The following is a 57,671-nucleotide window of genomic DNA, read 5'->3' as shown; positions in this document are numbered from 1 at the left end:
CGAATCCGAGTCGGGAGAGCCCACCTCGGGCCATTGCCACGCCGATAGCAATGCCGAGGCGTTCTACCGCAATGACGCTCCCCGCTCGGGGGTCGAGGAGGCTTACCTCTTCAGGACGACCAAACACAATAATATATTATTTCACTTAAAGTCTAACGAAATTATCTAATATTCCCTTCGGGCCTGAGCCTATCTCGAGGCAGGTTGCCTGTGATTCGGCATTCGAGTATATAGGATGAGACATGCGACTCCTGTTCGCCTCCCTTCTGCTTGTCTCGATCCTGGCCACCTGCCGTTTTCGAGGTCTCCGCCCTTGGGTCATCGGAGTGTCGCTGATTGCTTGCGGATTCGGCGTCGACATCGCGTACGTGATGTGGTGCCACGAATTCGCCGCTCGTCTTGAGATGGTCTTGTTCGCGGTCGTCGAGGCGAGCTTGTTCGTGCCCGGACTGGCGCTGGTATCGATCAGCCTTGCGACGACCTGGCCGCCGGACGCTGGAAGGATCCTGCATGGCGTGGCATGGCTTTTGTGGATGGTGGGCGTCATCGTAACGATTGGTGCCGTGATCAATCGGCTTCCATCTTGATCCCGTTTCAAGATGCGAGGAGGATCGATTGCGTAAGGGTTACCGTGGACATAGTCGTTGACGAGCGCATTGGATAGAGGCGAACCCGCTAAGAACGCTTGACGGCTTGGTGATGTCGAGGTTTCCGACGAGTCGAGGATCGATTATTCAGAACCATCTGGACACATTGGCAGTAGGAGAGAGCGATGGACCATCGGTCAAGATCGAAGACCGGCCTCCGGTCGCCGAGGTTGTCCGGCATAGGGTTCTTGCTCGGGGCAGCCTTGATGCCTCATGGTTGCACAAGTGGACACAACCGGCCAAGCGGGCATGGCGATATCACCTTTAGTCTTTCTTCATCGGGCGATACGTTGGTGTTCAACGCTAGCGGTGAGGGAGGGCGTGACTTGTACATGCTCGACCTCAAGGATCTGCTCGTCACCAAGCTCGCCTCGACACCGGAGTACGAAGTCGACCCTGAATTCTCCGCGGACGGAAAGTCGGTTGTTTATGCTGCCGGCAAGCTCGGCGATCGGGCGGACCATATCTTCTTACGCTCGCTCGACGGGAAGACCGTGAAACAGCTAACGGCGGATGACGCAAACGACTCATCACCCGCGTTCTCGCCCGATGGTTCGGCGATCGTCTTTACTCGTGACAAGACCTACGAATGGGGTGGTTTAGCGGCAAACTGGAGTGCGGGAGGGGTCCTCTGCGTGATGAAGTCCGAGGGGACGGACTTGCGCCAGCTTACGACGGATGGCCCAATGGCGTTCGGGCCTCATTTTCACCCGGATGGCCGCACTATTTTGTTCGCGAATGAAAATGGGCCTTCGACGATGATTGCGGATGGGTCGGGTTCGCCAACATCACTCGGTTTCCCCGACCGGAGAGAAGCCCGCCTGTCGGCGGATGGCCATTCGATCGTCTTCTCGCGCGGTCAATACGCTCCCGACTCCCGGATCTTCATCGCCCAAGCCGACGGCACGGGTATGAGAATGGTCCCCAAGCCCGGGAAGGAGGGTCAAGAGTTTCCAAGTGGAGGTTGCTTCCACCCTGTTTTCTCCCCTGACGGGAAGCGTGTGATCTTCTTTTCGGAATCGTGGCCGGACGGTCCGACCGGTCACCCGAAGGAGAGTCTGTGGGAAGTCGACATCGAGAAGGGACAGTCGCACGAGATCGCCGATTATACGTTGTTCGACGATCCCCTCGGTTGGAGGCCGAAGTCGTTACGCCCTGCAAAAGCGCCGTAACGCCTCGGGGATGTCGAAGTTCTCAGCGATGCGAGGGGCGATCCTTGGGGGCCAATAGGTGCTTTTGGAAGAAGGGGAGAGCCTCGGTATAGAATCGTCCATCGACGCCCCAATCTGCTCCAAACGCGCCGTTGTGCTCCTCGGCTTCGTGAACAACACCGAACTCGTTCAATCGGAGCCTGAGATCGGCTGGCAATGGGCTCTTGCGACAGGGAGCGAAGATCAACTCATCGGATCGTCCTTCAATGTGAGGGATGGGCGCCGTACGATTCGACCCTTTCTGACGCGTCTCAACGCCGTCGCTGAGAGCCTGTCCCGAAACTTGTCCTTTTCTTTAAATTCAGGTTGGTTCATGAGGCGAGATCGGAGCCGAAGTCATCCCGTAGGGTGGGCATCGCCCACCAGACTTTCCCGGTGACGATCGAGGACAGGAAAATCATCAACTCGCTCTGCCCGAAACTCGTAAGCTGTGACGTCTGATAGGACCCCCGGAATGCTGGTGGGCAGTGCCCACTCTACAGGGAGCCAGCATCGATTTCGCGATATGAACCAACGGGTTTCTGTGAAAAATCCACGACGACATCCGGGAGGAGACGTCTACCTCGCGGGCGTCAGAAACCTGTTTTTTAAGAAAGAAGCAGGTTTCTGAGTACGCTTTCACACAGCCATTAGACCTGCAAAAATTTGCGGACGCTTTGGAGATGGGCTCACCGGCTCGACGTGTTGGCCCGGAACATTTCGTCGTCGAGGGCCATTGGAAGCGGGTCGTCGAGATCAGACAAGCGGCAGGAATCACCACCCATGCTTATACGACGCGGTACGACATCACTGGCCGAGCTTGTCGCCTACGTCGGCCGGACGGGGCACGACCTGACGCGACACGATCTGCCGGACGGCGTCGCGATCTCTTTCCTGTTCGACGGCAATTCCCAACGCCCACGGAGTTGCCAGTGGCGGGTCGTGGCCGACGAGGAGTTGGTGCTACGCTCGGCCGTGGAGAATCTGTTGGCAGAGTTCACGCGAGCCGGAATCGCCTTCGACCCGCCACGCATCGGCAACGGGATATGCCATTTCGAGGACGACGGCCCCTGGCCTGATCCCAACTAGAGGCCTGATATCACGACAACTTTGCGGACGCTCACTCGGCCTCCAGATGCCGGCCGTTGCCGAGTCGGCTGCGAAGGTACGAGGCGCGGGCGACGTTGCGTTCTTCGACGCCGAGCTCGTTGCCCTGGATCTTCTGGAGATAGGCCGGCTGGGTCTGGATGAAGAGCTCGTTGACGGTGGCGATCTCGAGGTCGTCGATCAGGCCGAGGTTGATCCCCATCCGGACGCTCGAGAGTAGGAGCATCGTCTCCTCGCTCGAGATGGTGTGGGCCGTCTTGAGGACGCCGTAGGCCCGGCTGACCTGGTCGTGCAGATGCTGCCGGCGCTCGTTCATCAGGACCTGGCGGGCGGTGCGCTCGTACTGGATGACCTGGGGTACGACGTCGGTGAGGATCCGGATCAGCTCGAGCTCGCTCTTGCCGAGGGTCTGCTGATTCGAGATCTGGTAGAAGTCGCCGAACGCCTGGGTCCCCTCGCCGTAGAGGCCTCGGACGGCGAGGTTGATCTTCTGGAGGGCGCGGAAGACCTTGTCGATCTGCTTCGTCTGGACGAGGGCCGGGAGGTGGAGCATCACGCCGACGCGGATCCCGGTGCCGACGTTGGTCGGGCAGGCGGTCAGGTAGCCGAGCTGGGCGCTGAAGGCGTAGGTGAGGTGCTCTTCGAGCTGGTCGTCGAGGCGATTGATCCGGTCCCAGACTTCGTGGAGCGAGAGGCCGGAGAGCATCACCTGGATCCGGAGGTGGTCCTCCTCGTTGATCATGACCGAGATGTTTTCTTGCGGCCCGATCGCGACGCCTCGGGGGCCTTCGCTGGACGCGAGCTCTCGGGAGATCAACTGGCGTTCGACCAGGAACTGGCGGTCGAGCGACGTCATGTTGTTGACGTCGAAGTAGGCGAGCTCGATGTTCGCCGTGTTGAGGCACGCCTTGAAGTGGGACTCGATCTCGGCCTTATCGCCCCGGCTCGCGCGGTTGGTGAACGGGAAGTCGGCGAGGTTCCGCGCGAGGCGGATCCGCGAGCACATGACGATGTCGCTTTCGGGTCCGGTGCCTCGGAGCCACTCGCCGGAATTTCTCGTCAGGTCGTCCAGGGTCATGCGTCGGCGTCCTTGAGGCGGAGTTGGTCGCGGATCCGGGCGGCCAGCTCGTAATCTTCGCGGGCGATCGCGTCGCGCAATTGGGCACGGAGTCGAAGCCTGGCGCTTTCGGCCGGTCGCCGCCTCGAGACCTTGCCGACGTGGCGTGTCGCGCCATGCGTGCGAAGGAGGAGAGGGAGCAGGCCCGAGGCGAAGACGCGGTAGTCGTGGGGGCACCCGAGTCGTCCTCGGGCGCGAAACTCCATGAATTTCAGGCCGCAGTCGGGACAGGTCAGGTCGGCGAGCTCGCCCACGAGTTCGCCGACATTGGTCACGATCAGACTTTGGATCACGGCGTCGAGCGCCAGGGTTGGCGGCGACTCGGGGAGGACCACTCCGGCTTCCCTGGCGCAGGCCACGCACAAGTGGAGCTCGCGACGCTCCCCCCCGATCGTCTCGGTCAGGTGGACCGTCGCTTCATCCTGGCAGTGCTGACACGTCATAAGTCGACCACCCATTCGGCCGGACGTTGTCAACGTCCCTGCTCGTTCTCGATCGACTTGATTTTGTCACGCACCCGGGCCGCAGTCTCGTAGTCTTCGGCCGCCACCGCTCGCTTCAAGTCGTTCCGCAATTGGATCAGGGTGGTTTGCTGCTGGCTGTTGCGTGGGGCACGCTTGGGGACCTTCCCCGAATGCCTCGTCTCCTCGTGGATGTTCTCGAGGAGTGGCATCAACTCGTCGCGGAAGACCTCGTAGTCGTACGGGCAGCCCAACCTTCCCGAGTTGCGGAACTCGAGGAACGTGATCTGGCACTGCGGGCACGTCTGCCGGTCCGACGGCGAGGGATCTTTGGCCGACCCGGTCCCGCTCACGATCAGCTTCTTGGCGAGCTCGCTCATCGGGGCCGGATCGGGCGCCTCTTCGGCGGGCGTCAGGTGCTGGCGAGCGTGCTCATCGCAGAAGTGGTACTCCCGCGGCTTGCCACGCTCGATGTCGGTGATGTGGAACGTGGCCGGCTTGGCACATTTTTGACATTTCATGCGACATCTCCGCCGGCTCGACCGCCCGAACGTTTGCGACCGAAGTCCGACGACCGCCGGCGCGTTGGGCACGCAACCTGACCTCGCGTCCACGGACCCTTCATGAATACTATTGTAATTCGGCCCTGCGGGCTGTCAAGCAAACGCCGCTCCCGCCTCGACGCCCCCAACGTTCGCGTCCTGCGATGATAAGCCTTAGTATCGAAAGGATTTTGGGCGTCGGTGCGCGTATCCGACGGGTCCGACGGGCAGCTTGCCGGGCGAGGGGGTCGCCTGATAAAATCGGCGAGGTTCGCGACCGCGACCGCCTCGGTCTCATGACCTCGAGAGGCGTCCGCGCCGGCCGGGTTCGACCCGTCGACGACGTGCGCGAACGGCCGAGGGTTCGTCGTGCCCTCCGATCTTCAACGCTTCCCAATCATCGGGTGAGACACCTCGTCCCATGCCTGCGCACCGCCCGTCTTTCGAGGACTTCGCCCGCCTGGCCACCCAGGCCCCCTGCGTCCCGGTCTACCGGCAGTTGACCGGGGACGGCCTGACCCCCGTCTCCGCGTTCCGTAGGATCGAAAAATCCTCCCCGTCGTTCCTCTTCGAGAGCGTGATCGGCGGCGAGAAGGTCGGCCGATTCAGCTTCCTCGGGACCGAGCCCTTCCTCCGGTTCGAGGCGCGAGGGACCGAGGTGACGGTCACCGAGGCCTCGAGCCCCGACTCGCCTCGGCGGTTCACGTCGCAGGACCCGTTCCAGGAACTCCGCACCCTCCTCGACAAATACCGGGCCAACCCGCTCCCGGGCCTCCCGAGGTTCTCGGGCGGGGCGGTCGGTTATGCCGGGTACGACGCCGTGCGGTACACCGAGCGGCTCCCCAACGCCCCCCCGGACGACCGGAACCTCCCCGACCTCTCCTTCGCCTTCTACGACCGGATGGTGATCTTCGACCACATCCGCAAGACGGTCCTGGTCGTGGCACACGCTCACGTGGGTGACGGGGCGGACCTCCGCACCGCGTACGACCAGGCCTCGGCACGGATCGACGAGCTCGTCGAGCGGCTGCGGCGTCCCGGCCGGGAGCTCTCGCTCGGCGACATCAATACGGAAGGCCCGCTCCAGGCGATCCCGGAGTCGAACTTCACGCGCGAACAGTACGAGGCGGTCGTCCGCCACTGTCAGGAGTACATCAAGGCCGGCGACATCTTCCAGGTGGTCCCGAGCCAGCGGTTCCGGGTCGAGACCAAGGCGGACCCGTTCGACATCTATCGCGTACTACGGGTCGTCAACCCGAGCCCGTTCCTCTTCTACCTCCCGTTCGACGACTTCTGCCTGATCGGCTGCTCGCCGGAGATCCTCGTCCGGGTCGAGGACGGCACCGTCACGATCCGCCCCCTCGCCGGGACTCGGAGGCGAGGCAAGGACGAGCAGGAAGACCATGCGCTTGCCGAGGAGTTGCTGGCCGACCCCAAGGAGCGGGCCGAGCACATCATGCTCGTCGACCTTGGCCGGAACGACGTCGGCCGAGTCGCCGACTTCGACACGGTGCAGCTCAGCGACGTGATGAAGGTCGAGCGGTACTCGCACGTCATGCACATCACCTCGAACGTGACGGGCCGGTTGAGCGAAGGCAAGTCGGCCTTCGACGCCCTCCGCGCCGGCCTCCCCGCGGGGACCGTCTCGGGAGCCCCGAAGGTCCGGGCGATGCAGATCATCGACGAGGTCGAGCCCCAGAAGCGCGGGCCCTACGCGGGCGCGGTCGGCTATATCGACTTCACCGGGAACATGGACACCTGCATCGCGTTGCGGACCCTCGTCATCCAGGGGAAGTCCGCGTACGTCCAGGCCGGCGGGGGCGTCGTCTACGACAGCGTGCCGTCGGACGAGTACGAGGAAACCGTCAACAAGGCGAAAGTCCTGCTCAAGGCCATCGAGATCGCCGAGACCCAGCTCTGACTCTGATCGGCCGGGAGAGCCGGGGCAACTCCATGCGACGACGGACGTCCCGGTCGGCTCCCGCCAAGGATCCACGATGATGTCGCGAGTCCGACGCTCCCCTGCCCTGGTCGCCGCCACGGTCGTCTCGGCTTTCCTCCTCGGCCTCGGCCTGAGCTTCAGCCGAGCCGAGGATGAGCAGGCGAGCGCGATCCGTCGGCTCCTCGACCAGCAGGCCAAGGACTGGAACCAGAAGGATCTCGACGCGTTCCTCGAAGGTTACTGGCACTCGCCCGAGGCCGTTTTTCAGTCGGGCGCGAACCGGTTCGACGGCTTCGAGACCCTTCGCAACCGCTACCGCTCCAAGTACCAGGGCGAAGGAAAGGCGATGGGGCAACTGGCGTTCTCCGAAGTCGACGTCGTGATGCTCGGCCCCGACGCCGCACTCGCGCGCGGCCATTGGCAGCTCACGATGCCGGACGGAACAAAGCCGGGTGGTCTCTTCACTCTGATCCTTCGAAAGCTTCCCGAAGGCTGGCGGATCGTCCACGACCACACCTCGGTCTGAGCCCGCCGACGCCGCCGAAGACATGCTCCAGGGCCTTCGACCCAGGTTTCGCAAGAAATCCGTATCTATGGGGCCTCGTCTCGACATTGTTGAGGTGTGGTGGAGAGCAAGTCCGGAGGGGACCGACCGATGGCGAGTGCGCGACACGGGGTATTCCTGCGTCAGATCCACCGCCTCTTTTCCGAGGGAACCGTCTCGGGCCTGTCGGAGTGGCAGCTTCTTGCGCGCTACGTCTCCAGGCGCGACGAGGCGGCCTTCGAGGCGTTGGTGGCTCGGCACGGACCGATGGTCCTGGGGGTTTGCCGGCGGCTCCTCGACGACCCGAACGACGTCGAGGACGCCTTCCAGGCGACCTTCCTGGTCCTGGTCAAGAAGGCGGGCACGCTCGGCGAGCGCGACCCGGTCGGTCACTGGCTCTATGGGGTGGCCTATCGGGTCGCCCTGCGGGCCAGGTCCGTCGCGATCAAGCGGCGGATCCGCGAGGCCGAGAACCCCGAGGCCGTGGCCATGTCGCCCGATCGCGAGGAGCCGGATCGCGAGATCCGACGGGTGATCGACGAGGAGCTGACCCGGCTCCCGGCGAAGTATCGCGCACCGATCGTGCTCTGCTACGGCGAAGGCCTGACGCACGAGGCGGCCGCCGAACAACTCCGCTGGCCGCTCGGGACCGTCAAAGGACGCCTCGCCAGGGCCCGCGAGCTCCTCAAAGGACGTCTGGTCCGTCGAGGACTCGCACCCTCGGCGGGTTGGCTCACAGCCTCGCTCTCGAGCGACGCGACGGCTTCGGTCCCTCTGGACTTGCTTAACACCACGGTCAAGGCCTCGATGCAACTCTCGGCGGGCCCGATCGCCACCGGGACGATTTCGGCATCGGCGGCACTCCTACTCGAAGGGATGTTGACGAGCATGAGCATGGCCAAGCTGAAGATCCTCTCGATGACCGTCGGGGCATGCCTTTTGACCGCCTCAAGCGTCGTCGTCGTCGCGCAACAGTCGGCTCCGAAGGCGGCCGGCGACGCCCCTGCCCCGACCGGAAAAGATCCGGACGGCCCCCTCCTCAAAAAGAAGTTCAGGACGGCCGACGCCCCACCCCCTCCGGATCTCCAGAAGGCCGAGACACCGGAATCGATCGATCGCCGAAAGCGCGAGCTCGCCTCTCGGATCCTCGAACGCGAGCTCGCCATGTACCGGGGGGGTGAGCGAAATGACCTCGCGACACTCCTCGACTGGTCAAAGAAGAGTATCGAAACCCTCGTTCCCTATGAACCTACGCGGAAAGCACAACTCCAGCAGCATCGGCAGAGGGCGAAGTCGATCCTCGAGGAAGTCACAAAGAAGTTCAATAATAAGCAAGTCCCCGAGCAAGATCTCCTGATCGCGCAGTATTATCTCGCCGACGCCGATAGCCTACTGGGCGGCTTCCAATTGGGATTTATCGACATGCCCAGATCCAGGGCGCGCGATCCCAAGAATATCGAGGTCCTCAACGACCTCGAAGAGCCTATCGCGATGAATTTCCCCAACGAGACGCCCCTGGAAGACATTTTAAAGTATGTCCGAGCGGCGACTGCGAAGCCGCCGAGGCCGGGCATTCCTATCTATATCGACCCTGTTGGACTCCAGGTCGCGGAGAAGACGATCGCCTCGCCGGTCACCATCGACCTCGAGGGCCTTCCGCTCAAGACCACACTCGGCCTCGCGCTCAAGCAACTCGACCTCGTCTTTTACGTTCGGGACGGCCTGTTGACCGTCACACACCCGTCGCTAGGCCCACCCACTGGGCTCCTCGACACGGTCGAGCAGGCCGAGAAGGGTGAGCTCAGCGTCGAGGAGATGGAGGAGCTCGTCCAGAAATTCAAGAAGCTCGATGAGATCATGGATTGGAAGGAGAAGCGCCGGAAGGCCGCCCTCTCGAAGAAATGAGAAAGGGCTCCGGACCGGCCCCCGTCATCAAGCCGACGGGGCCGGCTCGATGACTACCTGCTGGGAGAGCTCGAGAACCTGGTCAGGGCCGACCGCCCCGGCGTCCCAGACCTTGGCATTGGCGAGGGCACAGCCGATCGCGTGTCGGAGCATCGACTCAGGGTCGCGGCCCGCCAGCCAGGCATCGACCTGGCCTGCCAGGAGACAGTCACCGGAGCCGATCGGGTTCACTGCGTCGATCTCGGGAGGGACGGCGCGGAAGACCTGGCTTCGGTAGCGGGCGAGGATCGGGCCGGGCCCGTCGGTGACCACCGCACAACGGACACCGTGGCCCGCCCAGTCTTCAAGCAACCCAAGCACCTCGGCGTCGGTGGCACGATCGGTCCGGAGGAAGGTCGCGGCCTCTCGACGATTGAGCTGGATCGCGTCGGGCCAGAAGCCCCAGATGGCGTCGAGCGCCGGGCCGTAGGTGTCGAGGAACACGGGGACCTTCCGCGACTTACCTAGCGCGATGAGGTCGCTGTAGAGACCATGAGTTGCTGGCGAGGGGCTCGAGCCGGAGAGCGTAAGCGCCTCGATGCCCCCTTCAGACAGGGCCCCTTCAACCCGATGGAAGAGGGCGTCCGACTCCTCCGGGGTGATCGCCGGGTCGGGGTCGAAGAACGCGGTCTGGAGCGCGGTCCCTTCCGTCCTGGCGGTGAGAATCACCCGAGTCTCGGCTGCGGTCGGGGTCACGAGGGGATCCAGACCGTCATCGCGACGGAGGAGCGCCCCGCAATGCCCTCCGACCGCACCCCCGAGGAACGTGACCGGCCGCGCAGGCCGCCCGAGCCTGGTGAGGGCCCTGGCCACGTTGTTTCCCTTTCCCCCCACCACCTCGCGGACGAGATGCCCGCGCACGGAGTCGCCGGGATTCCAGGAGGGGACCGTCAGCGTCTTGTCCAGGCACGGATTGAGCGTCACGCAGAGGATCATGGAGAGGTCGAGCATCCAAGGGTCGAGGATAGGAAGTCGCAACGAGTCGAGGCGAACGACGAGCGTTACTATTCTCCGGCACAAACGCCGGACGGCAACCGCCCACCGCCGAAAACCGAGTCCAACTCGCGTCGACCGTGAAGGTTCGGTGAATGGCGACGGGCGACCGCGACGAGCGACGAGCCCAATGGCCAGGGAATTCTCCGCCCGATCGCATGATCGAGTCGGCTCAACCCGTCGAGGAGCCCGTTGATCGCCCGGCTCGGTACGTGGACGTCATAATCCGAGGTCCCAGGGCCCGCGGGAGATAGCCAGCGCCGGAGCACGAGGGGGAGGACCGTCCAGAAGAAGAAGTATCGGACCGACTCGACCTCGAAGCCGGCCGCCTCGAGCAAGTCCCGGAGCCCTTCGCGACGGTAACGCCGGTAGTGCAGGTTGGCCTCGTCGTGCCGGCTCCAGAGCCAGGGGAGGGCCGGGACGGTCATGAGCAAGGTCCCCCCTTCGCGGAGCGCCGAGCAGGCGGCGCCCACGGCGGACGTGTCGTCCTCGATGTGCTCGAGGACGTCGAGGAGGAGCAGCAAGTCGTAGCCGCCCTCCCCTTCGAGCCCAGACCCGAGTGTTCCGACTCGAATCCGCGACCGCCAGCGTGGGTCGTCGACGAGCGAGGCGTCGGGCTCGAGCCCTTCGACATGGCCGAACCGCTCGAGGCTTTCGAAGAAAAGGCCGTCGCCGCAGCCGACGTCGAGGATCCGTCGGCAAGGGGCCGCGCGGTGCACGCGGTCGACCTGGCCGAGGAGGAAGGCCTCGCGAGAGCGCCACCACCAGTGGCGTTCCCAGAGCGTCCGATACTGTCGAGCGTAATCCGGCTGCATGAGTCGGCCCTGCCTCGAGCGGGATCGGGGATGGGCCTCCATTCGGGCCCGGCGGCCGGATGCTAGCCGACCTCGGCGGATTGGTCAAACCCGACTCCTAAACCTGCCCTTCATGCGGAAAGGTACATGGTTGTCGGCCCGGAAAGGCTTGGTTATCTTGTGACGTGCCTTCCATTTACAACGGGCCCGATCGCCTCCTCGGGGAGTCGCCTCCGCATGACCGGCTTGGCTGTCCGAATTCTGCCGTACACCCTGTCCTTCTTCAGTAGTCTCTGCATCATGATCCTCGAGTTGGTCGCCAGCCGGCTCGTCGCGACCCACGTGGGGGCCTCGCTCACCGTCTGGACCAGCGTCATCGGCATCATGCTCGGGGGGATCTGCCTCGGGAACGTCCTCGGAGGACGGCTCGCCGACCGCGTCGAGCCCACTCGGGCGGTCGGGCCGCTCTACGCCCTCGGCTCGTTCCTGACGTTGAGCTGCTTGTGGATGAACGCGGTCGTGGGGTTCGTCCCCGGGCTCGAGTCGATGCCCTGGAACCTGCGCACGATCGTGGTCGTCACGCTCGACTTCCTCGTGCCGGCGACGGTCCTCGGGATGATCGGTCCGGTCGTCGCCAAGATCGCCGTCGAGCAGGCCCAGAAAGCCGGGAGCGCGATCGGCGACGTCTACTTCTGGGGGGCCGTCGGGTCGATCGCCGGGACCTTCCTGGCGGGGTTCATCCTCATGTACGTCGCCCCGATCTCGACGATCGTGACGCTCGTCGCGGCAGCCCTCGCTTTCCTCGCCGCGGCCTTGATCGGCAACCGCGCGGGCCAGCTCGCCGGCCTCCTCGCGGGGACCTTGCTCGGCCTCGGTTCCATCGCCCCGCTCGTCCGCGCGATCCCCGCCAAGGGTGTGATGCTCGGCTCGATCCCGGTCAACCCGCTCGCCCTGGCCGGCCACGCCGTCTCGGTCGCCCTGGCGATCGTCGCGATCACCCGGCTCCGCCAGGCGAGGGAGGCCGCGCTCCCCCTCGAGGCCGACGAAGCCGTGGGGTCTACCGACTCCGCCGCGGGCACGAGCCTCTTCGACCTCGCCGTACTCTCGTTCGTGGCCAGCCTCTCCTTCATGGCCTTCGAGATGGTCGCCGGCCGAATGGTCACCCGGCACCTCGGCTCGAGCATCTACGGCTGGACGAGCATCATCGGCGTCCTGCTCGGCGGCCTGAGCCTCGGCAACCTCGCCGGCGGCAAGATCGCCGACTACATCCGCAACGAGAAGCAAGCGAGCTGGCTGTTCCTCATCGCTTCCGTCGCGGTCCTGTCGGTCCTCCTGGTCGAAACCCCGAAGCGTTTCGTCTCCGACATGCTCTTCGACGGCAGCAACAAGTCGATCCTCAGCTACGCGATTACCCTGACACAGGTCTCGATCCCCGGCGGGATCACCATCCCCCTGGCCTGGCCCGCCCGCGTCCTGCTCGTCGTCACCGTCGCGTTCTTCTTCCCCGCCCTGACGATGGGGACCGTCAGCCCGGTCGTGGCCAAGCTGGCCGTCGACCGGCTCCGACGCAGCAAACGAACCGGCTCGGCGATCGGCCAGGTCTACGCGTGGGGCATGGTCGGGAGTATCCTGGGCACCTTCCTCGCGGGCTTCGTCCTCATCGACATCGTGGGGACCAAGGGCCTGCTCCTCGTCCTCGCCGCATTGTTGGCGTTCTCGGCGACGGCCCTCGGCTCGGTCTGGCACGCGGCCTGGGCGGGGATCCCGCTCGGCCTCTGCGTGATCGCATTCGTCCCCGCCCCCTGGTTCGAGAAACAAGGGCTGGATTGGGGCATCCGCGAAGAGAAGGGGAACCCCAACACGACGGAAGACGCCAACGCCTGGGTCGACGAGAGCGACTACTATTTCATCAAGGTCACCAACGAGCCCGACGCCGACGGCCAGAAGCGGACCCTGGTGCTCGACAACCTGATCCACGGCTACTTCATCCTCGGCCACCCCGAGCGGCTCGACTACGACTACGAGCACCTCTACGCCCTGGTCGCCAACCGGGTCGTCAACGCCCGCAAGGCCAAGACCAATGGCAAGGAGGCGCTCCCCCCCTTCCGGAACCTCTTCCTGGGCGGCGGGGCTTATACCTTCCAGCGCTACATGCAGCATACCTACCCGGGAACCGAGGTCGACGTCGCCGAGATCGATCCGGCGGTCACGCGCGCCAACTTCATGGCCACGGGGCTGCCTCGCAACACGACCATCAATACTGTCTGGGGCGATGCCCGGCAGTTCGTCGAGCGCAACCAGGATAGCAAGCAGTACGACCTGATCTTCGGCGACGCCTTCAACGACTTCTCGGTTCCCTGGCACCTGACGACCCAGCAGTTCAACGACAAGCTCGCGAAGATGATGACGCCCGATGGCGTTTACATGATCAACATCATCGACGCATACGAATCGGACGTCCGGGCCAAGGACAAGGCGGCCGCCAAGATCAAGAAAGAGGCGATCACCGACGCCGCGGCCAAGGCTCGTGTCGAGCGGGAGGAATCCGAGTACGCCCACAGCTTCGGCGGCTTCCTCGGATCGTGGGTCGAGACGGCTCGGAAAACCTTCCCCCACGTCTACATCTTCGGGACCGACGACACGCCCGGCTACGGGCTCCGCGAGACCTTCGTGGTGGTCGCCTCGAAGCAACCGCTCGACGACATCATCAAGGAACTCGGGAGCCGCAAGGACGACCCGAAGTTCTTCCAGAGCGACAAGCTCGTCGAGCCGAAGCCCTATGGCCCCGCGGATCTCAAAGAGGTCCAGCAGCGGTCGCGAGGGATTATCCTCACCGACGACTATGCCCCCGTCGAGAACCTCCTCGCGCCGGTCGCCGCCACGCGAGGCGACGACTGACGCTGGCCGCACGCTCCGGGCGCAACCCGCGCCCGGGGTCCTCCCTCGGGGAACCGACGATGACGCCGACCTTTCTGACCCGGGGCCGGGTCGTCTTCTACACGGGCCTGGTGCTGGTCACGGGCTGGGTCTTCCTCCTGGCCCTCTTCGGGCCCGCCGGGGGCGTCGGCGGGCCACTCCCCGCCCCTTCGCTGAGCGCGCCGCAAACGCCCCAGCAGACAGACTATCGCTGGCCCGTCCGCGATCTCGACGACATCCCCGTCGATTTCTCCCGGTACCGCGGCAAGCCGGTTTTCTTGAACGTCTGGGCGACCTGGTGCCCCCCCTGCCTCGCCGAGCTCCCCTCGATCGCGAACCTGGCCGACAACGCGAGGCTGAAGGGGATGACCTTCCTCTGCGTCTCGACCGACGAGTCGGCGGAGTCCGTGCGTCGGTACGTCAAGGACAAGCATTGGGCGATGACCGTCCTGCGGGCCACGGAGCTCCCCGAGACCTTCGCGACCGACGGCATCCCCGCCACGTTCGTGCTCGCCCCCGACGGCCGCGTCGTCACCGCCGAGCTCGGCGCCGTCCAGTGGGACACCCCGGCCGCGGTCGACTACCTCGAGTCAGTGATCAAGCGAGGTGCGCCCGCGGCCCGACCCTGAGATCACGATCAATTCGGGGGGGGTGGTGACGGAAGGCGAATGAGAGAAGAGATCTGATCGACAGATGACTCGGATACACACAGTTAAAGACCCAAAAAGTTTTCATTTGCCAGAATTCGATAATCTTTATTTTTTATTATCCGTGTTCAATCCGTGGCCAAAAGCTTACAGCACCCTGTCATGCTCAAGGCATGAACGAGTCGAGGTCCGTGTTCGGAGACTGCCGTAAGGCCGCGGGATCCGAGGCCATGCTGGCCCTGGACCCTGGCTTCGATTCGGCGTCGGGGTTGCTGTCCGACGACTCCGAAGGCAGGGGGAGTCGGATGCCGACGAACTCGGCACCCCCTTGGATGGAATCCTTGTGGATCGGGCCCATGCCGCCGATGAAGACGTCCTTGGCGCTGGCGGTGGCGAGCATCGTGCCCGAGTTCCAGACGAATTGGCCGCTGCCGCGGTCGTAGGCGAAGAGCGCGAGCTTCGCGACAGCCTGCTGATTGGTCGACTTGATCAGCGGGAGCTCGGGGATCGTACCGCTCGGGACCCCGGTCACGGTCGGGGGGATCGTGGTCTGCGACAACCCGAGGAGCCAGCTCTTGTCGTTGGTCCCGTAGGCGCCGACTCGGGCTTCGACGACCCACTGGGCTTGCTCGGGCTTACTCCGGAGCAGGACGCCCTGAGCGAGCATCGCCTGCCGGATGCTCGAGACCACCCAGCCCTGGTCGACGGCCGTCACGTTCGTCGTGTCGAGATAGACGGGCACGCCCGTCAACGGCCGGAAGTCGACCTTCTGGAGCGCGGTATCCCAGGCATGGGTCAGGAGTAATTGCTCCGTCCCCGACCGCGTCGTCCCGGTCGTTTTGACGGTCCCGCAGCCGCTCGCGAAGACAATCCCGAAGGCGAGGAATGAAAGGGTCGTCGGGCGAGGTCGCCCCGAAATCTTCGCCATGCGGCACCCCTTGCCAATCCGACCCGGCCCGGTCCGTGGCCGACAGCCCATCCGCCCCGAGGCGCGGATACCGATCGCATGAACAAAACGAGGTTTAAAAAATCGATTCGATGTGAAGTTCAATCGGATGGATCAAACGTGACAGGCATGAGCAGAAGAATCCGACGAAGCATCGAGGATCGTTCTCCGGTCCCCGCTCCGATCCCGAAAGCCACGAAGGCCTCGGGGCCCGAAACCTGTAATTTTCTTAAATGACGGGTTTCTGATGCGGTTGACCTCGCTCTTCCTCCCGAAATGTCACCATGGATCCCCACAGAAACCCGTTATTTAAGAAAATAACGGGTTTCGGGAGAAACAGTTCCCCCCCCCGCGGGCGGCCCGAGTCTCCCGCTCCGACAAGAGACCCGTCGGCCCCACCGGTTTCGGAGGCCCGACGACCGTTCGGGTCGTCGGGCTTCGTCTTCGGCGCGGCCACGGGTCGCGGCAGAGAACAACGACGACTTACTTGTTGGTCGTCGCCTTCATCCCTTCGACCTGCTTGACGACGTCCGGCGACGCGGCGGACGGGGTCGGCAGCTTCATTTTCGAGGTCGACCCCGCCTCGGGGGCCCCGGTCGACGTCTTGATCGTGTTGGGGTCGCTCATGAGCTTGACCTCGCCGTTGACCATCCCAGAGGTCTTTTGTTCTTCGTCGGCCCCCTTGGTGTGGCCGGTCAGCTTGTTGTCGATGGCCGCCGCCTTCATCAAGTTGACGAAGTAATCGCCCATCGCCTCCTTGAGCCGGACCTCGTAGATCATGTCATAGGTGTTCTTCTTGACGGCCGGGTTGTTGGGGTCGACCTTCTGGGCGGTGATGACTTCTTCCCGCTTGAGGATGATCCAGGTCGCCTCGGCCACCTGGATCGGGCCGGTGAAGTCACCGTTCTTCGGCTTGTGGCTCGGGTCCGTATCGCCGGCGGTGCCGTCGACGAGCTGCTCGAACGCCGCGTCGGAGACGTTCGCCGGATGAGCGTGTCGGGTGATCGGGGCGGCGAGCAGGCCGCCGAGCGAACGGCTCCCCTCGTCCATCGACTGAGTCTGCGCCAGCTTCTCGAAGCCGTTCGGGTTCTTGCGCAGTTCCTCCCAGATCGCCCGAGCCGTCGTGAGCTTGTCGACCATGATGATCCGGCAACGGAGCTTGTCGCCGTAGGCCGCCTCGAAGGAATTCTTGAGGTCCTTCTCCGTGACCGTCACGCTCTTCGCCGCGAGCTTGCGGAGGGCCAAGGCGGGGTAGATGATGTCGCGGGCGTACTGGACGGGGCTGATCCCGCGCTCCTTCTCGAGCGTGCGGAGCCATCCATCTCGGCTGATGTGGCCGATGGTCTCGGCGACGCGGTCGATCTCCTCGTCCACCTCGGCGGGAGTGATCTCGAGCTTGGACTTACGGAGCGCCTGGTCGATTAGCTTGCGGGCGATTAGCGTCTCGAGGATCTCTTCACCCTTGCGGGCGACGCACTCGTCTGCGAGCTGCATCCGGCTGATCTTCTCGCCGTTGACCACGGCGATGGCGTCGGTCGGGTTGACCGGGATCCGCGTCAATTCGACCCCGGGCTGGGGGATATCGGACTGGCGGAACGCCGGCGGCGGGGCCTGGTCCTGGCTCGGCTTGGCCGTGGCCGTCTTCGCCTGAGCCGGCTGTTGAGGCCGTCGGAAAATCTGCGCCGACGCCTCAGAACCTTCCAACGCCCCGAGGGCGACGAACGAGCACAAAATCGCCTGGGCCTTTCGACCGCGCATCCGTGCGACCATCGCGAGGGATCTCCTTCGGCCAAGGGGCCGTACCGGATAAGATTCCTTCAAGTTTCGGGACATCTGGGCCGAGACTCTATCAGCCCTCCGAATCTGGTCAACTCCAAATGACCCCCCGAAGCGAGAAGCCAACAGGCTCGCGACGAGCCTTTCCACCTCACTCGTCCGCCCACCTCAGGGCCTGGCATCGGCCCCTCGAGCAACTCATCCAGACCCTGCCGGCGCCGGCGCCGCGACGTGCAAGGACCTCGACACATGGTACGATGGGAATCTTTGCGACGGGCGCACCAACAGGTCCCGAGGGGAGGAGTCCGGATGTTGGAGAGTCGAGGGAGACGGTTCGCGGTCGGGGTGTTGGGGGCGTGGCTGGTGTGGTCCTCTTCCGCGCCGGCGCGGTCGGACGATGCGTCCTTCTCCAAGCACGTCGTGGTCTCGCAGGAGGTCCACGCGTCCGAGGCTGGTCGTGACGCGATGCGGGAGGGGGGGAATGCCGTCGACGCGGCCGTGGCGACCGCCTTCGCCCTGGCGGTCACGCACCCGGCGGCGGGGAACCTGGGAGGCGGGGGGTTCATCGTCGCCTACCTGGCCGACCGCCGCGAGGTCGTCACCTTCGACTTCCGCGAGAAGGCCCCGGCGGCGTCCGAGCCTCGGATGTATCTCGGCCCCGACGGCAAGCCCTTCCCCCACCACCGCGCCGGGGCGAAGGCGGCCGGGGTACCCGGGACCGTCCGAGGCCTCGGCCTGGCCCACGCGAAGCACGGCCGGCTCCCCTGGGCCGAGCTCGTCAAGCCGGCCGCCGAGCTCGCCCGTCGGGGCTTCCCCGTCTCCGAGACCCTCGCCCACTCGCTCAACCAGCAGCTTTTCGAGAGGGGTAAGCTCGCCGCGGGCGGACGCGACGACCTCGGCGCCGACCCGGATCGGCTCTCCGACTTCCCCGAGTCGGTCGCCGCGTTCGCGAAGGCCGACCGCACCCCCTGGCGAGCCGGCGAGCTCCTGGTCCAGCCCGACCTGGCCAGGACCCTCGACCGGATCGCCGCGAACGGACCCGACGAGTTCTATACGGGCGAGACTGCGAGGATCCTGGCGAAGTACATGAGCGATCGCGGCGGACTCGTCAGTCTCGACGACCTCGCCTCCTACCGCGCCGAGGCCCGAAAGCCGGTCCACACCACATTCCGAGGGTTCGACGTCTACGGCATGGGCCCCCCCTCCTCCGGCGGGATCGTCCTGGCCCAGATCCTCAACATTCTCGAACGTTACGACCTCAAACGCGACGGGCCGCAGTCACCCTTGACGCTCCACCGGGTCACCGAGGCGATGCGGCGTGCCTACTTCACCCGGGCGACGGAGATCGCCGACCCGGCCTTCGTCCCGGTCCCGGTCGACAAGCTCATCTCCAAGGCCTACGCGGACGAGCTCGCGAAGTCGATCACCGACCGTGCCACGCCGAGCGCCGCGCTCGCCCCGTTCCGGGTGGTGGCCGGGGAGGGGAACGATACGACGCATCTCTCCACGATCGACGGAGACGGCAATGCCGTGGCCTTGACCTATACTCTGGAGGAGGGCTACGGATCCAAGGCGGTGGTCGCGGGGGCGGGCTTCCTGCTGAACAACGAAATGGGCGACTTCAACCTCATCCCCGGGAGGACGGATAGCTCGGGCCGGATCGGGACCCCGGCCAACGTGATTGCTCCGGGCAAGCGGATGCTGAGCTCACAGACGCCGACGTTGATCCTCAAGGATGGTCAGGTCTATGTCGTCACAGGATCCCCGGGTGGCCGTACTATTTGTAACACAGTCACCTGGGTCGTGCTTAATCTCCTCGAGTTTAAGCTGAGCCCCAGGGAGGCAGTGGACGCGGCCCGGACGCACCACGCGTGGTTCCCCGATGTCGTGACCCTCGAAGGGGGGTCCTGGCCTTCGGAAACTCGAGCGGAGCTGGCCAGGATGGGACACCGGGTCCGCAATGGGGGCATCCAGGGGGATGCTCATACGATCGTCGTCGACTTCGAGACGAGTCGACGGATCGGCGTCGCCGATCGACGCCGCGAGACGGCCAGGGCCTCGGGCGACTAACGCGCCCGGGTCCGCTCATCCCCCGCCATGTGTGGGGCGATGTTGGGGACCCTGCTCCTTCATTCGGGCGATGGTCGCGAACGCCCTGCGGTGCTCGCGACCGGGCCGACCGGACGTCGGCGAAGGCCTCGGTACGCCTCGGCCGTCGACCCTTTCGGAAGAATCGTCGAGATTGACCGACAGTGCATGGCCCGAATTCTCGATCTTGTACGTAAGAGTTCCGGGGCGCCGGTGAGACGACCCGGAGCGAGATGCGAGGTAAATCCCGAGCCCGGGGCGATCCAGCGGAAGGGCACCCGGCCCTCAGCCGAGGCGAGTCGGCCCGACGACCGCCGATATTTGGGAGTTGACGTCAATGCCTGATAGGCCAAGATCCATCAGCCCCACCGTCCTGCTCCGCATCAGCGACGGCACGGCACACATGCATCGCTCATTCTCCGAGTTCAGCCAGGCGGTCCGCAGCGCCGAGGCCTACGCCGGCGCCGGCTTCTCGGTCTCGATGATCTCGGCGACCGGACGCTTCCTGATGGCCTTCCAGCCCAAGGGCCAGAAAGTCGCCGTTTGAGGCCTCGCGAGGCCTCTCGAGGCGGGTTTTCCCGGGGATTCGGGGGTCGAACCCGGGAAATCCCGGGGAAAACCGCGAGGGATGCGACGAATTCCCGATTTTTCCTGTATGGATTCGACGAGATTCGTCGAAAACGTTCGGCAGGAGCCTCGGCACCAACGCCTCGCACGAGGAAAGGCCGAACGGTTCGCTCCGGAACCCATCCGCGATCAACGACAGGAGGACGTACGTCCCATGGCTAAGAAAGCCGCGCCGAAGGCCGCCGAACCCAAGCCTGCTCCCGTCGCCGAGAAAGCGGCCGCCGCCACCAAGGCCAAGGCCGCCACCAAGGGCGAGATCTACCAAACCCTCGGCGAGCGCACCGGGCTGAGCAAGAAGGACATCTCCACCATCTTCACCGCCCTGAACGACCTCATCGGCAAGGAACTCGGCAAGAAGGGCCCCGGCCTCTTCCAGATCCCCGGCCTGCTCAAGCTGAAGGTCGTCCGCAAGCCGGCGACCAAGGCCAAGCAGGGGATCAACCCCTTCACCAAAGAGCCGATGACCATCAAAGCCAAGCCCGCCCGCAACGTCATCAAGGCCCAGCCCCTCAAGGCGCTGAAGGACCTGGTCTGATTCGCCCAATCTTCCGTCAGGCGTAACAAGAAGGCCGCGCCCGTTCGTCCGAACCTCGGGTTCGTACGATCGGCGCGGCTTTCTCCTTCTCCACGCGATCCCATCCTCGTCCCGACTTGAACGGCACCAAAGTTCAAATCAATCGAAACACAACAAAACTATCAAAAACATGCCTGATTGCCAAAAACACTCCGGTGCTTCGAAGTTCTAGCCCCCTCCCAACCTGGTGACGCCTGCGATCGACCGATCGCAATCGCGACGAGCGCCCCAACCTGGCACATCATCGAGGACGTGGGGCTCGTCCGGGAGACGAACCGGCCGAGCGATGATCTCGGGCCCAGCCGACAGGTTTCGACATCGGCTAAACCTTAGCCACCAAGGGTGTTGGTGCAATCTTGGAATTCCGGCCTTCTCAAGTCGTGCCTTGTTTTCGAACAATAGTCCTCAACGTCGCCGAACTCTCGGTCCAAGAGTCCCACGCCGGCGTGGCGGAATGGCAGACGCAGAGGACTTAAAATCCTCCAGGGGGTAACCCCTGTGTGGGTTCAAATCCCACCGCCGGTATTCGCTCGCATACTTCTTCGTGCTGATAGCGCTTTTCGATTCCTGCCGTTTTGGACGAGGTCAGGAGAGACCCTGTCGTCAACCGTCCAGAACACCACTCGGCCGATTCGACGTTTCTACCGCACGGCCAAAGCCCGCGGTGTCGTGGGCCAGTCCCTGTGCCAGGTCAACGGACTATCGGGGGGAGCCGTAGGCATTGCGCCAGCGACCGAACTCGCTTTGCAGAGCCCGGTGATTGCCGAGATTTATCAGCTCCTCAGCGACGACCGGCGATTCGGCATCCTTAAGGCAGACCACTTCGAGATGCAGCCGGTATCGCAGCGAGTGATCGTCTCCGAGACGGACGTCGTCGCCAATATTTTGGAGGAGTCCCAGAAGATCCTGTAAGAACTGATCGACGCCCGCCTGGGCCAAATCCAACGCCGCTTGTTGGCCTTCCGGTTCGAGAATGCCGGCCCCCTCGAAAGGCCGACGATGAATGGTGCCAAGACGCTCACGAGCCTCAGGAGACTCGACGAGTCGCCGAATGGCCTCGAGCCGCTGGTTTCGCAGCGAGAACAGGTGCTGACCGAGAAGATCGACGAAAGCCTTTTGACGCTCGACCGGTTCGATCGGCAACTCCTCGAAGCGTCCAGAGGCTGACGGGGGTCGCATGGCCAAGCTCTCCTCGCATCGGGTGACCCTGCTCAGCAGATTGACGAGGCCGAGCAAGTTGTTTCGCAGACCGTCCAACCGGGCTTCGAGTGGGAAATCGCGACGCCCGAACGATCGCCTCGGGGATCGGAGATCGGGAGATTTCAGGTCGAGTATTCACCGCTGTCCCACGGCGGGTGGAACATGATGTCCCGCGGCTCGAGCATGACCCAATCGCTCCGCTCCTCGCCCTCCTCCGGTTCCTCGTCACTTTGCTCGTAGATCAGCCCATAAGTCACGTCGTCGATCTCGACGGAGAAGGGCGCGACCCAGATGTCGCAGAATTCGGGCTCGACCCCGGAGAGCATGTCCGAGAACATCTCTCCGAGCAATGCGAACGCCTTAGCACCAGCAACCTCTCGGTCCTCGATTTCAAAGCCCCCGAGTTCGTATCCAGTGGCGATGTAGCGGCCATCGGCGTCGAATCGGTGGATGACGCCCAGCCATTTTTTCTTCGACTGCCAATCATCGCCCGAGTAATAACTTTGCCCCGTGGGGAAGGCCCCCGTGACGTAAGCCATGAATTGAGTACCGTCGGGAAGTCGCCCGACGTTTTCGAAATGGTACTCATCAAGCGGAATTCGGAGCTTCTCCGGTTTCGCCAAGGTTATTACCTCCTATCGCTCAACAGTCAAGACATACGGATTCGGTGGTCAGTACGAATTTCGATCGTACCAAGAACCACCGAGTGCCACGAAATCGTCCGAACGAGGGGCGCGTAACGACGATGAGAATAGACGGTTCTTTATCGTCGGCGGTTTCTCTGTCGAGACGATGGCCGTCCGCACCTACGATGCAGCCATCGCCCCACTGGCGGGCGAGTTCGCCCGACTGAACTTCCCGGCGGCAGCCTGAGTCGATATTCCAAGACTTGCCCTCGTCGCCCCCTCAACCAAACAGCGACGGCCCTCACACGCGAAACGTAGTGGATCCAGCGCTTCGAAAACCGGCGACAGGCTGGCTCGACTCGTCCGGCTAAGGCCCTACGTGGAAACCAGGACAAGTCACGTCCCACGGGATCTTAAGCAAAGGTAAGTCGGACGCGATGTCTAGCATCATTCACATCGCAAAGGACTCCAGGGCCTAAACCTCGACGGGATCGCCATCGTCCTAAGCCAACCACAAAATGACAGCCTGCCCCTCCTGCCTGGCCGTCGAGAAGAATCGTTGCAGGGCAGCATAGTGCCCGCGGACATAGTCTTCAGATTCTGGGGTATCCGACCAGTAGAGCTCCGCGCGCTCGCCTTCCGCAGGATCATATCGCGACCAAAGCGACGGGAAGGTGAGCCGATCGAGGACCTCGGCAATCGCTCGAACCTCATCCCGCCGAAGGTATCGCGCCGGACCGAATCCACCATCTTCGGGTGTCAGTTCAATGCCCCCAAGGACACAATCCAGACCTATCTCCCCTCGGCCCAGCGGTTCGTCATGGAGCAGGTAGTGGAGGATGTTCCACGTCTTGTCGATGTCGAGTCTGAGGTCGCCTACTTCGAGAGACTCGTCGTCGGGGTAGAGGACGTCGAGTAATGACGAGGGCTCCGCAAGGATCTCGCGGATTGTGACTTCCTCCAGCCGAAGATAACGTCCCGTTATTGACATGAAGGCTGTGCCCTTATCTGGTACGCGTTCCCACCGTGGGCGGTTCCTGCCCGGTGTCGACTCGCGGATCGCTTCGGGATTTTCTCGAATGGTGCCACATCCCCAGGGGGATCCGGCCGGACAGCTTCGGGGCCGATCAACTGGTCTTGTCATGGGCATCCGACTTCGGCCGGACTCGCAGATCGAGAGGGAAAGAGAAACTCGTGTCCGACGGGCTCTCCGGTGCGGATAACACCCAGGAATCGTCGACCGACACGACGCCTCGGGAACCCTCGCATAAAAATAGTAACCGATTCGCCGTCAACCGTCTCAATCAGAGGAGCGGGATTCCGAACGCAGCGGGCGTCGGAACGATGCTCGACCCAAGTGCTTGAGACCGGTGCAGGCTCCGAAAAGATCGATCGGGGTCCGCTTCGTGGCCCTGATCCTGGTCCTGGTCCTGGCGCATTGACATCAAGGACATTCCATGTTCACAGTTTACGCGATTGACAGCCGCTATCCGTCGACGGGTTGGAGCATCTCGGGGACGATCGATGTGGATTATGTCCGGGTCAACGTGACCCCAGCCGCCAAGATCGAAGAGATCGCGATGGGTATGACTCGGACCCTCATGTACACGAACCGCAAGTATCACTCGGTCGACCTGCTGATCCTGGCGGCGCACGGGAATTCGGGCTACCTTCAGCTCGGGGAGGGTCTGACCGCCGAGAAGGCCAAGCAGTTCAAGGCCCTCGCTCCTTGGCTGAAACGCGACCTCTACGCCGACGGGATGCGCCTCCACGGCTGCGGGGTCGCGAGCTCGACCAACATCGTCGGCCCAGGTAGCACGATCACGGCCCCGATCTGCGTACCGGGGACGACAACTCCGGGCTTCGACGGGAATGGCTACAAGCTCCTGAAGGCGCTTGCCGTGGCGATCGGGCGGAACGTTACGGCCGGTGTCGATTGCCAGTACACCGACGAAGGTTGGAAGTTCGAAGGCCCGACGGTGACCGTCAACCCCACCGGCGGCTGGGGACTGAAGACTTGAGGAACCCCAGACTCAAACCCCGCGTCTCCGCTTTGACGGCTGAGGGGCGGTTGCTGGATCCTCGCTTGTCCTTCAACGACCCCACTCACTCGGCCCGATCCGGTCCGACCGGTTCTCAACCCGACGACCCGCTGCGCCGAGTCGGCTTTTGTTGCTACGGAAGTTCGCCGGATTAGCGTACGATCGGCCACACGCGATCCCCCCCTCGCGTTTCGGAACGTTGCGACTCGACCGAAACACGTCGAGGCTCATGCCGCGAGGGGAAGCAATGCCCAAGAAACTTTATATTTACGACAAAACGAGTTTTCACGACCGGATGCAGGCGGCCGGTCGCTTCGATACGACAGATAAAGGCGTGGTCACGCTGCCGGTCGGAAGTATCCCGGAGGTGATCCGCGGCCTGGACGAACTCGTCTCACAAGGAGCAACCTTCGACCGGATGCTCATCCAGACGCACGGCAATACCGGCCGGATCTGGTTCGGAGACGACGTCGTGTGGAACGACACGTGGACGAGCCAATTTGACGGACGGAACTACGACAAGCTGTTTCCCTCGCCCTCCCGGATCTATTTCGACGGGTGCGACATCGCGGGGAGTGCGCTCGGGCTGGCGTTCCTCAAGGCCGCGGGGAGCGTGTTCCTCAAGGGGATGGGGGGTGAGGTGATCGCATGGACGTCGATGGGACTGGGCATGCCCGGTTGGTGGCCATTCGTCGGCGGGCACACGCTCCACCTCGTCGGAAAACCGGTCACCATCCGATTCGCACGCGGCGGAACGGAAGGGTCGATCGTCGACGAAGGTCAGTCCGATGTCCTGGTGCCTTACCCGGGAACATGACCGTCGGCGACGCAAGGAGTGCGAGAACGATGTGAAGTTCGAGTTTGGCGAAGCTCGCGACGCGCTAAGGCAGAGCGACGGTCGGGTGACATCGCCTGCTCAAGCCGAGTCGCATTCGAGCGTAGGAGGGGAGCGACCAGGAAGGCGGGTGGGGGGCGGACGCTGGGGATTGCGAGGCCGAACACGGTCCTCTCGCCAGGCTTCGAAAGACGCGCGAGAAGGAACCGACTCCCCCGGACCTCGTCATGAGGTCCGGGGGAGAAAAGTCACGAGGATGGCTCGGCTCAGTAAGCGTCGGCGCTGATGACTTCGCCGCCGGCGATGCTGTTGAGGCCGATCCAGATGTTGGAGTTGACCGAGTTCTTGGTGAAGCGGACCGAGCCGTCGCCCATCACGGTGTTGACACCGCCGGGGTGACGGCTGCGGGAACCGGCGAAGGCGTCGCTGTCGCCCGCGTTCGGGAAGCACGGGAGTTGCTGCACCGGCTCGCTGGTGCAGAAGAGGCCCGGATCATTGTTGAGGTAATCACCACCGCTGGTGAGGCCGAGGTAGTCGGTGACCGAGTTCGGGGTGAACCGCGTCATGAACGAAGCGCCACCGGGGACGCTCGACCAGAGCATGCCGCGGACGTCGTTCGTCGCCCCCTGGAGGACCTCCGAGAGGATCACCGTGTTGCTGGTGCCGTCGGTGATGGTGGCGAGCGAGGTCCTCCCGTCATGGCCGAAAGCGGAGCGGAGGTACTGCCCGGAGAGGCTCGTGGCGAATTGGGCGCCCCAGTTGGTGTTGCCCCAGCTCGCCGCGTAGTTGCCCTTCGTGAAGATCGGGCCGCTCAAGAGGCCACCCTGGTAGCTCGTGTTGATCTGGAAGTGATTCTGTCGGTCGCTGGGGCACTGGAAGACGGCGAGCTTCGCCGCGCTGACGGTCGAATTCGCGAAGAAACCGGAGGCGACGGCCAATCCAGGCCCATTCCAGCCTTCGGCCCCGAGCGTGAAGTTGAAGGCGTTGGCGAGGTTGCCCTGCTCGAACATCGGGAGCATCAGGCAGAACCAGGTCGTGTTCGGGCATCCCGCGAAGATGGTCGGGAACGCCTTGCTGGGTCGGGGGGCCCAGATCCGGCCGGGGGGGAGCGTGTTGTTGACGTCGTGATAGTTGTGGACCGCAAGCCCGAGTTGCTTGAGGTTGTTCACGCACTGGATGCGTCGAGCCGCCTCGCGGGCCGCCTGGACGGCCGGCAGAAGTAACGCAATGAGTACCGCGATGATAGCGATGACGACGAGCAGCTCGATCAACGTGAACGCAGAACGCACGGATCGTCTCATGAGGTCGCTCTCCCTGGCTGAAACGAAGGACGGGATAGGTCTCTGTCCCTTGCCACATCGCAAGAAGACGTTCAGGCGCGTTTCAGGTGGAGAGATTCTATCCCGGTCCTGAGAGCATGCAAGACGCCCCCAGGGGTATTTTTGATATTCAATTTCATTGAAGCCCTTCGCGATGCAAATCAACCTCGCGGGCCCGGCAACACGATGCATGGAGTCACGGATTGAAGACCGAGGTTCGGCTCGCTCCACGACCTGGCGAGAGAGTCCGTGAAATCATCGACAAGCCGTGCGATTTCCGGAGATCATATCCTGGGCGTGAGAATTCCAACGCCCTCTCAAGAGATCTCCTTCTCGCCAACACGCCTTCTTCTCATTTGTTCAATCCAACGACATCGGAACATCTCTGAAGACGGACGACCAAGACACACTTTAAAGGTTAAAGGCCCCTGCGACCTTGGCCCCTAATAAGGATGGTCTGGGCCTATTTCGACGAGGAGGGGTTCCCGCGTCCCCCCGAGTCCGAAGGGAACGGCTCGACGGCCACGGCCTGAGCACCAACGGATTTAGAGATGGCATCGACGTCGAGCCCTTCAGGGCTGGCCGGGAGACGGAGGCGTGTCGACGGTCGGTGCGGGGCCGTCCGCGGATCGCTTGGAGACCCGGTGCATCATCATCGATTCGGCATCCGCCCCCGACTGGCCGACCGTCATGAGGATGCACTGGACGAGGGCGTTCCGGTAGTTCTTGGCCGCTCGCGAGGAGGGGAACCGGTTCGTCAGGTCCGTATGACCGGCGTCGAGTACCGCCAGGACCGTCCCGAAACCCTCCAGGGACTGGTCACCACGGGCCACGACACCATCGCTTGCCCCGACGTAGGTGCGGAGATACCAGGCAGCGGCCCGTTTGAAGATCCTGAGGCTCGGGGCCGGGGTTTCGCTCGTGATGTAGTAGGTCTTGGGGCCGACGACCGGGATCGCCTCTTTGTGTCCGTCCAGCAGCCTCCTCCAGAAGTCCCGGGAGGCGTCCCGAGTCAAGCCGGGGAGCCCTCCGAGCTTGCCTCGCCTCAGGCTCCGCCGCTCGACGACGCCGAGGACGTGGGCGATGAGGCGGTATTTCCAGGGGATGCTCCGATCCATCGAGGGCCCCGCGCCCGTGACGAAGTCCGCCAAGCCCGAGCCGCCGAATGGGCCTTGCACGAGGAACATCGCATGGATGTGATCCCGGGCGAAGTCCGGGTTGCGGAGGGCGAAGGCGAGGGCATCGCAGGCCCCTCGGCTGTGGGCGATGACAACCAACTTCTCCGGGCCTGTTTTGGCGACGTCCAGGAACTTGTCCCGGACTTCGTCGAAGTTCTCGTCGAAGGTTTCGTGCGAGCTGGGGGCGATGACGTGGATCGCCCGACGATCGACGCCGTGGGCCCTCAGTTCCTTGACGTTCCGGGCGAAATAGCCGGGCATCCGCTCGTTATGAAATCCGGCGACGAAGACGTATCGATAGGTCTTGGCGGCCGACGCAACGGCCGCGGGGATCTTCAAGTTCCCCCGCGCCCCTTCCTCGAACCAGGACTCGAACGGGGTAAGATCCGGCTTGGCGACTTCGGGGGCGGCGCCAAGGGCGGGGGCGAGCGCCAGGAGGAGGGATAAGGGTCCGAGCATCGGGGGGCCTCCGTACACCATTCGCGAGCGGTTGCTTCGGTGTCTGTCTCGAGAACTCGTTTTCGTCCGAGAAAACGGGCGACTGGCCAGGGGAACGCGCCGACTCTCCAAAAGAGGCGCCCGCGTCGATGGCGACAGAAACCCGGTGTTGAAGAAAACACCGGGTTTCGTTGAGGCGATTAGACCTCGAGCTTCCAGGGGGAGCGCATCTCGCGAGCGACCATCTTGTTGGCCTCGTCGCTGTAGGCACCGTGGAAGTGTTCGGCCGAGGGGTCCCACTCGAGCGGCTTGCCGAGGCGGAGCGCGATCGAGCCGAGGTGGCAGACGCTGACCGAGCGATACCCGATGGCGACGTCGCAGATCGGCCGCTTCCGGGTCCGGATCCCGTCCATGAAGTTGCCCATGTGATTATTCGAGACGTAGAGTCGCGTCGCGTTCTCGGGCAGGGGCTCGGAGAGGAGCTTGGGGTCGCTCGCCTCGATCCGGCTCCGGCTGACGAAGATCCAGCCTTTGTCGCCGATGAAGCGGTTGCCGTTCTCGCCGTCGCTCGTGGTGATCAGGCGGGTCCCGTCGGCGTAGTTGTAGGTGACGGCGAAGTGGGGATGGCAGTTGTAGCTGTTGGGCTTGTCCGACGGGGTCGTGCCCGAGGCGGTGACGGCGACCGGGCCGGTCTCGTCCGTGCCGAGTCCCCACTGGGCGATGTCGTTGTGGTGCGCGCCCCAGTCGGTGAGCTTGCCGCCGGAGTACTCGTACCACCAGCGGAACTCGTAGTGGCAGCGTTCCTTGACGTAGGCGACTTCCGGCGTCGGCCCTTGCCAGAAGTCCCAGTCGAGGCCCTGCGGCACGGGGGCGGTGGGGAAGGGTCCGCCGATCGGGTTGTCGCCGATCCTGGCTTCGACGGTGTGGATCTTGCCGATCCGGCCGTTGCGGACGAGTTCGCAGGCGAGGCGATAGCGGGCTTCGGAGCGCTGCTGGCTCCCGGTCTGGAAGACGCGGTCGTACTTCCGCGCGGCCTTGACCATCGCCTGGCCCTCGGCGATCGTCAGCGAGAGGGGCTTCTCGCAGTAGACGTCGCGGCCGGACTTCATCGCGGCGATCGAGGTCAGGGCGTGCCAGTGGTCGACGGTCCCGATGGTGACGGCGTCGAGGTCGTTCCGCGCGAGTAGCTCGCGGAAGTCGTGATACTTGGCGCAATCCTTCCCGACGACGTCGGCCGCCTTATTCAGGCGATCGTCGTCGAGGTCGCAGACGGCGACGAACTTGACGCCCTTCTGCTTCATGGCGGCCTTCATGATGCCGGTCCCCTGACCGCCGACACCGATGGCGCCCATGACGATCTGGTCGTTCGGCCCGATCCGCTTCCGAGCCTCGGCCGCCTTCTCCTGTTCGTCGGCCATGACTTCGCGAGCGTACCAGGCTGGGAGGCCAGCGGCCGCAAGGGCCCCGAACGATCGTTCCAGGAAGCCGCGTCGCGAGAGGTTTCCCATCGGGCTCATTGTCGTTCTCCGGGAAGGGTCGGTCGAAAGATCCCCGAGGGCCCCCGCACGGGTCGGGACGCCCGGCGATCCTCCGGGTCGAGCATGGATCGCAACATGATAGCAGTGCCGAAGGGCCCGAGAAACGGGCCGCTCGCGGGAGAAAGCAAAGACGCATCTGGTTCCTCGGCCCACCTCTCGAGATGAAGACGCCCGGTCGAACTCCGCGACCGGAAGTCGTCGAGGGCGCGATTGTCGAGTCGGGCCCGATCTGATATGGTCCCCGCCGAGCCCTCCTCGAGACGTCGTCGGCCCGCCCGGCGCCGGGGATCCTTCATGAAGAGGACGCGTAGAGGCCCTGCCGATGAACGCCCCCGGACAACCGGCTTGGTTCGTGGGCGACCTGGACGACCCCTGGGTGGCGGCGATCGCCGAGGTTTTGCCAAGAGATGTGGTGCGAGTCCGATGCGACGAGGACTGGCATACGCTCTTCCCCCCCGGGACGCCCGGCCCCGAAACCCTGATCCTCCACCGCCCGATCCTCACTGCGCTCGACGCCGATCGCCTGGCCGCATTCAAGAAAGAACGGACGCCCGCGACCCGAGTCATTCTTTGCACCGGGCCTCATGCCCGATATGCCGACGTCGACCGCTGCGCGTCCGCGGTCGACGCGATCGTTTCGGAGGCGACCGCGAGCGACACGATCCTCCGACACCTCCGAGGCAGGGACGACCACGATTCCGGCCTCAACAAGAAATCCCGGCCCACGGTCGGCGTGGTCAGTGAGAACGTCGAGTGGAGGCGAACCCTGGCCGACGCCTGCAACCAGGCCGGCTATCGTCCCTTGCCGGTCGACGACTGGGGAGGCCTCTCCCCCGACGGCCTGGCGATCTGGGATGTGCCCGTCCTGGAACCGGACTGGACGCGGACCCTCGAGTGGCGTTCCCGACAGCGTGGGGTGATCGCCATCCTCGGCTTCCCCGACCGGGCCCTAATACGCCAGGCGCGAGCCCACGGGGCGGCGGCCTGCCTCGAGTCGCCCTGCGAGCTCGCGGATCTCATCCACGTGCTCGACCGGCTTTCCGGCGCACGCGGAGAGCCGGGCCATGCCGTCCCCCCGAGCCCGGCGTCCCGGCGCAGGTCGTCCCGGACCCTGGCCGATCCGAGGGCCGACGCTTATCATTGACGTGTCGTCCCGGCTTGATCTCGACGAGCGGGGCCCGTTCCGCTCGACTTACACCGGGATCGATGGGGAATCGCGGGCCGAGCCCCAGTTACGAAACACACGCCCATGGTCAAGGAAATGACGGCGACCGCCCCCCCGGTCCGCGAGTTGAAGGACCTGACGAAGCTGATCCAGCGTGCGTCAGGATTCCCCGAGGTCCTCGCCTCGCTCAAGAACGGCCGTAGCGGAACGATCGACGGGGCCTGGGGATCCGCCGGCCCCCTGGCCGTGGCCGCTCTTGGACTCCACGCGCCGCAAACGTTCCTGGTCGTCCTGGCCCATGTGGGGGACGTCGACGACTTCCGCGACGATGTCGCCACCTTCGCCGGGGTCGCCCCCGAGGTTTTCCCCGCCTGGGATCGGCTCCCTCGCGAGGCCAGCGCCGGCGACGAGGTCTTCGGCAAACGGCTCCGCGTCGTCAAGCGATTGGCCAGCCCCTCGCCCCCTCGCTTCGTCATCGCCCCGTTCCAGGCACTCTTGCAGCCGGTCCCCACCCTCGAGACGCTCGCCAAGGCCTCGCGCACGGTCCGCGTCGGCGACACCATCGCCGTCGAGGAGCTGACGAAGTGGCTCCTCGAACACTCGCTCACCCGGGCGGAGGTTGTCGAGGTCGCGGGGGAGTTCAGCCTCCGCGGCGGCATCCTCGACATCTTCCCGCCCGACTCTTCCGAGCCGGTCCGCATCGAGTTCTTCGGCGACGACATCGAGTCGATCCGACCGTTCGACCCCGAGACCCAGCGCTCGCTCGACCGCTGGGACTCGGTGACGTTGACCGCCGCGATCTCCTACGACGGCGACAATCTCGCGGGGCTCGGCTCCATCACCGAGGCCTTCCCCGAAGGAACCTGGGTCGCGGTCCTCGAACCGCATGACGTCAAGGAAGAAGGACGACACTACCTCGGCCGTTCCGAGGACCCCCGCGGTCTCTACACCGTCGATAGCACCCTGGGCCGACTCTTCAAACGCCCCTCGATCACGCTCTCGACGCTCGCCGCCGACTCGCTCGAGACCTCGTGCCACCTCCGCATCGAGAGCGTCGAGCGGTTCTCCGGCGAGCTCTCCAAGGTCAAGGCCGAGCTCGACAGCGCCTCCGGGGGCGACAACGTCCTGATCGCCTGTCACAACGCCGCGGAGACCGATCGGCTCGGCGAAGTCTTCGCCGACACCGAGATCGCCCGGAGCGGCCGACTTCACCTGACGGTCGGGAAGGTCCGGTCCGGCTTCCACATGACGGATGCCCGGACCCTCATCATCGGCGACCACGAGCTCTTCGCCCGCGCCGATATCCGGCGGCCGACGACGCGACGACGGTACGAAAGCCGGGCGATCGACAGCTTTCTCGACCTCAACGAAGGGGACCTGGTCGTCCACGTCAACCACGGGATCGCGCGCTACCGCGGGCTCCAGATGGTCGACAAGACCGCCGAGCACTCCGAGGAGACCCTACTCCTCGAGTTCGCCGAGGGCACGAAGATGTTCGTGCCGATCGCGAAGATCGATCTCGTTCAGAAGTACGTCGGCGGTGGCAAGGCCGACCCCGGGCTCTCCAAGATCGGCTCCTCGTCCTGGGAGAAGCGGAAGAAGCGGGTCGCCGACGCCGTGGTCGACCTCGCCGCGGAGTTGATCGATATTCAGGCCGCCCGCGCGAGCCAGCCTGGAATCGCCTACCCGGCCGAAGATAGCCACTGGATGGCCGAGTTCGAGGCCGCCTTCCCTTATCAGGAAACGCCCGACCAGCTCTCCGCGATCGACGCGCTCAAGGTCGACATGGCCAAGCCTCGGCCGATGGACCGCCTGATCTGCGGCGACGTCGGCTACGGCAAGACCGAGGTCGCGGTCCGCGCGGCGTTCAAGGCGGTCGACGCCGGCAAGCAGGTGGCCGTACTTGTCCCGACCACGATCCTCGCCGAGCAGCACCATCGCAGCTTCAACGCGAGGATGGCCGAGTTCCCGTTCACGATCGAGGTCGTCAACCGGTTCCGGCCCAAGTCCGAGATCCGAGACGTCCTGAAACGGACCGCCGCGGGCTCGGTCGACATCCTGATCGGCACCCACCGGCTCGTCCAGAAGGACGTGACCTTCAAGGATCTGGGCCTGGTCATCATCGACGAAGAGCAGCGATTCGGGGTCGAGGACAAGGAGTGGCTCAAGACCCTCCGCTCGACGGTCGACGTGCTCACCCTCTCCGCGACCCCAATCCCTCGGACCTTGCACATGAGTCTGCTGGGGATCCGAGACATTTCGAACCTCGAGACGCCCCCGCCCGACCGCAAGGCGATCGAGACTCGGATCCTCCGGTTCGACGCCGAGACGGTCAAACGCGCGATTCACCGCGAGCTCAACCGGGACGGCCAGGTCTACTTCGTCCATAACCGGGTCCACGACATCCACACGATCGTCGACCGGATCCAGGCGATCGTGCCCGAGGCCCGGATCACCGTCGGGCACGGCCAGATGGGGGGCGAGGCGCTCGAGAAGACGATGCTCGGCTTCATCAGGCGCGACTTCGACATCCTCGTCGCCACCACGATCATCGAGTCGGGCCTGGACATCCCCAACGTCAATACGATCTTCATCAACGAGGCCGACAAGTACGGCCTCGCCGACCTCCACCAGCTCCGAGGCCGGGTCGGCCGTTACAAGCATCGCGCGTACGCCTACCTCCTGCTCGAGTCCGACAAGCCGGTGACCCCGAACGCCGTCAAGCGGCTCAAGGCGATCGAGGAGTTCACCGAGCTCGGGGCCGGGTTCAAGATCGCGCTCCGCGACCTCGAGATCCGGGGCGCAGGGAACATCCTCGGGTCGGAACAATCCGGCCACATCGAGAGCGTCGGGTACGAGCTCTACTGCTCTTTGCTCGAGTCCGCCGTCCGGGCGCTGACGAACAAGCCCGAGCGGGCGATGTTCGACTGCTCGATCGAGCTCTCCTGGCGCGCCTACCTGCCGAAGGATTACGTCCCCGGGCCTCGGGTCAAGGTCGAGCTCTATCGAAGGCTCGGCAGGCTCCGGAGCTTCGAGCGCCTGGCCGACTTCCGCCAGGAGCTCGTCGACCGCTTCGGCCCCTTGCCGAATCCGGCCGAGAACCTGATGGCCGAGGCCGAGCTCCGCATCCTCGCCGAGCGCTGGCAGCTCGAGCGGATCCACGTCGAGGACGAGTACGCCGTCCTGACCTATCGGAATCCCAAGCGGATCGCGAGCCTCGCCGCCCTCCACCCGAGGATCGTCCGCATCGTCGACGAGAAGACGGCCTACATTCCTCTCGAAGAAAAACGGCCCCACGGTTCCTTCGTCATGGGGATCGTGAGGCCGATCCTCCAGGCTTCCCATTGATAGCCCCTTCCCTAGAGCGGCTAACGTGCGGCTGGCACAGGGCACGACGTGTCGCGTGACCCGAGAGCAGAGGCGGAAACGGGGACTGGCTCCGTAGCGAAGCGCAGGTGCCTGTCCTCGTTTCCGCCGCAGCGGACGGCGACGGCCCGGAAAATGGGGACAGGCACCCGGCCTCGGAGTTGATCCGTGAGGGGGCCAAGCCTGACCCGGCCGGGAGCCAGTCCCCGTTTTCCTCCGACGTGCGTAACGCGTGCGTGAACCGCTCTAGAGATCGCTGGGGGAAACGCGCAAATCGGGTCAATACGGATGTCCTGGCAAACGCAACACGGTGTTCATACGTGCCGGCGAAGCGAACTTCCCCAATTCGGCCTTGTCAGGGTGATGGGTCGCGGTTAGGTTGTCGAGAACCTATCTAACGAGGCCGCCACGAGCCTTCGACTTCTCGCACCCCGAGGAACCCGCATCCCCCTCGAGATGATCCCCTGGCGATTGGCCTGGAAGGCCGGTCGCCGATCGACGTTTCCGATCTCCAAGGATGGAGAATGCCCATGAACCGCCTCGTCGTCGCCGGAACGCTCGGCCTAGCCCTCGTCGGCTGCGCCCAGGACCGGTCGGCCGTATCGCCACCGAACTCGCCCACGGGCCCGGTCGGCATGTCGACGTACCCATCGATCCATGATTCGATCAATATGGGTAACAAGAATGTCGACCCGTCGACGCTCCCGTCGAACGCCCCCTGGCGAGACACCAAATACGGCCCGCAGATGGCGGCCAACGGCCAGCCTCAGCCGACGATGGCCGCGCAAGCGGCCGGTCAACCGGCCTCCCCGCCGCCGGTAGCTTCCGCCACAAGCCCCGTCCCGACCGCCCAGCCGGCGCCCGCGCCGACCGGAATGGTTGCCGAGGCGCCCGTGGCCGCCCCGAACACCGCCGCACCCGAAGTGGCGATGCAGCCCGAACAGGCCCCGCAGGCCAATCCCGCCACCGCCGGTGGTGCCGTCGCGGCAGCCCCGGGTGGCGAGCCCCTGCCCGACCCGTCGGTCGGAGCAACCCCGGACGCCGTTCCGGTCACGGCCGAAGCCGCGAGCCCGGCCCCGGCTCCTGCACCCGCCGAGGCGGTCGCCGCCTCGCCCGGCTCGGAGCCCACAGCCGCCCCAACGTCCGAGGCCCCGGCCCCGGCCCCGACGATGGAACCGGCCGCGGCCGTCGCCTCGACGCCGGACGCCGGCTCACTCCCCGACCCCTCGGTCGGCGCCTCGCCGGACGCGGTCCCCGCGTCGTTGCCGCCTGGCTCGGCTCCCGGGAACGTCGCGGCCCCCACGGCCCAGCCCGACCCCGCGGTTGGCGCCAGCCCCGATGCCATCCCGACCGGACTCGCCCCCAACGGCGGGACCGTCGACCCGGCGAGCCTCCCCCTACCCGAACCGGCCGCCTCGGCTCCGCCCGCCGAAGCCCCGCCGGTCGGTGGTGCCCCGGCCGAGCTCGCCGCTCCGGCTGGCCCCGCCCCGACCGCCCTGCCCGACCCCTCGGTCGGTGCGAACCCCGACGCGGTCCCGGACCTCGGCGCCGCCCCCACGGTCTCGGCCCCGGCACCGCTCCCCGATCCGGCGTCCGCCCCTGTACCGGACGCGGCTCCGGCAGCCCTCCCTGATCCTACTGGTGCGGCGGCCCCGGCGCCGCTCCCCGATCCGGCTGGTGCCCCGGCTTTGAATGCCGAAGCACCTCCGATGCCGCCCGCCGACCTCGGGCCGCTCGAGGCGCCGCCGCTCCCGCCGGACGTCCAGGGCGCCGCCCCGGCCCCCTTGTCCGCGCCGGCAGCGGCTCCCGCACCGGCACCGCTCGCAGCGCCTGCCACAGCGGGAGCCGGCCAAAAGCCGGCGACAACCCCCGCCCCCGCGGTCGGCCAGAAGCCGGGGACGACACCCGCTCCGGCCAAGCCCGCGACCCCGGCCGCCGCGCCCGCGGCGGCCGCTCCGGCTCCGACTCCCCAGCCCCCTGTTACGGGGCCGGGGGCGGCGGAGAAGGCGGCCGCACCCGCGGCGCCGGCCGAAGCCCCGTTGCCCGAACTGCCGCCGCTGCCGGTCTCTCAGACCGGCGCGGGGGCCTCGCCGTCGACGGCCGTGACCTCTGGTCCGGCCCCGACGGCCCGCCGGGGCAACCTCGACACCGAGGTCCGCACGACGAGCAACGACCCGACCATTTTCCGTTCCGAGCTCCACTCCCCCAAGATCGTCAATGCGGGGGAGTTCGCCGCCGTCGTCGGCAACGAGGTCATCACACTCCACGAGTTGACCATGGCGGTCAAAGATAAGCTCAAGAACGTCCCCCAACAACAACGACCCTCGAGCAAGCAGCAGATGAACATGGTCGGCGCCGCCGTCCTCGCCGAGCTGATCCGCGAGAGCATCCTCTATCAGGAAGCCAAGAGCGAACTGAAAAACCCTAAACAATTACAAATGTTTATGGATTTTGCCGAGAAAGTCTGGAACGAAGACGAACTGCCACCCATGATGAAGAAGGCCGCATGCGTCAACGAGTATGAGTTGAAGAAGAAGCTCGAGGATGAAGGCACGTCCCTGAATCAGTTGCACGAGACCTTCCGCCGTAATTTCCTGGCGCACAGCTTCGTGAAGAACAAGCTCGGCGCGAAGATGACGGTCTCGCTCCCCGAAATGCGCGACTACTATAATACCCACATCAAAGACTATGAGCAGCCGGCGATGATCACCTGGCGCGAGATCGTCGTCGAGGTCGACAAGCAAGGCGGCCCAGTCCCGGCGAAGAAGAAGGCCGACGCCATCCTCGCGAGGCTGCTCAAGGGCGAGGACTTCGTCAAGGTCTGCAAGGCCGACAGCGACGGCCCCGACCTCTCGAAGAAAGAAGGGGGCCTCTGGAAGACCTCGCCGGGGAGCTATGGGGTCGAGGCGGTCAACCAGGCGCTCGAGGCCCTGGAGGTCGGCAAGCTCAGCCGGGTGATCGAAGGCCCCGCGAGTCTCCACATCGTCCGAGTCGAGGGCCGGCGCCCCGCCGGCCCGACGTCGTTCGCCGACATCGCGCTCCAGGACAAGATCCGGGAGAAGGTCTATAAGGAAAAGGTCGACCGGATCACCAACGCCTTCATCGAGAAGATCCGGAGTGAGACGCCGATCCGGACCATGTTCGACGGCACGGAGAGCGATCCCAAGCTCGCTCGACGTATGACGCACAACTGAGGGACTTACCTCGAATGAACGGGCGCGACACCGAGAGGCCCGGTCGAGCGGTTCTCCCATCCTCCGCGCTCTTGCTCGTACCCGACCGACCTGGATTCTCTCCCTCCAGGCTCGACCCACGACTCCCTCCTCGCTCGTATCCCACGCACTCGACCGGTCTCACGCTTCCCCGCAAACCGCCGACCATACCGTAGCCCATGGCCGGACGGCCTCACCCGTTCGGTGGGATCATTGGAATTGGCAAGTGGTTGCGGAAACGGGCTCGCTCGGATAGCATGCTTTCCGACGACGAAGGCGCAGGAGGGCCGAGGCGGCGTGGAGTCTGGCCCCGCGTTCCTTTGAACGGCGGCGTCCGATGGCCACGGCAATACAGAGCCAACCCCCACTCGCAGATCCCCTCGATACGACGGTCCGGCTGGTGACGCCGGAGCGCATCGTCTTCGATTACCCCCTGGCGGGTCCATTTCGTCGCTACTCGGCGTATCTGCTCGACGTCGGGATTATCGTCGCGCTATTGATCGTCATCGCCTTGGTGGCGGTGCTGCTGGCCTCCTTCGGGACGACCTCGGCGCCCGGGCCGATGCTCGTCGCCTATTTCGTGATTATGTGGGGGTATCGGGCGGCCTGCGAGGTCTTCCTGAACGGTCAGACCTTGGGGAAGCGGATGATGGGACTTCGGGTCGTGACCGACCGGGGAGTCCCGATCACGGCGACCCAGGCCCTGCTCCGCAACCTGGTCGGGGCGCTCGACGGGACCGTGCCGTTCCTCACCACGCCCGGGCTGACCGCGATGCTCCTCCTCTTCGGCCTCTCGAGCATGCTGCTGACCCGGAAGTTCCAGCGCCTCGGCGACCTCGCCGCCGGGACGATGGTGGTGGTCGAGCAAAGGCGAAGACGGACCGGCGTCGTGCGGGTCGACGACCCCGAGGTCGTCGCGCTCTTGCCCTGGTTCCCGGTCCGAGTCTCCGCGGGGCCGGAGTTGTCGAGGGCGATCTCGGACTACGTCATCCATCGCAGGCGCTTCGGGCGGGCCAGGCGTGAGGAGATGGCCAAGACCCTGGCCTCGCCGATCCGGGACCGGTACCGGCTCCCCGCCAACTCGACATCCGACGCCGTCGTCTGCGCCTTGTATCACCGCGTGTTCCTGGGGGAATGACGATGAGGGTCGTCGATCGGCTCGCGAGTCGAGAGGCCTCCTGGCGCGAGCTGGACGCCCTGTTGGACCGGCTCTCCGACCGCCGGATTCGCCATGCCTCGACCGCCGAGGTCCTCCGCCTCGGCGAGCTCTACCGCTCGGCGTGTACCGACTTGATGACGGCCGAGGCCCACGACCTCCCCCGCGACACTGTCGGCTACCTCCACGCCCTGGTCGGCCGGGCGCACAACGCCGTCTACCGCACGAGCGGTTTCCGGTTCGAGGACCTCGCCGTCTCCCTCTTCGGCGAAGCCCCGCGCCGGCTCCGCTCCGACCCTGCCCTGAGGATCGCGGCCCTGGTTTTCTACGGCGGGTTCTTGATCTGCGCCCTGCTCGCGGCGGGCCGGCCTGGGTTCAGCCAGAAGATCCTCCCCGAAGCCTACCTCGACCAGATGGACGAGATGTATTCCCACTCGTTCACCGACCGAGGCAAAGCGGGGGAAGAAGGAATCTCGCGCAACGATACGCTGATGGCCGGCTTCTACATCCAGCACAACACCTCGATCGGCCTCCAGTGCTTCGCCTGGGGGCTTGCCCTGGGTTTGGGGAGCCTCTACGAGCTCTTCTCCAACGCCATGATCCTGGGGACCGTCTTCGGCCACATGGCCACCTCCCCGAACGCGGGGAATTTCTACACCTTCGTGACCGCCCACGCCCCTTTCGAGCTCACGGCCATCGTCCTCTCCGGCGCCGCGGGCCTGCGGCTCGGGTTCGGCCTGATCGACACCCAGGGCCAGTCTCGCCTGGGCTCGCTCCGACGCGAGGCCAGGAACGCCCTCCCCACCGTGGGCGCCTCCGTCGTCCTGTTCATCCTCGCCGCATTCGTCGAGGGGTACGTCTCCGCGTCGCCGCTCCCCTACTCGTACAAGGCCGGTTTCGCGATCTTCAGCACCCTCTTGTTGCTGGCCTACCTGACGCTTGGAGGACGAAGGCGGCCATCGGCATGAATTGGGCCGTTCATCAAACGAACCGGAACATTTCCTCAACAGATTACGCAGATTCACACAGATCAACATTCCAAACAACAAATTTCGTTTTTTGAATTAGCCGTGTTTCCTCCGTGTTCAATCCGTGGCTAAAAAAGCCCCTCAAGACTCCAAACAGAGGACAAACGGTTGGCCGTCGATCGGACTCTGGTGCAAATTCGGGAGCGGACTGTCCTGGACCTCCTCGACCTTTCCCTGGTCGTCGTCAGGGAGCGCCCGGTCGCGCTCGGCCTCGCGGCGTTCGTCGGAATCGCACCGTTCGCGGCGTTCGATGCGTGGCTTTTGAACACGGCGGACCTCCCGATCGTCATCATGATCGTCCTGCTCCTCCTCCAAACTCCCTGGGCCACGGCCCCCCTGACCGTGGTGCTCGGCGGCCTGATGTTCGGCGAACGCCCGTCCGTCAGGCGAGTCGCGGGGACTCTCATCCGGTCGTTTTTCCCTATATTTATTTATCAGACCGTAATCCGCACGATCCTCATCGTGACCTGCGTCGGTTATCTCCTGTTCGTCTCGCGATACACATTCCTCAATGAGGTCATCCTCCTGGAGCGGGGACGGGTCCGGGGATCCCTCAAGCGGGTCGTTCAGCTCAGCGATTCGTACGGCGGCGAATTGTTCGCCCAGTGGCTCGCCCAGATCTTCTTCGGGACGTTGTTCGTGCTCGGATTCGGTCTGGGGACGAGTACGATCCTCGGCATCCTGTTCAAGAGCCAGATGACCTGGGAACCGGCGTGGTCCGACATCGTCCACCCCCTGATCCAGTTCGGCCTCTGGCTGGCGATCGCCTTCTTCGGGGTTGTTCGATTCATGGCCTACATCGACCGCCGGATCCGCCTCGAGGGCTGGGAGGTCGAGCTCCGCCTCCGCGCGGCCGGGCGGGCGGCCTCGGAGGAGGGCCGAGGATGGTGACCACCACCTCGCTGGGCCTCATCCTCCTCGGCATCGCCCTCGGCGAAGGAGGGGTGCAAGGTCCCGACGTCCCGGACGACTCGGCTGTACGGTCGGCCCTCAAGCAGGGAGCCTATCCCTGGTATGACGCGCGTTCCGACTCCGCGAAGCCCATCTGGCCCCCCGGGACCGAATTCGCCGATTGGCTTGGCTCTAAATCCCAGTGGCACACAAGTTGGAATCCCCCGTCCTTCGGCTCGATTCCGATCGGCGACATCCTGGTCGTCGGGCTGGCCATGCTGGCCCTGGCGCTCTTCGTCGTCTTCCTGGTGGAAGCCTGGAGGCGCTATCGTCCAACCCCGCAGGAGACACCCTCCACCATCTCGATCGGCCGCTCGAAAGCCCCGCTCGAAGGACTCCCCGAGGGAATCCGGCCGACGACCAACGACCCCTGGACCGAGGCCGCCGACCGTGCCTCCCGGGGTGACTACGCCGGCGCGATCGTCTGTCTGTTCGCCTACCAACTCCTGGTCCTCGATCGAATGCACCTGATCCGACTGAGCCCGGGGAAGACGGCCCGACAGCTCGTCCGCGCCATCGACGACCGCAACTACCGCGACTGCGTCGACCCGACCCGACGCGCATTCGAGGCCGTCTACTACGGCCACCAGGCACCGACCGCCGAGGCCTTCGCGACCGTCTGGCAACACGCCGAGGCCTTCAAGCGGCGGGCCGCAGGATCGGCCCAATGACGTACAAACATTTCATCACAACAATTCGCCCAGAAACCTGTTCTTTTCTTAAAAAACGAGTTTCTGACACGCTCGACCATGACATCCCCCCCGGGATGACATCGCCTCCTCCCACAGAAACCCGTTTTTTAAGAAAAAAACAGGTTTCGAGAGGGGGGAGGAGCCTTGTCGCACTCTTCCTCCTCCTCGCCCCGGGCTGCGGGAGCGGGGACCACGTGGAGGTCGAGTACGGCCGATCTCGGGGCCAGAGCCTCAACGGAACGAAGGTCTTCGCCGAGATGCTCCGGGCGGAGGGGCACACCGTAAGGACGGCGTTCCGTCTGACCGACGAGTTGAACGGATGGGCCGACGCCATCGTCCGATTCGCACCCTACTCCGGCCCTCCCCGACGTGACGAGTCCGACTGGTACGAAGTCTGGCTGGATGGCGGCGATGATCGTCGACTGGTGTATGTTCCGAGGGATGTCGGGGTCGCTTCCGAATACTGGGATCAAGTCCTTCGAGCCCTCCCCGAGTCGGCCGATCCCAAGCGGAAAGATCAAGCGAAGCGGTTACGTGACGAGTCGAAGACACGCTCCTCGACGAACCCCGCTTCGACCAAGGATAAAGACAAGGACCACGAGCTGGCCGATCCGAGTGATTGGTTCGCGGTCGACCCCGGCAAGTCGGAGTCGGAGACGTGCAAGACGTTCGAAGGCCCCTGGGCCCTTCAACTCAACGCATCTGAGGCCGCCCTGCCCCGGCACGACACGCTCAAGGTGCAGTCGGAGACCGTCCTGCTCATGGGTGACGAGAAACCCCTCGTGATCGAATGGAGTCGGCACAATCAGAGCCAGGTCCTCGTCGCGGCCAACGGCACGTTCCTCCTGAATGCCGCGTTGCTCAATCGGGCCCGACGCCCCTTGGCGCTCCGGACGGCCCAATGGTTGGGCTCCGAACCGCGGAGGGTCGCGTTCGTGGAAGGAGGGGCCCTCGTCGGAGAACAGCCCGAGCCCCCGACCCCGTTCACGCTCATGAGGATCCATCCCTTCGGCTGGATCGCCGCGCAGATCCTGGCGGTCGGCCTGGCGGCCTGCCTGGCCCGGGCCCCTCGCCTCGGCCGACCTCGCCCCGAGCCCGTCTCGGGCGAAGACCGGCCGGTCGCCAATCCCGAGGCCATCGGGATGCTCCTCGCCAAGACCGGTCGGGCCAACGATGCGCGGAACATTCTCGAGATCTACCGCCGTTGGCGATATGCGAGCCACCCCGATCGGGTCGTCCTCCCCCCTACGGACGTCGACCAACCCGAAATCTTCATCCTCCCCGAGTCCTCCTCGAAATGAGCGAAATCGATCCGTCGCTACCCTCCGAGCCGATCCTCCTGCCCGACGAGCCGGAGGCAGAACCGCTGGCCACGACCTCCTCATCGACACCGAAGGAGTCCTCGCCGGTCGCCGAATGGGCGGCCCGCGTCGTGGCCGAGCTCAACAAGGTCTTCATCGGCCAGGACGCGCTCGTCCGAGGCGTCCTCGCGGCCCTCCTCGCCGACGGGCACGTCCTGATCGAGAGCGTCCCCGGACTCGGCAAGACGCTCCTGGTGCGCGTGCTCGGCCAGGTCCTCGGCTGTGCGTTCAGCCGGATCCAGTTCACGCCCGACCTGATGCCCTCGGACGTGACCGGCTCCCCCGTCTACGACGAGCGGATCCACGACTTCCGCTTCCGCCCGGGCCCTGTCTTCACCCAGATCCTGCTCGCCGACGAGATCAACCGAGCCCCGGCCAAGACCCACTCGGCGCTCCTCGAGATCATGCAGGAGACTCGGGTCACCATCGACGGCGTCGAACACCCGATCACCCGGCCGTTCCTCGTCATGGCGACTCAGAACCCGATCGAGTCCGAGGGGACCTATAACCTCCCCGAAGCCCAGCTCGACCGCTTCCTCTTCAAGCTCCTCGCCGACTACCCCAGCCTCGACGAGGAGACGAACATCCTCCGCCTGCACACGAAGGGGCTCGGGCCGGACCTCGCGCTCACTTCCACTCTGTCGACCGTGACCAACCCCGAGGAAGTCCTCGCGATGCAAGGCCGATGCGCCGGGGTGCTGGTCGACGACCATGTCCTCGGCTACATCGCGGCCCTGGTGCGTAAGACCCGGATGTGGCCGACGTTCTCGTTGGGGGCGTCACCCCGCGCGGGGGTCGCCGTCCTCCGAGGGGCCCGGGCGATCGCGGCGCTGGAGGGGCGCGACTACGTCCTCCCCGACGACGTCCAGGAAGTTGCCATCCCCGCGCTTCGGCACCGCGTCCAGCCCACTCCCGAGGCCGAGATCGAGGGGAGGACGCCCGACGAGCTCCTCACCGAGCTGATTCGATCGGTGGAGGTCCCCCTGCGATGATCTGGCCCGGAAGGCCGCTCGCGATCGCCCTGCTCGTCCCGACGCTCTTGTCGTTGGCGCTCTTCGTCGTCGACGCGATCGGCCCGGCGATCCTCGCCCTCGACCTGGTCATCGGCCTGGTGGCCCTCGGAGACCTCGCGACCCTCGTCGGCGCCCGGAAATTCCAGGCCCGTCGTCGTTGCGGGACGGTCGCATCGCTGGGAGAGGCGCAAGAGGTCGAGCTCGTGCTGGAGAACCTCGGCCGTGCGGGCCGGATCCTCCGCGTCCGCGACGACGTCCCGCCGACGTTCGCCGCCGAGCCGGCCGAGTTCCTCGTCAGCGTCCCCGCGCGCGGCCACGCCGCGCTCTTGTACAAGGTAACTCCGAAGCGCCGGGGGACCTACGCTTTCCACCAGGTCGACGCCCTGGTCGCGAGTCGACTCGGCCTCTGGCAACGATCGATCTCGATAGCCGAAGAGACGACCGTCCGGGTCTATCCCGACATCCGCCAGATCGGCCGATACACCCTGCTCGCCCGCCGGGACAAGCTCAATTCGCTCGGCGTCCGGCGCTCGCGACAGCTCGGCAACGACAACGAGTTCGAGCGGCTCCGCGACTACATTGAAGGCGACGAGCCCCGACACATGGATTGGCGGGCGACCGCTCGTCGAGGCAAGCTGACGGTCCGGACCCACCAGGTCAACCAAAGTCAGCGGGTGATCTTCCTCGTCGACTGCGGCCGGATGATGGCCGGCGACACGGGCAACGGCCTCTCGCCGCTCGACCATGCCTTCAACGCGATGTTGTTGCTCGCCCACGTCGCGTTGATCCGAGGCGACCAGGTCGGCCTCCTCGCGTTCTCCGACCGGCTCCTCACCTACGTCCCGCCGGGCGGCGGCCCGGGGAAGATTCGACGACTGGTCCACGGCGTCCACAACGTCTTCCCCCAGCTCGTCGAGTCGCGTTACGACCGCGCCTTCGTCGAGCTCGAGAAGCGTTGCCGCAAGCGTTCGCTCGTCGTCCTGATGTCGAACCTGTTCGACGACGTCAACGCCGGTCTCGTCGTCGACCACCTCGCGAACCTCGTCGGCCGGCACCTCCCCCTCGGCGTCTTCCTCCGCGACCACGACATCTTCGCCCTCGCCGACAACGCCCCCGACAAGGGCCCCGGCCTCTATCAAGGCGCCGCCGCCGCCTCCCTCCTCAACTGGCGCGAACGCGTCCTCTCCGGCCTCCGCAAGCGAGGTGCCCTCACCCTCGACGTCTTTCCCGACGATCTCACCGCCCCCTTGATCAATGAATACTTGCAAATCAAAGCACGCCATCTCCTTTGACTTCCGAAACCCGGTTTTTTCTTCAAAACCGGGTTTCTGATGCCACAGGCAAGGCCGTCCGGAGGGGAGTCGGCAACGAGGGCGGCAGAAATCAAACCTCTCCCGAAACCTGTTTTTTTCGTAAAAAACGGGTTTCTGTGGGAATCGACAACGACGTCCCACAGGGGGGGATCCCCTGTCAAGTCCGCCAGAAACCCGTTTCTTAAGAAAAAAACAGGTTTCGATACCAGTTCCGATGAAACGGACGAAGACATTCGCCATGGGCCGGGCTTGGCCTCTCCCATAAGAAGGCTCGGCCCCTTGAAAACGAATGTCCGCCGAGCCTCGAACGCGTGATGAGACAGAGCGTCGAACGAGGGTTTTGACGGAACCCTGTCGGCCGGTTTTTTCGCGGGGCGCTTTGCGCCAATCCGCCGACATGAGATCATTTCCGTCGATTCCCGAGGGGCAACGATCAGCCGGCCGACAAGCCTAGCTGTTCGACCCCAGGAGATCCGGATCCGTCGCGACGAGAGGGAGAAGAGGATGTCGTATTTGCCCCCGGACTTTCCCGAGGACCGCATCAATCCGTATGCACCGCCGAAGGCGGATTTCGACGACAGGCCGTTGCAGTTCCTTCCCGAGGGCGGGGCCTACGTCCGGTTCGAAATCGGCGAGATATTGACTCGCACGTTTGAGATCTTCACACAGAACGTGAAGCTCTGCCTCGGCACCCTATCCTTTCACCTTGCCCTGACCATCGTCTTGGGAGGTTTCGGTCTCTTCCTCTACCGGCTCCTGATGCAGTCCGGTCAGGAAAATCTCGCGGTCTTCGCCGTCATCGGCATCGCGATCTTCTATATCATCGCGGAAATAGGTCTCGTGATGGGCATGCTCCATGTCTTATTAAAACTCGCGAAGGGACAGACGACGCACATTGTCGAGGTGCTCGGGGGTGGCCAATACTTCTGGAGAGCGGTGGGGGCGACGATTCTCTTGCAGCTCTGCATGATAGGGGTCTCCTTCATACTCGTGCTTCCTGTCGGAATCGCCGGAGTATTGCTCGGAGAGCAGAAAATCTTGATGGTCGTCGTTGTCATCCTCACCTATCTGGCCCTCTTCCTCGCGTCTATCTACATGAACGCAAGATTGGGTCAAGCGTTCTTCTGTATCATCGACCGCAAGGTGGGCCCCCTCACCGCCCTCAAAACCTCGGCCGAGCTCACCCGGGGTAGGACCGGCACGATCTTTTTGATCTGGCTGCTCACCACGTTGATGAACACCGCCGGCACGATGGCCTGTTACCTGGGCCTGCTGGTGACCCTCCCGTTTTCCACGCTCATGTTGGCCGTGACGTATGTAGCCCTGACCGGGGCGACCGACGAGCTCGAGTTTCTCCCGGATTCCAAGCCTCCGCTCGACCTCGACTTCGATGGCGTCGCCTGACGCGGTCGACCTCAAAGGCTCCGTCGGACCGGTCGCTGGGCCGAGGACGGGGCGATCCAACAAATCGGCCGTCACCTCTCCGCGCGACCTGGCGGGGAGGCGACGGCCAGGAGTTTTGATATGACCGAGAACCCCCGCATGTCAACGGCCGGCGTCGACCCGCGAGACTGGATCCGCGACGTCCCGGATTTCCCCAAGCCGGGGATCCGCTTCAAGGACATCACCCCCCTGCTCGGCCATGCCCCGGCCTTCCAGGCGGTGATCGACCGGCTCGCCTCCGCGTTCGCCGGACGCTCGATCGACGTGGTCGCCGCGGCCGAGGCCCGCGGGTTCCTCTTCGGAGCCCCCCTGGCCCTGGCGCTCGGCGCCGGGTTCGTGCCGATCCGCAAGCCGGGCAAGCTGCCGTATCAGACCGTCTCGCTCGAGTACGCCCTCGAGTACGGCACCGACCGCCTCGAGATGCACAGCGATGCGATCGCGCCCGGCACGCGCGTCCTCCTCCTCGACGACGTCCTCGCCACCGGCGGCACCATGCGCGCCTGCGCCGAGATGGTCCGCCGCGCCGGCGCCGAGATCGTCGCCTGCGCCTTCGTCGTCGAGCTCTCCTTCCTCGAAGGCCGCGCCAAGCTCGCCCCCGACGAGGTCTTCAGCCTCATCTCTTACTGAAGGAGCGGGGAAGCGGTTCACCACAAAGGCACAAAGACCCAAGGGAAAGGACCAAGGGGGGACTCGGTAAGAGTTCCTCCTTGGAGCGGATCATACTCGAATTTCATCTACCCGATGGCTCCGATGGAGGACTCTTTACAAGCCCGAAGCGCAAGCGAGTGAATTCCTACGCGAGAACTCGAAGAAGATTTACTCGCTTGCGCTTCGGGCTTGTATCTAAGATGCCTCTCGAAGGTTAACGGCTCTAGGATTCTTACCTTTGTGTCTTTGTGCCTTCGTGATGAATCAGGATCCAGGCCGTCCCCACCAGCTAACGCTCTCGCATCTCAATAGAAGTAACCGATCGAGAAGTTGAAGTAGTTCACCTTATCCCCGGAGGCCTTGGCGACCGGGAAGGCGAGGTCGAACGAGAGGGGCATGGGGCCGAACTGCGGGAGTTGGATCCGGAAGCCGGTGCCGACGGACGCCCGGAAGTCGTTGAAGTCGTAGCTGTCTTCCACGGTGCCGAAGTCGCAGAAGAACACCTGGCGGAGCATGTCGTTGGCCGTCCAGGGGAACATGTATTCCACCGAGCCGACCGCCATGAGGATACCGCCCACGTTCGACCCGTCGACGTGCGGGCCGACGCCGCGGTACTGGAACCCGCGGAGGCTGCCCAGGTAGCCGGCGAAGAACCGTTCATACACCGGCGTGTCCTTGCCCGAGATCCCGAAGTGGCCTCGGAGGGCCAGGATCCTCGAGCCCGAGCCGTCCGGCCGGCTGCCGGTCGTGAAGTAGGTCCGGCCCTCGACCTCGGCCTTGGGATAGGTGAACGTCCCCCACCCTTGCTCGAAGGCGAACTCGAGGTAGTGCCCCTTGTTCGGCAGGAACGGCGAGTTCCGGTTGTCGAACCGCAAGGTCGGGCGGATCGTCGCCAGGGTCGTGTGGCCGGTCGCCGCGAGGTAATCGGCGGGGGCCGGCGTGCGATACCCGTAGAAGTTCACATCCTCGATCCGGAACGCGACGTCGGCATACGTCGACGTGCCGAACTGCTTCCCGAGCGAGAACCGGCCGCCGCCTCGGCTTTCATTCCAGTCCGGATAGATACGCTGGAAGATATACCCGGAGGCACTCCCTCGGATCGGCAGGTCGAAGAGGTACGGGTCGCTCAAGCTGACGGTGGCGCGATTGATCAGGGTGCCCACCATCACCGACGCGTTGAAGTCCATCCCGCCCCCGCGGAACGCCTTGCCGCTGGTGATGTCGTCGAACGATCGGGGGATGTTGAAGAGGTCGAAGTTCTTCTCCGAGACCGTCAGGCTGCCGTTGAGCCCCTGGTAGCCGCTCGCACCGACGCCGAGCATGAACCGGCCGGTGGGGGCCTCGCTGACCGACGTGACGACGTCCGCGAACGATCGGTTCGGGAACGGATCCTGGCGGTCGGGCCCGACGTCGGTCATGTTCATGCCGGGGATGCTCGGCTCGAGACCCGGCGGCTCGCCCGCCCCGACCGGAGGCGTCGGGGTCGTCCCCGGTGCGCCGGGCGGAAGCACGACGGGCGGCGCGGGATTCGGCATCGGCACCTCGATCGGCACCTCGTCTGCCGGCGGCGCGAAGAGTCCACCCGATCCGAACGGCGATAGACCCCCGGACCCGGCACTCACACCCGCGTTGCCCCCGGCTCCGCCGACCGTCCCGACACCGCCAGCACCGGGCGCCGGCGTCGGGCTCGCCGAGATCGGCGGGAGCTCCGGCGGTGCGAACCCCGCCGCATCCTCCGCCGCGCCCGCACTCTGCATACGAGTCAGCGATTCCTCGGTCAACTGCGGGACCCCGTCCCCATACGGCTTGTCGCCCGGGCGCTTGTTCTGGATCCGGATCTCGATCGTCTTGCCCATCTCGGGCGAGTTGTTGAAATACTGCGTGTTCGACAGGCGATTCTTGAAGATCTCCAAACGGTTGATGTTGAGCACCTGCCCGGGCAGGATCGCCGCCATGTCGGCCTCTCGGCGGATGACCTTCTCCTTGGTCCGCTCGTTGCCTCGGATGATCAGGTCGCCCAGGACGTACGGCTCGCCTTCCTCGATCCTGTACACGAGGTCGACCACGCCCGGCTGGTCGGTGTACTTCGGCTCGGGCATGACCTGGGTGTCGATGCAACCAATGTCGTTATATTTGATGAGAATGTTCTTGCGATCCGTCTCATAGATCGGCTTGAGCATGGGGTTGCCGGCCTTCATCAGCATCCCATCCTGAAGCTTCGCCTGCGAGAGCTTCTGGTTCCCCTCGATGATCACCTTCCGGACCTTGTACCGGACCCCCTCGGAGACGACGTACGTGACGGCCATGTCCCCGAGGCTCGACCCTGCGCGGGTGACGGCCGAGACCTTGACCTCGAAGAAGCCGAGGTCCTGGTAGTACTCGGTCAGCTTCCGGACGTCCTCGTCGAGCGTGTCGCGATGGAACTTCCCGCCGAAGAGCCAGAGGATCGGCATCTTGCTCGTGATCTTGGTCATCAGCGTCGCATCGGAGGCGAACGTGTTCCCCTTGAAGTCGATGGTGCGGATCTTGAGCTTCGGCCCTTCGAAGATCCGGAAGACGACCTTGGTGTCGCCGAGCTTCCCCCCTTCGATGAGGAAGATCTCGGCGAGCTCGTAGCCCTTGTCTTCGTACATCTTCTTGATCGTGTGGACCGCGTTCTGGGCCCTCGAGGAGTCGGCGCGGGCCCCCTTCTTGAGCTGGGTGGCCTCCTCGACCTCCTTGAGCTTGAGGTGCGTCATCCCGAGGAAGTCGACCTCCCTGAGGATGGGCATCTCGTGGACGCGGAAGACGAGGATGAACCCCTTCCCCTTGGGCCCTTCCTCGACGTAGGACTTCACGTCCGAGAACCAGTTCAGGCCGTGCAGGGTCTTCATGTCCGCCTCGATCCGTTGCCGGTCGAGGCGTCCGCCGGCCTTGCTCAGGATCTTGGCGCGGACCTGTTCGGCCGTGATGGAGACGTTCCCCTCGACGCGGACCTCGATGATGGTCCCTTCGGGTAGGACTTCGTCCCTGGCCGCGTCCCTGGCGGCTCGGGCCTGATGCGTCGGCGCGATCAGCGAGGCCACGAGGGCGGCCAGGACCGCGAGGAGGAGGAGGAAGGACCTCCGATCCGACGCTCGAACCACCGGGGCCATCCTTGGCACCGGCGGAACCTTCATTTCGCCGCGTGTCATTTGCGAACCGTCCCCGAAGCGAAAAGAGGGGCGCCGCGACGGCCCCCGAATCGGGGCGTCCAGTCGGCGTTTCCGTTGGACCGATCGATCACGCTTGGGCTCGGGATGCGGGTCCGGTCGTCCCGGCCCCAACCCGTGTCTGAAAGACGTGTGCAACTTCCCAAGCTCGGGCCGCCCCATCCTTGGGCGCGTCCCGCGTTCGACTGGCGACAGGTGCGGGCCTTTTACCCGAGTTAACGGGAAGCCGCAAGGCCGGAACTTCCCGACGAACTTGAGGAAATCTCCAAACAGCCTTCCTCCTGGCCCTCTCACCCCCCAAAAAGCGGGGCAAGAGTGCCCCGATCCCCCCCCGCTCCGCGCATGAAAAGACCCATCGAGCCTCGGCCAAGGGGGCCGCGGCTCGATGGGTGAGGTCCAATCCATGCCAGTCCAGTCGTCGTCGCTCGAGTCGGTCTTCCCCGTGACTTACTGAGCGAACTCATCCTGGCTGAGCGGGAACTGGCGGATGCCGGGCAGCTTGCTGCCGGCGGGGGACAGCAGCTTGGAATAAACCGTGCCGTTGATCGACGCGTTGATGAACCGCACGGCACCGTCGCAGAAGACGAAATTGCAGCCGCCCGGGTGGGCGCTGTTCGCGTACGGGAACGAGCCTTCGATCGTCAGGTTCTGACCGAAGTTGATGTACTCGTAGCCGGCGTGCGCACCGGAGATCGTCTGGGCACTGGCGTAGGCCCAGTTGGGATTATCCGTCGAGGTGCCATTGCCCGAAGGATCCACGACGGGGGCGAGGTCGACCCAGCCGTGGGTGGTCGGCACGATGTTGTCCGAGCCGAGGAACATGCAGAACGTGGGCAGCGGGCAGGCCCAGTTCGTGTCGATGTTGTTGGCGTAGGACGAACCGGTCGAGTATCCAGACAGGGTGTTCTCGCCAACGAGCAGGGTCGCACTAGCCCCGTCAGTGATGCTCCCGGGAGTCGTCCGGATGTCCCACGGCAGATTGCCGGCCGTGGTCCCCATGAACATCACGCCGAGCTTCTGGCCCACACCCTGCTGGGGCTGCCAGGTCGAGCTACCGGTGATCTGCGCGGGGTTGACCCATTTGATGACCGAGCCCGAGCTCGCCGAGGCGCCGTCGATGTTGGAGCCGGTCCACATCACGGCATTCGCCTGAAATCGGGCGAAACCACCGTTGACGGCGTAGCTCAAGTTCCCCTGGTTCGGGATCGTCGTGTTGTCGTCCGGGCAGCGCAAGATCCCGATGGCCGTCTCGCTGATCTGCTTGTTGCTCGGGACGCCGCCCGTGGCCAGGTAGTTGGTCTGCTTGTTCCAGCCGTTGTAGAGTTCCTGGCTGTCGATGTACGGAAGGATATCGACAACCCAGCTGTAGCCCCAGTAGGCCCCGGTCGTCGAATCGGGAAGCGTCGGAGGCGACGCGAGGACATCGGTGAGGACCGAAGCCGTGGGAAGTTGGGGCGAGGCCGTGAGCACGGCCTGCTTCTCCCCGAACGTCGACGCGTTGGGGAACGCGTTGCGGGCGTTCGAGAAGCCCATCAGCCCGAGGCCGAGCTGACGCATGTTGTTCTGACACTGAGTTCGCCGGCCCGCCTCTCGGGCCGCGTTGACCGCGGGCAGCAAGAGCCCTACGAGGATGCCGATGATGCTGATCACCACCAGCAGCTCGATGAGCGTGAAACCTCGACGGCGACGACGCAACGGCATGGAGGGTTCCTTTCTCAGAAAACGACGGGGGATTGACCTCAAATTCTAACTGGCTAGCAATCCCTAGGACAAGGGAATTCTTTCATACGATCACCGAACGAAACGCCGGGAGGAGGACAAACCGTGACACATCTCTGCCTCCTCACCGGTCTCTAACGACCACCTTACGACTCTCGACGACTCATTCGATCGTCTGCCGGTAGACCACGCAGTCGCGGAAATTGCCCGGACTCTGCGGGTTGAACCCGGTCGCCTTCGTCCGATCGATCACGAAGAACGAACGGTACCGGATATTACGACCACTCAAGATTCCGAGTTCGGGACCGAGTTTGTCAAAAGCGAGATGAGGCTGCAGGTTACCCACCATCGGATCGCCTTGCTGAAGAACCTCGAAGAATCCGACGGTGATCCAGACCGCATACTGGTGAGTACGGACAGTTGTCAGATTTGTGACCTTCTGCAGCCAATCATTTCGGAAATACGGGTGCTGGCTGTTGTCACCTGTCGAATTGCAGCCGAGGTAAGGGAAGGGACCCTGGAGCACAGCAGGCGTTCCCGGAGGAAGCAACGTTGAGTTCGAGTTCGTACCGTTGATAACGTTCGCGGGAGCAATATTCAAATAGGCAGCAGAATAAAACGCGAGATCTCCGTAGGGGTTCTGCAACTGAGGGGCCAGAACCTGGGTGTTAATGTAAGGATCTCCCGCGAACGGAGCCGGACCCGTCGAGAAAACCTGAGGTGAACCCCCGGCGTTACTCGGAGGGATGTTGTTCTTGATAGTGCAAACCGTGCTGCCTTGCACGTAGAAATCGACTCCACCCAGAGCCGCATTATTGGCGGATGTACCGAACGAATCACCAAGCTGGAAGAGGCGGCGCGGAGGAATCGGCGGGGGCTGCACAGGATTATTCTGCATGAAATAGAGTTGATTCTTTTGTCCTGGATCCATGACCACGCCTGTCGTAGCCGAAGGCGCTGTAGTCGCAGCACTCGGGGGGACCGGAACAGTTGCTGGCGGAACTGGAGGAGTAGTCGAAGGCCACGCTGAGGTCCAAGCACTGAAGGTGCCCGTGGTAACTCCTGGGGTATTAATCGGAGGCAACGTGTCGCCCGACGGAGGCAATGACGCTGGCCGCATCACGGTGAAGTCGATATCCGGGAAACTCAAGGAATGGAAAGGTCGTTCCATCGGCAACGTTGATGGTGAACTTACGCCGCCCTGTCCAAATCCGAACATGTAGCCTGAACCACCATGGCGGAGCTTAAGGAAGTCAGAGAACGCAGCCTTCATCCGATTATCGTAGGGAGGCAAGGCTCCCACGGGAGGAGTAGCGAGCGGATCGATCGCTGGGAAGCCCACGTTCGGCATCGTGTAGGCACCCGAGACTGTGCTAGAATCAGGCAGAATGACGTTCGCAGTAGGCACACCTGCGGAATTGATTTGAGTGACGACTGCCGGTGTTGGCTTGGCGGAGGGAACCTGGGCCACATTTAGTCGAGTACCACCGATCACGTCGAGAGTCGATGGACCTCCGACGCCGAGCAGCTTGACCCAAGACTCGCTCATCAACCCGAAGAAGACTTCCTCGTCGACAATCAAGTTCAAATTCACCATGCCCGGGCGAGTATCCTGACGGGCCCAGTCGTAGTTGCTCCCCTGTGCCACAGGGCCAATTGCTCCAAGCGCCGGACTCGGCACCTCGAAAATACTAAGCATCTTCGCCCAGCCAGCACTACCCGGGCCACCGATGTAAGCGGGTGCAGCCGTAGTTGCGAGCGGAGTGCTGACGTACGACTTAGTGGACGAATAGACAGGAACCGGGCCAGTCGGTGGCTCAAGCCAGGTGGGAGCAGTCGTGCTCTCGGATGTCGCCGTATAGAAGAAATTGTCGATCAGATACGGGTAAGTGTGAGGAATTGTCTGAGTAAACCTCTTATTCGTCGTCATAGCGGCGGTCGGCGCAACAGAGGTGGCCGGGGGAGTCGTGAGAGGTGCTACAGTCCCCGTGCCCATGTTGATCGGTGGGACAAATTCAGCGAATTGTTTCGTAAACAATCCAGGCGGGCAACCAGGCACCATCATCAATTCGGCGATGGAGGTGAAGTCACGATCGTGGAAGGGGACAAGATCGTGGACGGGATCTGACGTGTTGTTCGCAGCGCCCAGCGTGTGGGTCACCTTCCCGGAGCTCTGGAGGGTGCCATACTGAGCATAAAAATTCGAAGACCCCGCCGTACCGCTACCGACGTACGAGGGGACAATCTGCTCGCTGAATCCATAGGCAGGAATGCTGTAGTTCGTTGGAAAGCTAGTCGGCGAGGCCGAAGCATCCGCAAAAGGCTGGATGGCATGGCCACCGCGATAGGGTTGGAGCCGCTCCAGAGAATAGAGCGACTCTCCTGTCGACCCATCGACATGGTCCCCCATCGAATCGGTATATCCTTGGCACGAGGAGACGTTGAAGGAAAACCGGAAGCTATCAACGACGACCCGATTGTCATTAGGATTTGCAAAATCAAAGGTCGTTTCAAACGGATTGGGCGGCCGGCGAAGATAGAGCCAGAAATACTTACCACTTCCCGCAGCCGTCGAGGCAGCCCCGGCGATCGCCGGAGATGTCGAAAGGTCCAGCGGATTCATAATAATCGTAGTGCCGGTCGGTCCGGTTGTGGGAGCTGTCGAGAACGGATTCTTCAGGACATTCGTAGTGCCGTCATGCTGTTTGAGGGCACTGTCGTCCCGACCGAAGACAAAGTAGGTCGTTCCGCCCTTAATCGGCGAAGGCGAGAGAGCACTATTGGTAACGGCCGGCTGTGGGGAAAGCGCCTTCCCTGAGAGTTGAATGGGATTGAAAGGAGCTGTGCCGGGAGGAGGCGGCAACGTGGTCGATAGACTATTGTTCTGATAAGGGACTTGGCCTGTGATCGGATCGGGACGACCGGTCGTATCATCGGGCATGATCACGAAATCCCAACCTGCCATATCCAAAGCAGTCGCGTTCGTAGCGGACACGTCTTGCGAAAGGGTGTTAACGAGCTCAACGTACATCTCGCGTACATTGTTTGGAGTGGCTCCCTTCGCGGCCGTTCCCGGGGTGCGCTTCGAGGTGAACTGCAATGCCAAGACTTCGTTAATGGCAACTGGACTCGATTCCATTCCCCACTGAATCAAATATTGATCCGATTCGACGTGGAGGGGTGAATAAGGAATGGTTGATACCGTTGTGGCATAGTCCCATTGCGGAGGCGTACCATAATATGGAGTTGCAGTCGGATCTGTCATCTGGGCAGCTTGCCTCAGTTGGATATCCGTGTTGACGAATTTGGTCATCGTGCAGTCAGGATCGCGGAAGTCGATCACGTTGACCAGAAACTGGCTGAGCTGTGCCAATTCTTGAGGAGTATCAACAGAGTCCGGCGGCAACACAGTCTTAAGATACTGATACGTCTCCCTGATCCACTTTTGACGGACAGGTTCGATGGGGCTGTTAGAGACAGGCAACGGATAATTGAGGTTAATGCGACGGTCGCGATGCGCGACGCTCGGTGTGGCGACAGTTGTTCCCTTGAACAAGCTGAGGTTGGCCGGATTCGCATCGATCGTCGCCCCGAAATGGCTGTTGGCGGTGAAGGCCCCCATCGGGTTGTCATGCGCCAAGCCTCCGTAGTTCAACTCCCAGGTGTCTGTCGAGAACAGTCGTCGACGTCGCAAACCGTCGACCGCGTTCAGGAAACTGACCGGTGCGAGAGAAGCCAGTCGACTCTGAAGCGAAGCCCCGTCGGAGTCCTGCTGACGGTATAACCATTCCAGATCAGATGGGCCGTACGGCTGATCCCAAGTGGTCGACTGGTAGAGGGACAGTTCATCGGCCTCGTTGAGTGCTCCACTCACGGCGTAGAATGGGTTGGTCTCGCCGGCGGCCGTGGGAACCGTTGGGAATTCGAGGAAATTCGTCCCGGCGGGCGAGGTAGTCGTGTTGATCACACCAATCGAATTGACATACTGGTCGTACGTCGGAGTGGTGGTTGGCGGCGTGGGAGCTGTCGGAGGCGCTGCGTTCCGTTCATACGGCATTCCGGCGAAGAGATTCGGCACAGCAACACCGGTCGGAACCCTTGGATTTCGAGCCGCTTCATACCCGTGATAGAGGTTATTAGTGTAATCCGGTATAGCGGGAGCAGGGATTCTAGGGTCCTGCCCAGTCGCGGACGGATCCGTCAATCCACCTGGATAATACAGAGACGTCGGCAATTGAATCGCTGACGAGGGTGTAAGGACAGGTACGCCGGGGGGTCGGAAATATTTGAAGTAGGTGAGATGACCTCGAGTGCTGGCACCGCTGAAAGGGGAATAAGCTGTAGGCGCCGGCGTGGGTGGCGTTGTCGCCGTATTAACCAGAAACTGCAAAGTCGTGAGGGCCGAAGGATTGGTGGCGCCACTCCCGCTTGGAGAATTGAGCTGACTGCTAGGATTGAGTTGATTGGGTTTGACTATCAGTCCATCACCCGCAACGTCGATGGGAGTCACGAACCTGCGGAGCCGTTCGATGGGCAGAGTTATCGCGCCGGCCGCATCGAAGTAGTCCGCAGGTATGAGCGGTGTTCCGGTAGTCACGGGGAGTTCACTCTGAAGCAAACCCGTCCCAGAGAGATGCGTCGGAAAGGGGTCGAACGTGTTGAAATTGTCATCACCCGAGTCGCCAATAAACTGCAATGCGTGCGGCAACGAGGCGTTGGAATTGATGCTGTAGTAAGGAGAATTGGAAAGTCCGGCCCTGACAGGATTCGTGTAGGAGCTGATCGATGCCAGAGGAGCAGGCGTGGTGTTCCCGAAATTCAATTGATTTCCGAACGATGTCGTAAACACATCGCCGATCGGGATGGCCTGCGGAATCGCATCAGGCTCACCGAAACGACCGGGAACAGCCGCCGTCAGAGTATTAATGTGATTTGGTGGCCCCCCCGCAGCTGAGTAAGCTGCGTCTCTCTGATCGTAGAGACCATTTGGAAGGTTGACCGGTGACCCGTTAACAGTCACGAAATTCGTATCCTGACTCGTTCCAATAGCGTCCTGCGGTCGTGTGCCAGCGAGAAGGTTGCGTAACTGAGTTAGATTAACCGGTACGCCTGCGTCGTCGGTGGGGTTGTACGTGCCGGAGGCAATGGGGGCCATCAAAGCGAATGTTGGATCAATCTCACTCGGCGAATACCCCAGGTGAGACGCATGCGAGAACATGGGTGTGCCCGCCACGTCCCGCATCTGAAGGTTACCGGCTGTGTTCAGGGGGATACGGCCGTTCAGACCGAGAACCAGGAACGAGAAGAGTGGTTTGTAAAGTTGCCCTTCGGTATTACGCTTTGCGGGATATCCCAAGTCGAGCCAGACAGAATCTGTAATGC

The 57,671-nt window shown here is 63.9% G+C and carries 42 protein-coding genes and 1 tRNA gene (2 of these 43 only partly in view); 27 read left to right on the top strand and 16 right to left on the bottom strand.

What is annotated here, in order from left to right:
• The 4 genes from ACYOEI_RS23825 to ACYOEI_RS23810 form a co-directional block, all read left to right on the top strand.
• On the top strand, positions 1-48 hold the final stretch of the coding sequence (locus tag ACYOEI_RS23825) for a sigma-70 family RNA polymerase sigma factor (RefSeq protein WP_462852128.1). It extends 2,940 nt beyond the left edge of the window; 48 of the gene's 2,988 nt are visible here — the last part of the coding sequence; its start codon lies beyond the left edge, outside the window; the stop codon is at positions 46-48.
• Between the two features lie 194 nt (positions 49-242).
• Positions 243-587: a hypothetical protein gene (locus ACYOEI_RS23820; RefSeq protein ID WP_462852127.1), complete on the top strand. Its 345-nt coding sequence runs from the start codon at positions 243-245 to the stop codon at positions 585-587.
• A gap of 386 nt (positions 588-973) precedes the next feature.
• On the top strand, positions 974-1,819 hold the full coding sequence (locus ACYOEI_RS23815) for a TolB-like translocation protein (RefSeq protein WP_462852126.1): 846 nt from the start codon (positions 974-976) through the stop codon (positions 1,817-1,819).
• An 801-nt stretch (positions 1,820-2,620) separates the two neighbouring features.
• Positions 2,621-2,926: a hypothetical protein gene (locus tag ACYOEI_RS23810; protein ID WP_462852125.1), complete on the top strand. Its 306-nt coding sequence runs from the start codon at positions 2,621-2,623 to the stop codon at positions 2,924-2,926.
• 31 nt (positions 2,927-2,957) lie between these two features.
• On the opposite strand, the gene ACYOEI_RS23805 is transcribed toward ACYOEI_RS23810, so the two are convergent.
• Genes ACYOEI_RS23805 through ACYOEI_RS23795 form a run of 3 tightly spaced genes read right to left on the bottom strand, consistent with a single transcriptional unit; the run spans position 2,958 to position 5,043 of the window.
• Complete coding sequence (locus tag ACYOEI_RS23805) at positions 2,958-4,022, bottom strand: protein arginine kinase (protein WP_462852124.1); 1,065 nt, start codon at positions 4,020-4,022, stop codon at positions 2,958-2,960.
• Positions 4,019-4,504, bottom strand: a complete 486-nt coding sequence (locus tag ACYOEI_RS23800; protein WP_462852123.1) for a UvrB/UvrC motif-containing protein — start codon at positions 4,502-4,504, stop codon at positions 4,019-4,021. The genes ACYOEI_RS23805 and ACYOEI_RS23800 overlap by 4 nt, the downstream gene beginning before the upstream one ends.
• A 29-nt stretch (positions 4,505-4,533) precedes the next feature.
• The gene (locus ACYOEI_RS23795; protein ID WP_462852122.1) at positions 4,534-5,043 is read right to left on the bottom strand and encodes a UvrB/UvrC motif-containing protein; all 510 of its coding nucleotides are present in this window, start codon (positions 5,041-5,043) and stop codon (positions 4,534-4,536) included.
• Between the two features lie 442 nt (positions 5,044-5,485).
• On the opposite strand from ACYOEI_RS23795, the gene trpE reads away from it, so the two are divergent.
• From trpE to ACYOEI_RS23780, 3 genes are all read left to right on the top strand, one after another.
• Positions 5,486-6,985 (top strand): anthranilate synthase component I, encoded by a 1,500-nt coding sequence (trpE, locus tag ACYOEI_RS23790; RefSeq protein WP_462852121.1) that lies wholly within the window; start codon positions 5,486-5,488, stop codon positions 6,983-6,985.
• A 76-nt stretch (positions 6,986-7,061) separates the two neighbouring features.
• Positions 7,062-7,532, top strand: a complete 471-nt coding sequence (locus tag ACYOEI_RS23785; protein ID WP_462852120.1) for a YybH family protein — start codon at positions 7,062-7,064, stop codon at positions 7,530-7,532.
• A 129-nt stretch (positions 7,533-7,661) separates the two neighbouring features.
• A complete protein-coding gene (locus ACYOEI_RS23780) occupies positions 7,662-9,455 on the top strand; it encodes an RNA polymerase sigma factor (protein WP_462852119.1) in 1,794 nt (597 codons plus the stop codon).
• Between the two features lie 27 nt (positions 9,456-9,482).
• On the opposite strand, the gene ACYOEI_RS23775 is transcribed toward ACYOEI_RS23780, so the two are convergent.
• Positions 9,483-10,445 carry a 1-phosphofructokinase family hexose kinase gene (locus ACYOEI_RS23775; protein WP_462852118.1) on the bottom strand — a complete coding sequence of 321 codons (963 nt, stop codon included), beginning with the start codon at positions 10,443-10,445 and terminating at the stop codon, positions 9,483-9,485.
• 53 nt (positions 10,446-10,498) lie between these two features.
• The gene (locus ACYOEI_RS23770) at positions 10,499-11,302 is read right to left on the bottom strand and encodes a methyltransferase domain-containing protein (RefSeq protein WP_462852117.1); all 804 of its coding nucleotides are present in this window, start codon (positions 11,300-11,302) and stop codon (positions 10,499-10,501) included.
• Positions 11,303-11,518: 216 nt separating this feature from the next.
• Between ACYOEI_RS23770 and ACYOEI_RS23765 the strand changes: the two genes are divergently transcribed.
• Positions 11,519-14,179, top strand: coding sequence for a fused MFS/spermidine synthase (locus tag ACYOEI_RS23765; RefSeq protein WP_462852116.1), 2,661 nt, complete (start codon positions 11,519-11,521; stop codon positions 14,177-14,179).
• Positions 14,180-14,238: 59 nt separating this feature from the next.
• Entirely contained in the window at positions 14,239-14,826 is a 588-nt protein-coding gene (locus ACYOEI_RS23760; RefSeq protein WP_462852115.1) for a TlpA family protein disulfide reductase, read from the top strand.
• Between the two features lie 184 nt (positions 14,827-15,010).
• Here the strand turns inward: ACYOEI_RS23760 and ACYOEI_RS23755 are convergent, their stop codons facing one another.
• Both ACYOEI_RS23755 and ACYOEI_RS23750 read right to left on the bottom strand, forming a co-directional pair.
• Positions 15,011-15,772, bottom strand: coding sequence for a DUF6655 family protein (locus ACYOEI_RS23755; RefSeq protein WP_462852114.1), 762 nt, complete (start codon positions 15,770-15,772; stop codon positions 15,011-15,013).
• A 501-nt stretch (positions 15,773-16,273) separates the two neighbouring features.
• A complete protein-coding gene (locus tag ACYOEI_RS23750; protein ID WP_462852113.1) occupies positions 16,274-17,560 on the bottom strand; it encodes a peptidylprolyl isomerase in 1,287 nt (428 codons plus the stop codon).
• A 315-nt stretch (positions 17,561-17,875) separates the two neighbouring features.
• Between ACYOEI_RS23750 and ggt the strand changes: the two genes are divergently transcribed.
• The 4 genes from ggt (at position 17,876) to ACYOEI_RS23730 (ending at position 21,380) form a co-directional block, all read left to right on the top strand.
• Positions 17,876-19,636 (top strand): gamma-glutamyltransferase, encoded by a 1,761-nt coding sequence (ggt, locus tag ACYOEI_RS23745; protein WP_462852112.1) that lies wholly within the window; start codon positions 17,876-17,878, stop codon positions 19,634-19,636.
• A gap of 355 nt (positions 19,637-19,991) precedes the next feature.
• Positions 19,992-20,201 carry a hypothetical protein gene (locus tag ACYOEI_RS23740; protein WP_462852111.1) on the top strand — a complete coding sequence of 70 codons (210 nt, stop codon included), beginning with the start codon at positions 19,992-19,994 and terminating at the stop codon, positions 20,199-20,201.
• A 234-nt stretch (positions 20,202-20,435) separates the two neighbouring features.
• The gene (locus ACYOEI_RS23735) at positions 20,436-20,816 is read left to right on the top strand and encodes an HU family DNA-binding protein (RefSeq protein ID WP_462852110.1); all 381 of its coding nucleotides are present in this window, start codon (positions 20,436-20,438) and stop codon (positions 20,814-20,816) included.
• A 479-nt stretch (positions 20,817-21,295) separates the two neighbouring features.
• Positions 21,296-21,380: transfer RNA gene (locus tag ACYOEI_RS23730), tRNA-Leu, on the top strand.
• A gap of 174 nt (positions 21,381-21,554) precedes the next feature.
• Here ACYOEI_RS23730 and ACYOEI_RS23725 read toward each other — a convergent pair.
• From ACYOEI_RS23725 to ACYOEI_RS23715, 3 genes are all read right to left on the bottom strand, one after another.
• Complete coding sequence (locus ACYOEI_RS23725; protein ID WP_462852109.1) at positions 21,555-22,034, bottom strand: hypothetical protein; 480 nt, start codon at positions 22,032-22,034, stop codon at positions 21,555-21,557.
• A 143-nt stretch (positions 22,035-22,177) separates the two neighbouring features.
• Positions 22,178-22,678: a hypothetical protein gene (locus ACYOEI_RS23720; RefSeq protein WP_462852108.1), complete on the bottom strand. Its 501-nt coding sequence runs from the start codon at positions 22,676-22,678 to the stop codon at positions 22,178-22,180.
• A gap of 505 nt (positions 22,679-23,183) precedes the next feature.
• Positions 23,184-23,672: a YfbM family protein gene (locus tag ACYOEI_RS23715; protein WP_462852107.1), complete on the bottom strand. Its 489-nt coding sequence runs from the start codon at positions 23,670-23,672 to the stop codon at positions 23,184-23,186.
• Between the two features lie 466 nt (positions 23,673-24,138).
• On the opposite strand from ACYOEI_RS23715, the gene ACYOEI_RS23710 reads away from it, so the two are divergent.
• Together ACYOEI_RS23710 and ACYOEI_RS23705 are read left to right on the top strand one after the other, a co-directional pair.
• Positions 24,139-24,702: a hypothetical protein gene (locus tag ACYOEI_RS23710; RefSeq protein WP_462852106.1), complete on the top strand. Its 564-nt coding sequence runs from the start codon at positions 24,139-24,141 to the stop codon at positions 24,700-24,702.
• 268 nt (positions 24,703-24,970) lie between these two features.
• The gene (locus ACYOEI_RS23705) at positions 24,971-25,540 is read left to right on the top strand and encodes a hypothetical protein (RefSeq protein WP_462852105.1); all 570 of its coding nucleotides are present in this window, start codon (positions 24,971-24,973) and stop codon (positions 25,538-25,540) included.
• Positions 25,541-25,824: 284 nt separating this feature from the next.
• Here ACYOEI_RS23705 and ACYOEI_RS23700 read toward each other — a convergent pair whose 3' ends face one another.
• The 3 genes from ACYOEI_RS23700 to ACYOEI_RS23690 all read right to left on the bottom strand — a co-directional run bounded on the left by ACYOEI_RS23700 (position 25,825) and on the right by ACYOEI_RS23690 (position 30,010).
• Positions 25,825-26,859, bottom strand: coding sequence for a DUF1559 family PulG-like putative transporter (locus tag ACYOEI_RS23700; protein WP_462852104.1), 1,035 nt, complete (start codon positions 26,857-26,859; stop codon positions 25,825-25,827).
• Positions 26,860-27,449: 590 nt separating this feature from the next.
• Positions 27,450-28,514 carry an alpha/beta hydrolase family protein gene (locus ACYOEI_RS23695; protein ID WP_462852103.1) on the bottom strand — a complete coding sequence of 355 codons (1,065 nt, stop codon included), beginning with the start codon at positions 28,512-28,514 and terminating at the stop codon, positions 27,450-27,452.
• A gap of 179 nt (positions 28,515-28,693) precedes the next feature.
• The gene (locus tag ACYOEI_RS23690; protein ID WP_462852102.1) at positions 28,694-30,010 is read right to left on the bottom strand and encodes a Gfo/Idh/MocA family protein; all 1,317 of its coding nucleotides are present in this window, start codon (positions 30,008-30,010) and stop codon (positions 28,694-28,696) included.
• Between the two features lie 343 nt (positions 30,011-30,353).
• Between ACYOEI_RS23690 and ACYOEI_RS23685 the strand changes: the two genes are divergently transcribed.
• The 12 genes from ACYOEI_RS23685 to ACYOEI_RS23630 all read left to right on the top strand — a co-directional run bounded on the left by ACYOEI_RS23685 (position 30,354) and on the right by ACYOEI_RS23630 (position 47,358).
• Positions 30,354-31,175, top strand: a complete 822-nt coding sequence (locus tag ACYOEI_RS23685) for a hypothetical protein (protein ID WP_462852101.1) — start codon at positions 30,354-30,356, stop codon at positions 31,173-31,175.
• Positions 31,176-31,280: 105 nt separating this feature from the next.
• Complete coding sequence (gene mfd, locus ACYOEI_RS23680) at positions 31,281-34,544, top strand: transcription-repair coupling factor (protein WP_462852100.1); 3,264 nt, start codon at positions 31,281-31,283, stop codon at positions 34,542-34,544.
• A 548-nt stretch (positions 34,545-35,092) separates the two neighbouring features.
• Positions 35,093-37,756: a peptidylprolyl isomerase gene (locus ACYOEI_RS23675; RefSeq protein WP_462852099.1), complete on the top strand. Its 2,664-nt coding sequence runs from the start codon at positions 35,093-35,095 to the stop codon at positions 37,754-37,756.
• Positions 37,757-38,111: 355 nt separating this feature from the next.
• Complete coding sequence (locus ACYOEI_RS23670; protein WP_462852098.1) at positions 38,112-38,912, top strand: RDD family protein; 801 nt, start codon at positions 38,112-38,114, stop codon at positions 38,910-38,912.
• Positions 38,913-38,914: 2 nt separating this feature from the next.
• A complete protein-coding gene (locus tag ACYOEI_RS23665) occupies positions 38,915-39,898 on the top strand; it encodes a stage II sporulation protein M (RefSeq protein ID WP_462852097.1) in 984 nt (327 codons plus the stop codon).
• Between the two features lie 168 nt (positions 39,899-40,066).
• Entirely contained in the window at positions 40,067-40,849 is a 783-nt protein-coding gene (locus tag ACYOEI_RS23660) for a hypothetical protein (protein ID WP_462852096.1), read from the top strand.
• Entirely contained in the window at positions 40,843-41,580 is a 738-nt protein-coding gene (locus ACYOEI_RS23655) for a DUF4129 domain-containing protein (protein WP_462852095.1), read from the top strand. The genes ACYOEI_RS23660 and ACYOEI_RS23655 overlap by 7 nt, the downstream gene beginning before the upstream one ends.
• A gap of 215 nt (positions 41,581-41,795) precedes the next feature.
• Entirely contained in the window at positions 41,796-42,902 is a 1,107-nt protein-coding gene (locus tag ACYOEI_RS23650) for a hypothetical protein (protein ID WP_462852094.1), read from the top strand.
• Positions 42,899-43,954, top strand: a complete 1,056-nt coding sequence (locus tag ACYOEI_RS23645; RefSeq protein WP_462852093.1) for an AAA family ATPase — start codon at positions 42,899-42,901, stop codon at positions 43,952-43,954. Before ACYOEI_RS23650 ends, ACYOEI_RS23645 begins: the two co-directional genes overlap by 4 nt.
• Complete coding sequence (locus tag ACYOEI_RS23640) at positions 43,951-45,267, top strand: DUF58 domain-containing protein (RefSeq protein ID WP_462852092.1); 1,317 nt, start codon at positions 43,951-43,953, stop codon at positions 45,265-45,267. Before ACYOEI_RS23645 ends, ACYOEI_RS23640 begins: the two co-directional genes overlap by 4 nt.
• 525 nt (positions 45,268-45,792) lie before the next feature.
• Positions 45,793-46,692 (top strand): hypothetical protein, encoded by a 900-nt coding sequence (locus tag ACYOEI_RS23635; protein WP_462852091.1) that lies wholly within the window; start codon positions 45,793-45,795, stop codon positions 46,690-46,692.
• A 120-nt stretch (positions 46,693-46,812) separates the two neighbouring features.
• Entirely contained in the window at positions 46,813-47,358 is a 546-nt protein-coding gene (locus ACYOEI_RS23630) for an adenine phosphoribosyltransferase (RefSeq protein ID WP_462852090.1), read from the top strand.
• A 326-nt stretch (positions 47,359-47,684) separates the two neighbouring features.
• Here ACYOEI_RS23630 and ACYOEI_RS23625 read toward each other — a convergent pair whose 3' ends face one another.
• The 3 genes from ACYOEI_RS23625 to ACYOEI_RS23615 all read right to left on the bottom strand — a co-directional run.
• Positions 47,685-50,513, bottom strand: coding sequence for a BamA/OMP85 family outer membrane protein (locus ACYOEI_RS23625; RefSeq protein ID WP_462852134.1), 2,829 nt, complete (start codon positions 50,511-50,513; stop codon positions 47,685-47,687).
• Between the two features lie 504 nt (positions 50,514-51,017).
• Positions 51,018-52,271: a DUF1559 family PulG-like putative transporter gene (locus ACYOEI_RS23620; RefSeq protein WP_462852089.1), complete on the bottom strand. Its 1,254-nt coding sequence runs from the start codon at positions 52,269-52,271 to the stop codon at positions 51,018-51,020.
• 181 nt (positions 52,272-52,452) lie between these two features.
• Positions 52,453-57,671 carry the 3' portion of a hypothetical protein gene (locus ACYOEI_RS23615; RefSeq protein ID WP_462852088.1) on the bottom strand. 1,372 nt of this gene lie beyond the right edge of the window, so the window shows 5,219 of its 6,591 coding nt (coding positions 1,373-6,591); its start codon lies off the right edge, out of view; the stop codon is at positions 52,453-52,455.

The organism is Singulisphaera rosea (genome assembly GCF_054877945.1).
This window is presented reverse-complemented; position numbering and strand designations above follow the sequence as displayed.

Excerpts from the sequence above, each read along its gene's own strand:
- ACYOEI_RS23805 (WP_462852124.1), bottom strand. The coding sequence starts at position 4,022 with ATGACCCTGGACGACCTGACGAGAAATTCCGGCGAGTGGCTCCGAGGC.
- ACYOEI_RS23695 (WP_462852103.1), bottom strand. The coding sequence starts at position 28,514 with ATGCTCGGACCCTTATCCCTCCTCCTGGCGCTCGCCCCCGCCCTTGGC.
- ACYOEI_RS23645 (WP_462852093.1), top strand. The coding sequence starts at position 42,899 with ATGAGCGAAATCGATCCGTCGCTACCCTCCGAGCCGATCCTCCTGCCC.
- ACYOEI_RS23770 (WP_462852117.1), bottom strand. The coding sequence starts at position 11,302 with ATGCAGCCGGATTACGCTCGACAGTATCGGACGCTCTGGGAACGCCAC.
- ACYOEI_RS23620 (WP_462852089.1), bottom strand. The coding sequence starts at position 52,271 with ATGCCGTTGCGTCGTCGCCGTCGAGGTTTCACGCTCATCGAGCTGCTG.
- ACYOEI_RS23635 (WP_462852091.1), top strand. The coding sequence starts at position 45,793 with ATGTCGTATTTGCCCCCGGACTTTCCCGAGGACCGCATCAATCCGTAT.
- ACYOEI_RS23765 (WP_462852116.1), top strand. The coding sequence starts at position 11,519 with ATGACCGGCTTGGCTGTCCGAATTCTGCCGTACACCCTGTCCTTCTTC.
- ACYOEI_RS23795 (WP_462852122.1), bottom strand. The coding sequence starts at position 5,043 with ATGAAATGTCAAAAATGTGCCAAGCCGGCCACGTTCCACATCACCGAC.
- ACYOEI_RS23630 (WP_462852090.1), top strand. The coding sequence starts at position 46,813 with ATGACCGAGAACCCCCGCATGTCAACGGCCGGCGTCGACCCGCGAGAC.
- ACYOEI_RS23665 (WP_462852097.1), top strand. The coding sequence starts at position 38,915 with ATGAGGGTCGTCGATCGGCTCGCGAGTCGAGAGGCCTCCTGGCGCGAG.
- ACYOEI_RS23690 (WP_462852102.1), bottom strand. The coding sequence starts at position 30,010 with ATGAGCCCGATGGGAAACCTCTCGCGACGCGGCTTCCTGGAACGATCG.
- ACYOEI_RS23735 (WP_462852110.1), top strand. The coding sequence starts at position 20,436 with ATGGCTAAGAAAGCCGCGCCGAAGGCCGCCGAACCCAAGCCTGCTCCC.
- ACYOEI_RS23700 (WP_462852104.1), bottom strand. The coding sequence starts at position 26,859 with ATGAGACGATCCGTGCGTTCTGCGTTCACGTTGATCGAGCTGCTCGTC.
- ACYOEI_RS23740 (WP_462852111.1), top strand. The coding sequence starts at position 19,992 with ATGCCTGATAGGCCAAGATCCATCAGCCCCACCGTCCTGCTCCGCATC.
- ACYOEI_RS23675 (WP_462852099.1), top strand. The coding sequence starts at position 35,093 with ATGAACCGCCTCGTCGTCGCCGGAACGCTCGGCCTAGCCCTCGTCGGC.
- ACYOEI_RS23640 (WP_462852092.1), top strand. The coding sequence starts at position 43,951 with ATGATCTGGCCCGGAAGGCCGCTCGCGATCGCCCTGCTCGTCCCGACG.
- ACYOEI_RS23670 (WP_462852098.1), top strand. The coding sequence starts at position 38,112 with ATGGCCACGGCAATACAGAGCCAACCCCCACTCGCAGATCCCCTCGAT.
- ACYOEI_RS23705 (WP_462852105.1), top strand. The coding sequence starts at position 24,971 with ATGCCCAAGAAACTTTATATTTACGACAAAACGAGTTTTCACGACCGG.
- ACYOEI_RS23715 (WP_462852107.1), bottom strand. The coding sequence starts at position 23,672 with ATGTCAATAACGGGACGTTATCTTCGGCTGGAGGAAGTCACAATCCGC.
- ACYOEI_RS23810 (WP_462852125.1), top strand. The coding sequence starts at position 2,621 with ATGCTTATACGACGCGGTACGACATCACTGGCCGAGCTTGTCGCCTAC.
- ggt (WP_462852112.1), top strand. The coding sequence starts at position 17,876 with ATGTTGGAGAGTCGAGGGAGACGGTTCGCGGTCGGGGTGTTGGGGGCG.
- ACYOEI_RS23755 (WP_462852114.1), bottom strand. The coding sequence starts at position 15,772 with ATGGCGAAGATTTCGGGGCGACCTCGCCCGACGACCCTTTCATTCCTC.
- ACYOEI_RS23625 (WP_462852134.1), bottom strand. The coding sequence starts at position 50,513 with ATGGCCCCGGTGGTTCGAGCGTCGGATCGGAGGTCCTTCCTCCTCCTC.
- ACYOEI_RS23725 (WP_462852109.1), bottom strand. The coding sequence starts at position 22,034 with ATGCGACCCCCGTCAGCCTCTGGACGCTTCGAGGAGTTGCCGATCGAA.
- ACYOEI_RS23655 (WP_462852095.1), top strand. The coding sequence starts at position 40,843 with ATGGTGACCACCACCTCGCTGGGCCTCATCCTCCTCGGCATCGCCCTC.
- ACYOEI_RS23710 (WP_462852106.1), top strand. The coding sequence starts at position 24,139 with ATGTTCACAGTTTACGCGATTGACAGCCGCTATCCGTCGACGGGTTGG.
- trpE (WP_462852121.1), top strand. The coding sequence starts at position 5,486 with ATGCCTGCGCACCGCCCGTCTTTCGAGGACTTCGCCCGCCTGGCCACC.
- mfd (WP_462852100.1), top strand. The coding sequence starts at position 31,281 with ATGGTCAAGGAAATGACGGCGACCGCCCCCCCGGTCCGCGAGTTGAAG.
- ACYOEI_RS23760 (WP_462852115.1), top strand. The coding sequence starts at position 14,239 with ATGACGCCGACCTTTCTGACCCGGGGCCGGGTCGTCTTCTACACGGGC.
- ACYOEI_RS23820 (WP_462852127.1), top strand. The coding sequence starts at position 243 with ATGCGACTCCTGTTCGCCTCCCTTCTGCTTGTCTCGATCCTGGCCACC.
- ACYOEI_RS23785 (WP_462852120.1), top strand. The coding sequence starts at position 7,062 with ATGATGTCGCGAGTCCGACGCTCCCCTGCCCTGGTCGCCGCCACGGTC.
- ACYOEI_RS23800 (WP_462852123.1), bottom strand. The coding sequence starts at position 4,504 with ATGACGTGTCAGCACTGCCAGGATGAAGCGACGGTCCACCTGACCGAG.
- ACYOEI_RS23775 (WP_462852118.1), bottom strand. The coding sequence starts at position 10,445 with ATGCTCGACCTCTCCATGATCCTCTGCGTGACGCTCAATCCGTGCCTG.
- ACYOEI_RS23750 (WP_462852113.1), bottom strand. The coding sequence starts at position 17,560 with ATGGTCGCACGGATGCGCGGTCGAAAGGCCCAGGCGATTTTGTGCTCG.
- ACYOEI_RS23685 (WP_462852101.1), top strand. The coding sequence starts at position 30,354 with ATGAACGCCCCCGGACAACCGGCTTGGTTCGTGGGCGACCTGGACGAC.
- ACYOEI_RS23780 (WP_462852119.1), top strand. The coding sequence starts at position 7,662 with ATGGCGAGTGCGCGACACGGGGTATTCCTGCGTCAGATCCACCGCCTC.